Here is a 55803-nt window from a genome sequence, read left to right as displayed (position 1 = left end):
GTCTCTTGCCAAAGATGAGCGTGATCGTCAGGACGTCGAACAAAAGCAACGTTTGGAGCGTGAGCAAGAGGTTCGTGATGAACTCGCAGCTTCCCGTGCAAAGCTCCGCGATCAGCTCATCGAGTCAGGAAAGTTGAACATTGATGGGAGTGCGGCATGACTGATACCAAGTTAATCGATCCAGCGACACTTAGCGGGACGGAATTGCTACTACGCCAAACTTACTGTCCTGATACGCTCGCTACAAGCCCTGTAGCGGCTCCTGTAGAGGTCGTTGCAAAACAAGCGCTACCTGTAGATGAAGAAGCCTCGGAAGAGGCTGTAATCGCGTTTAAAGCTGCTCTGGAGTTGCTTGCAGTTAAAGAACGTGCCGCTAAGTTGGTTGAGGCTGCTAAAAAAGAACGCGAGGATAAGAATAAGCAATGACAAACAGCTTCACCGAACAAACTGGGTTGAAAAAGTCCCAACCGCAATACCACAGCATCACACGCATGACAGGCCACCCAAAAATCAGAATGTTTACCTGTGCTATGGGGCAATGGCTTCGCAAGTATCACGGCTTCGATATCGACTTTAGTTATCAGTGGGTGAGACACGAAGACGGCAGTTTGTACTTCGCTCTCACCGGCTCGCGCTCTGTGCAAGATGTATTCGCCGCCTACGTAGATAACAACCAAGGCGATTACTACGACACCGCTAACGTTGTTCAATACGGACGCAACACTCCGGCATTCCATCGTGCTTTTAATAAGCTGCTGGAATCGAGACAGCTCCGCCACGGTTACGGGGAGTCTAAACAGTGAATTCTGAAATCATCGCCAAGCTAGTCGGTGTCCTACAGTTCCAAGTTGATATTTCTGGTCTTCAACGCTTTGAGCGTGGCCTGTCCCAAGCACGCCAGAAGATGATGGCTCTGTCTCGTGAGGCAGATGTTCTAGGTAAGAAACTGGGTGCCAAGATGGGCATCAAGGTCGATAGCGCCGGACAGGAAAAGCTAGCCAAGACTGTAAGAGCCAATCTCGACCGAGAGCTAAAGCTTGAACAGGCCGTTCAACGCACCAGACGTGCAACGTTCACCGCTGAACTACAGGGGCAGAAGCTCATCAACCTTCGCCAGAAAGAAGGGGCAGCAATCCAGTCCCAGGCCCTGCGCGACAGGATCGCTCAGGCCGTTCTAGATGCTAAGTCAGCCAAGGCCGAAGGCGAACGTTTGAAGGTGTCGGGCGCAGCACTCAAACAGGCTCAATCCATTGAGCAGCACAAGGCCCGCCAAGCTCGCTTGGAAGCACTCCTAGGCCAGCAGCAACAGAAGACCGCCATCCTTCAGCAGAAGCAGTTCCAAGCAATGACGGCCACTCAAAAAGCTGAGTTTGCCCTACAGCAATCAAGGCTGAGCTCACACCGTGCAGCAGTGAAGTTTGCTGCACAGCAAGAGGCTGCAAAGGTTCGTGCTCAGCGTCTCGAAGTAAGCCACGCTCAGAAGGGGGAGCGCTTTCAATGGGCTCAAACCCGCCAAGCTCATTGGGAGGCAAAGCGTAACGAGCCTAGTCCCTCTACAGGCTTTATGGGGCTAGGCACCGGGGCTCTCGCCCTAGGTGGTGTAACGGCTGGCCTTGCTGCAATTGTGGGGGCGGTAAGCGCGCTTGGTGACCGTCTCTCGGCTACACAAGCCCGAGTGTCTGACAGCCAGCAGCTAGAAAATGTCCTTAGCCAAGCAGGTGGGAAAAACCCTGCAAACGCTGAGTTCGCTAAATCGGAATGGCTACGGATCAACGCCAAATATGGCACTGAGGCTAGTCTTGAATCCGCTAAGGCGTACAGAACGTTCTTGATGGCAGAGATGGCCCGAGGTCGTAGCATCAGCCAAGCCACTGGCACATATGAAACACGCCAAGCAGCCTTTCGCGGTGCTGGGATGACTGCCGAGGAACAGCGCCGTGCAAACCTGCAACTCCAGCAGATTGCGAGCAAATCACAGGGCGATAGGGAAGACCTGAACACCTTCTCCGAAAGCGCCCCTTTGCTTGTAGAGCCTATTCGTAGGGCGTGGGCGGAGAGGAATAAACATCCTCTAGATGCCAATCTTGAAAAGGATTTCAGAGCAAGCACCAAGACAGGCAACTTGAAGGCAATCGACTTTACGAAAGGTATTGAGTTGTTCGTGAAGGAAAACGCCGCTGCAATTGAGCGTCAGAGTGGCAGCATCGATGCCAACGCGACTCGCCTAGCCAATCAGAAATTCTTGCAGCAGCAAGGGTTGGATCAGAGTCCGGAATTGATCAACTCGATCAATGAAAGGATCAAGAGTGAGATGGAACTGACAGAGGCATTGAAGCCTTTGAAAGAGGCTGCGGTACAGGCTGACATTGCTCTCAACAAAATGGCTGCATCTTTTGCTCGGTTTATCTTCGGGAAAGATGATACTCCCGAGCAGGCAGCTAAAAAGATCGACGGCCTATCACCTGATCAACCTGCGATTGATGTAAGTGCGCTTAGTACGCCTAAGCCATCTACCGGTGAGAAACCTCAAGATCCAGTTAGCCGCCTGTTCCGTTGGATGACGAACTCTCCTGATTACGATGAAGGCCCTGCGAACAAAGTTAGAGCGCCGCAAATGAACACGCTAGGGATGCAGTTTCCGAAGCTTGATCTATCTAAGCTAAGGCTTGACATGGATATGGGTGAATTGGCTGAGCGAATTGGTGAATATCAACGCTTCCGCCCTGACACATTTGAACCCATCACATCGAGAGACATGATGCGGACATCTGGCTCATCTGTTGAATATCCAGTGCAGCAAATCACTACAACGAATGAACACGTTACCAATAACAACAGCACAATCACGCCAACGATTAACGTGACTGTCAACACAGTTGGTGGTGATGAAGTGCTAGGCAAAGTGATCGGTGACGAAGTTGATGCACGGATGCAAAGGATGCTGAGAGAAACACAAGCCAATCAAAAAGAGCTTTACTGATGGTTTCCGTTATTCGGGCGATTGTGCTGGCTGCAATCGCTCAGGTGATGATTCTGGCGCTACTCATTGGCTACTTGTTTGTGCACACCGATAACATGGCAAAAACCTACGCTCTCTTGGCAGAGCGTAACGCCAACTCATATACAACTGAGCTAGTGCACGATCAATACAACCGGTTGCAGGTCGAGCGAAGTCAGGAGCGTGAGGATATGCGTCAGTTTGTAGACCGTCGTATCGACCTCAAGATTAGTCAGGCAATGAAATAAAAGTAACTGCCCTCGTAAGCACACATCTAAATCCCACTTTACAGGAGACAACTGTATGGCGCTGCCATTCGAATTCAAATCATCAGGGGCGGCGTTAACCGCTGCCATGACCCTGATCGGAACAACACGTAAGAAGTTTGTGATCAAGCAGATCATTAACCCATTTGGTCAACTCCGTTGGATCGTCACACACCCAGACGGAAACCCAGCAATCCCATACGAGGTATTCACAGCATGAAGACATGCACATGTCGCCACTGCTCCACCAACTTTGTTACAGACAAGTTCAAGCCGTTCTGTTCGCCGCTGTGCCGAATCACAGCTACAGCCCTAAATCCAGACAACAAGAAAACACACCAATCTTGCCCAGTGGGAGATACACCGAATGACCAAAGCAGCACCCGCAACAACACCTAAAAAGAAAGATCTACGCAAGACATGTAGCGTTTGCAGGGCGAAGTTCCTGCCTGCTAACCGCAAATCGTTAACATGCAGTGATGATTGCAAGAGAGCAAGACGTAACAAGGCAGTCAGAGCGGTAAGCCGGAAGAAGCGTAAGCCCAAGCAGTTCCCTATCAGTAACATCTTCGTTCAACTTCTGCTGCGCCATGCCAAACAGGCGGGCACCGTGCAAATAGTTCAGTACATCACTGCTGAGGAACTGCTAGAACTTCGCGAAATGCAAAAGATGCAGCTAGCTACAAACTGTTATTCGGTGCGGGACTTTGCGGACTACCATTTTTGCCATGTGTACCCAGTTCACGGAATGCCTCACGTCGGCAAATTCACCCCTCGGAACCTTGTCCTAGGCAACGGTGCGTTGAATCGCCAGCATGCTAACCGTTATTTCGGTGGTGGGGACTTCATCAGCCCCGCACACAAGACGAATCGATTTGACGTGCAGAGCTGGATGTCTGACGCTGAGATCGTAAAGCTCATGATCGAGTGCGTCGGTCAGCAGGAGTGGGATGCCTTTGACAAGGTAGCCAAGCTACAGCCAAGTACGAAGCAGTCCTACATAGATCTGTTGACGCCTCTTCTGGATCGAAACAACCCAGCTCATCGTCAGTACCTGAAAATCTTCGATGAGCCACGTTCAACGGCGAATGAACTACGTGCTGTGCTGGAGTCACTGACCGAGAAGAAAGTGTTCATGCTTGGATACCGTGGATACAAGTCACCCATGGACTTGATGCTCTCGGAATTTGGACGTGTAGTGAAATATCGTCCAGACCTGGCCCCGGTGTTGAAGGCGCTGGAACAGATTGAGCAGACAGCTCGGTACTTCACACATGACAGCTTTGTCCTAGACGATGTCGAAGGGTTCTTCTTCGATATTCTGCACGGTATCGAAGTAGCGGACACGGTGCTGGCAGAGCTAGCGGATATCGTTGTTGAGGCGCTGACAACCTCAACCGCCAAGATGAAAAACTTCGACAAGGTGGATGTCTATGATCCGTTTTCACCGGGAGAGATTGAGGCTCGCCGTCAAAGGATGTCTCAACTCGCTGCGTAACCCAAGCCCTGCCAGTTATGGTGGGGCTTCCTTTTGCGCGGAGAAAAGTCCGAACACCACCCCTATTGCTCTAGATTTACATGTCGTCAAAAGTTGATCCCATTCACCCAGAACCGTTGAGTTAGACGCTCGCAACGGGTCAAATTCGTGGGTAAGAAATACCGCCCCCAAGCTAGCCCTAGAGCACTGAGATTGCGCCATAGCGTAGCTATGAACCTGACTTCCATCTGGCGAAGCCAACGAGCCATCCACGCTGAGGCTATTAATACACACACCCACACTGGACACTCCATGCCCTCAGGGATGTGCTCGTTTTTCACTGATGGCATTTGGCCTTGCCAGCCATGGATTTACACGCTAGGTTTCGTACCGCAATTCACTCCACCATGAAAGGAATCTCTAGAATGTTGCATGTGTTGGTTTCACTAGATTTGAAAGAGGCGGATGCCTCTGTACGCACTGACTTCAATGCTTTTTTGGCTGATGTGAAATGGGCCAAGTTAGGCGATGTCGATACCGTTTGGAGCTTTCATATCAAAGATTGGGAGCAGTCCCATCATGATTCTACCAAGCAGTATGTAGTTGATCAGCTGATGAAGGCAGCGAAGACTTTTAAACTGAAACAAATCTCTATCGTTGCTCAAATTGGCAATGCCAAAGCAGTTGGTCACAAAATCACTCTGAAGAACGGCGTGCACACAGGTGCTGATTTTAACCCGTACGCGTGATATTCAATAACCTCTGGAAACTGCCCGAAAACCTAGGGAAACTGTTGCTCCAGTGCATCCGTCCAGAGCGTGAGTTCTGAGGCTACTCCCCGGAAAGCTAGTGTTTCCGGGGCTTGCCAGATTGCACGGATAAGCTGGACTCGTTGCCAACTCTTCGCGTTGAGGTTTTCGCACCAAAACGGCAGTTTTGAGACGGAATCACTGCTTTCTGCGAAAGCACACTCCCCAGCCCCAGCCTACCCAGAGCTGCGCTACGATTCCTGCACCACCCCTCAAGGATGACCACCTATGACCACCAATGCCGAAACCATCGCTGACGCACTGGAGCTTATCCAGTTGAACCAAACCGCCATTGCCGCTGGTCTTGAAGAAGTGGCTCTGTGGATCGAAGCCAGAGGCAGTCTGGAGGTGCACGAAAACATCATTGCATCGCTTTCGACGCTAGATAGGAACTCCGATGGCATCGCCTCCACCATCCGTCTGCTACGTCAGGAAGGCAGTTAACGAATCTACAACGAACGTACAAGAAATGTTATGATCTAGTCCCATGCATCGAATGAGGACTAGAAAATGGAAGTTGTGGCGTACTACCGGGTTTCCACAGGAGCCCAAGAGAAGAGTGGTCTCGGTCTGGAAGCTCAGGTTGATTACGTCCATTCAGCGGCTCGCCAGCAAGGCTGGAAGATCGTTGCTGAGTACACAGAGACCGTAAGCGGCACGATTGCCCCACAGGATCGTCCTGAGTGCAAGAAAGCCTTGGCTAATGGGCTACCCGTGCTAGTGGCGAAGCTGGACAGGATCGGTCGTGACGTAGGTCACATCGCCGAGCTGATGAAGCGCACCTCACTGAAAGTGGCAACCATGCCGCTCGCTGATAACTTCCAGCTTCACTTGTTTGCAGCGCTGGCTGAGCAGGAGCGTTCGTTCATCGCCAGTCGTACAAGGGATGCGTTGAAGGCTTTGGCAGTGCGTGCAGAGGAAGGTGATACTGAGTCAGTGGCAAAGGTGGCTCGCCGTGCTGAGACGCTAGCCAGAGGCCGTACAGACGCCAACCGGGCTAAGGCTGTAGAAGCCGTTCAACTCCGTGTGAGTACATGGCTTGAGACAGTGCGAGACCCAATCGACCTGTGCATCCGCAAGGGTGCCAAGACGCTACCAGCAGTGGCTAAGTGTTTGAATGAGAAGGGAGTTGCTACAAGTCGAGGCGGTGAGTGGTCTCCGATGCAAGTGAAGCGTGCAATGATGGCGCTAAGCCTGTCATTCGCCCCGTAATGGTCTCTGTAAGCTCCTGTGGGGCTGCTACAGGCGTTATCGCTACAGTATGGCTACATAGGTAGCTGTAAGCTCTCAATGATGCCTGTAAAGGTCTTGGTGAGTTTGATTCTCAAGTGAGGTGTTATATTATTTGAGAATCGTTCAGCTTTGGCTGCTGCTGGTATCTGACCTGTTCAATGCCTCGGGTAAATCTCTGGAAATCACGCCAGCCTTATTTTCTCACCATGAATTCGAAGCGCTGCAAGAGTTGCACCTGTCTCGGCGGGGCGGGCCAGTATTCTCGAAATTAACGCCTGTTGAGCGCTTTGAAAATCCAGTCTTTCAGTTTGAAAGTGAAGTGACTAAGAGTTAGCAGGGCCGCTACGACTATCACTGATGCACCTATCCCGTACAGTTTTGCGAGGTCTCCATTTTCAGGAGCAACTTCCATATACTTTGCTAATGGCTGCATTAACTCTGGAGATAGTGTGGCGGATGCAATGATTCCAAATATGATTGTGATGCGGCGTGTGTAAGATTCGGATTTTATCTTATCGTCGAGCTCTAGCGCTTTACGGACTGTCTCAATTTTCTTGTGCAGTAATTTGTAAATCGAAGTGAGGTGGTCGCCTTTCAATACTTCTTCAATGTATTTAGCTATTTCCCCATATTTGTGTGCCGATAGAAGCGTTTCTTCGAATTCCAAGATGTCGAGTTCCAGACGAGCAACGTGGGTTGCTGTCCTGCATTTGTCGAGTCCCAAAGAGGCGTAAGAGTAGTATGTTTGTATGAAGTGCGATGCCTCGTTCAATACCTGAATGTCGGATACGATGTTGTTGAAGGTGTAAGTCTCGTGCTGTTCAACGAACGACTCGACCTGAGAAGATGCGAGCAGCAGTGAAATGGGTTCAGAATAAAAGTTGTTGAAGTCGTCGAAATTTCTCATGTCCTTATGATTGGGGTCAGGATGGGTTGTTTTCTCTGAGAGAAAGGTTCGGGCCATTACGCTGTTAACTAGTAGTTTGTGAGTGGCCCAGTTTTCCGCTGCACTCCATCTTTGATTGGTGTGTGAGCTGATGTAAATTATCGGTTTTCCACGCCAATGCTGTCCTATCGAGTCGTCTATGTACTGGCCGCCGTACCACCTGATGTGTGTTTGGACGGCACCTAGCGCGATAGTGCGAGCAACCACCGATAACAGATTTCTCGCTATATCTGTGAGCGTGAACTGGCTAGTATGCACTAGCTCATATACTGTAAGAAGTTCGTCACCAAACTCTAACTCGCCGGGAGAGTTTAGTGCCTCACCTATGACCGTCTCAAATGCTTCTCGCTGAATTATTTTCTCGCGGCGAGACATCTGAGCTATCTGTGACTCAGTACAGGCTAAGTGAATCTCTTTCTCGCATAGTACTGAAGTAATATTTCTGCGGGATTTATTTGCTTCGCAAAAAACTACATCTTGAATCGTAGCGTCTTGAAAGCCTGTGATTGTGGGAAGCGAGATACTGATTATCCCGCCAGTGTACACTCTTAGGTAGGGGGTGATTAGCTCGTGAGTTTCATCGCCCTCGCATTGTATAGCCATCGGGCGCATGAATATTCTAGCGCTCTCCGTAGGAAAGCCAAATGCGGTATTAAATAGGCGTTTGTCCGATAGAATCAAGTCGAGAGCTAAGCGAAAACTATATGCATCAGAATGCCCGGGGTTTGCATCTAGAAAGTCGTTGTGGCCAGTGACCCTCATGCCTTGTTCTGTAATTGTTGTTTCAATGTTTAGTTGTTGAGATCTGAGCCTTTTTTCATCTTTAAAGTATATCTTGCCGCTGCTAGTTAGGGCGAAGCTGAACGCGGCGGACTCTGCAAGGATCTCGCACATGCCTTCAATATTCACGTTGCCCGTAATTTTTGAAGAGTATAGGAAGGTCGCAGTGCCTGAATACGTCTCTTCTTCAATAAGTGTGCTTTCAATACTTGATTCTGTGTCAGGTTGTCCCATCAACTATCATCCTTAATACCCGTCGAATTTTACGGTGCCATAAGCCGTCGATGATTGCACGTAATCTACGGGTGGGCTACGACTGACCATTCACAGCGGCTTATGCATAAACCGTCTTAAGATTACAGTTGTAATGCCTTGATCGAATAGCGTTGTATTATATATAGGAGTAGCCCTAGCTCTTGATTCTGCTCCCTACGTTGTAAGCGAAGCTTACGTGTTGAAACCCTCGACCTACGGTCGTAAGTAATCCAGCGATGCCGATGGCATCCGTTCGCACCCAAGCAGAAGAGCAAAGCAAAAGCTGATTTGTGTAGAAGGTGTATGCGGTCGAGGTAGACCGTTAGGTCTGAGGTGTTCCCACTGGTGGGAGTTAGCTACGACCTTCAGTCAAAGGGTATACCTTCGTCAGCGTGCGCTGACGTTTAAGGTCTGGCAGGTACTTTGATTTCCTTCATCAGGCGCCTCGACGTCAACTGCCATTTTGGCAAGTCGCCATGTACCTTCTGGAGTTCTTCAAACGCCTCTGATGCGCTGTCGATGCGTATCTGCTTGTTGTAGTGGGTTATTACGCCGATAACGGATGGTTCGGGGTCATCAGCCGTCTTCATCGCGATCAAATACGTTTCATTACAGCGTCCGTTCTTTCGAACATAGATTTGAGTTCCTAGCCTTTTAGTCAGATTGTTCGCAGCAGCGCGTCCTTCGAAGGATGTGAGGTCAAGCTTTTCGAAGAAGTCTGATTTGCTCACTACCCGGTCAACTGCCATCTGCTGGCGTAGGCTGTCTTTCTCGGCGTCGATGGTAGAAAGCTGGCTTTCAAGCTCGTGCAATAGCTTCGCTGTTGTCCTGCTGGGATATTCGTTGTGTGCGTCTTCGGCTGCTGCAAATTTGGCCCGTAGTTCTTCACTACGACCTTCCGCAACATCCAGCTTCTTGGCGATTGCTCCTGAATTGCCTTGAACAAGGCTCAGCGAATCCAGCTTCGCGAGAATTTCCCGAAACACTGTTTCTGTCCGTGTGGCGCTGACAACTCCCGCGCTGCACATTCCACGGATGCTGTGGCTGCACTTGTAATACTTGTGGCCTCTCTGGCTTTGCAGGTGCATGGCAGCACCACAATCAAAGCAAAAGAAGATACCCGCCATTACATTGAAGTTGGCCGTCTGTTTCGTGATCTTGTGCAGACGCCGTGAGCCTCGTGCAGCCTGTGCCCGGTAGAAGGTTTCTTCATCCACTACAGGCGGGAAAAAGCCCTTGATGGGTTCGCCATCTGGCGTCCTGACTCCGTCGATGAAGATGTGGGGCTGATACTCGCCTAGCGTGGTGCGGGAGTCCAAGATATGGCGAACGGTGCTGAACCCCCAGAGGCCGGAGAAGTTCTTTCGGCCCGCAGAGAATGCCGGTATGCCTTCCTGATTTAGCGTGGCTGCAATGTTGCGTGATCCGTGCCCTTGCGTTGAGAGATCGAAGATCCGTCGTATCACTTGAGCATGGTCAGGGTTGAGAGTGTAACCCTCCGGGGTGACATCTAGCCAAAGCGGCCTGAGCTTTCCTAGGGGCTTGCCGGTAGCACGAGCATCAGCCTGTTTCTTCCGCCACGCAGATGAAACCCGGCTTCCTTTGGTGGCGCTTTCTTCGTGCGCCCTAGACATGCTGATTATCGACACGAGCAAGTCGGTTACGTCGAAGTCTTTTGTGTAAAGCCGCTGATCTAGGCTCGTGAAGACGTTGATGCCCTTCGCGAGCAGGTCGAGGAAGCGGGGCAGGGCATCACGCACCTTTTCCCGGCTCAGCCTGTCTAGCGATTCGATGACAAGGAAGCTACCCGTGGGAATGGTGCCGTCTTCGACGTAGCTGAGAAACCGGGCTAGCTCACTCGTGTCATCAACGTGCTTACCTTTGTAGGCAGAGCGCCCGGCATCGAAGAACAGATATTCCTTTGGGTCTGCGAGTTCTAACCCCTTGCTTGCGGCGAACGCCTTGGCTGCTTTGGTTTGACGCTCGTAGCTGTCACCCGCTGACTGCTTAGCGCTACTAAACCTGACATATGAAAATACCTTCGCCATCGTGCCGCCTACTGATTCAATTTCCTTGTAGGTAGTTGTAGCAGCATTTCTTGAACTTCTGCCCACTGGCGCACGGGCAACTGTCATTGCGCCCCAGCTTCAACTGCACCGTCGGGTCGATGAAGTACCAGCGTCCGCCGTTCTGCACGAACGAGGAACGCTCGCGGTGGCTGTGTTCACCCTGGTGGTCATGCCAGCGCGCGGTGAAGGTGACGAAGGCGTGTTCCGGCTGGCCGCCGAAGACTTCCGAACTCTCCACCTCAAGGCCGAGCCAGGTGCTCTGCGCACTCCAATCACTGATCGATTGGCGATTCAGGCCCGCTTGCTGGGCGGGCAGGGTGGTTGCTACCAGATAATCGATCAGCCCCAGCACATAGGCGCTGTAGCGCGAACGCATCAGTGCTTCGGCGCACGGTGCCGGATGGCCGTCGTGATAATGGCCGCAGCAGGCCTCAAGCAGATTGCCGCTGCCGCACGGGCAAATGGCTGTACTCATTGCATTACCACCAGTATTTCCCGAAGTTTTCCGGATTGGCCCAGAACCTTGAGTTGAGCCAGTCGGGGACTTGTTTGTAGTCAAGCAGATCATAGGTGAACAGGGTCAGCACTTGATCATCGCGTTGAAAACGTTCACTGGCTTGCAGCGCCAGTGAATAGAAGTCGGTTTCCTGCCAGCCGCTGGCCGACAGATCCGCCAGCGCGGCGATGCGGCTGGCGTTGAGATTGCGAATCCCGCCCAACAGGTTCAGGCCATCGCGCTTGGGCAAATGTTCCAGGCAATCGACCACCAGCGCCAGATCGAAACGCTGCGCCGCCAGGTCCGCCGGCAGTGCGCCCGGCGCGGCATGGGCCACGACGGTGTCTGGATGTGCCTCTTTAAAAGCGCTCAGGGCCGGAAATTCACTGGCGCCAATCAGCAGCAGACGCGCCGGGGCGTAGCGATCCAGCAAAGCGGCCAACGCCTGTTGCGGCGTGCGGGAAGAAATGGCGACGTTCATCAAAGCTCCTCAATCAGACCGCCAAGACTAGCCTGCCTGACGGTGGCGGCAAAGCGCCCTGTTCCGCCCGTTTGCGGCAAATGTGCCGAAGTCCTGTGAACAGGCGCGCAAACAGCCGTGGCCTATTGCTGGCGGAGATTAAAACTCCGGTCTTTACTCCCTGAATCGGTTCTAAGCCGATCCCTCAGGAGAAAACCAGATGAGCATAGTTCGGACAGCATTACCTTTGATTCTGCTAACCAGTGTGTTGACGGGTTGTGCAGGTTTACAGAAAACCGACTGGCCGACCTGTGCGGCGGTCGGTGGTGTTGTCGGTGCCGGTCTCGGCGCAACCGAGAGTGCGGCGTGGGCCGGCTACGGTGCGTTGTTGGTCGGTGGCACGGCAGCGGCCTATTGCTGGGTACACGGTGATGGCGACGAAGACGGCGATGGTGTGCCGGACAGTCGCGACAAGTGCCCGGGCACGCCTAAAGGCGTGCAGGTCGACGCTGACGGTTGCCCTCCACCAGCACCTGCACCTGTGGTCGAAGAAGCTGTAGTGGTCAAGGAAGAAACCATTGTTATCCGTGATGTGCACTTCCAGTTCGACAAAGCCACGCTGACCGGCCCTGACAAGCAAGTGCTCGACAAGGTCGCCACCCGCCTGAAACAGGAATCCTCGACCGCACAACTGACCGTGACCGGTCACACCGACAGCGTGGGCAGCGATGCCTACAACAAGAAACTGTCGGATCGTCGTGCGCACTCGGTGGTGGACTACCTGATCCAGCAAGGTGTGCCACGCGCCAGCTTCGTTTCGGTGTCCGGTATGGGTGAAAGCCAGCCAGTGGCCGACAACAAAACCGCTGACGGTCGCGCACAGAACCGTCGTACCGAAATCAAAATCCAGCGTTAAGCCCCTCTCGCATCCGCGGCTTGTGCAGTCGCGGATGCGGGTCTTTACTCCTGTGTAACCGGTATGGGCCGGTGACACAGGAGCTTTTACAATGACTGTTTTCTCAAGGTCCGTCTTGCCGGTGCTACTGCTAGGCAGCTTGCTCACCGGTTGCGCCACCCACAGCGATGGCACTGCACCCCTCAATCAACGTACGTGGCCGATCTGCAGCCTTATCGGCGGGCTGGTCGGTGGCGGTCTCGGCGCCCTCGAAAGTGGCGGCTGGGCCGGTGGCGGCGCAGCGCTGGGGATTCTTACCGGCGGACTGATCTGTTATGCCCAGGACGGCGATGAAGACGACGACGGCGTATTCGACCGCCGTGACCGTTGCCCGGACACCCCGGAAAATACTCCGGTCGATCACCGTGGCTGCCCGCTGCCGCAATACCCGGTCACGGAAAAAGTGCCGGAGCCTGCGCCGCAAACGGAAGTCATTACCCTCAGTGATGCCGGCAATGTCCTGTTCGACTTCGACAAATCCGACCTGACCCCGGCGGCGAAAGCCCAGCTCGATACGCTGATGGACAAACTGCGTAATGCCGACGTGGTGAGCATCAAGGTCGTCGGCCACACCGACAGCAAAGGTTCGGATGCCTACAACCAGGCCTTGTCGGAACGGCGTGCGAGCAGTGTCGCCGCGTATCTGCTGAGCCAGGGCCTGGCGCCGAACAAACTCACCAGCGAAGGTCGCGGCGAAAGCGAGCCGGTTGCCGATAACGCCACCGACGAAGGGCGCGCGCAGAACCGTCGTGTGGAGTTGCACATCAATCGTTAGGAAGCGTCTGTAGGACGCGGGCTAGAGCTGCCGGGCGACGCTCAGCGTCGTTTCGGCAGCCATTTGGCAGGCGAACGCAGTTTTTTCATTTTTCCCTCTGGCTTATCCCCCGCAGAAGCCGTTACTGTGCGCCCAAAGAATAATTCGCAACACGGGGGAGCGTATGAAAGTGTTCTGGGGGCTGGGGCGGTTGTTGACCCTGCTGTTCTGCTGCGTGGTGCTGGCCAATCAGTTGGTGCCGTTCGTACATCCGTTGCATCTGCTGGTCAATCTGGCCGGCGGTCTGTTGTTGCTGATCCATCTGCTCGAAGTGCTGCTTTGCAATCGCAGCCTCAAAGGTCGCCCGCACCCTTGGCGTGACCGTGGCCGTATCCTGCTGTTCGGCGTATTCCACCTGCAAACCATCCCGGCCCCGGCCGTTCCGGAGGCTTCTTCCCATGCGTAAACTCTGCTTGCTCGCTGCATTCATCAGCCCATTGGCCTGTGCCCAGGTGGTCAGCGTCGAAACCAATTCCCTGATGCGTTTGCCCAATAACACCAGCACTTTGCAGCTCGAACGTCTGGACGTGGCCGATTACGGCACCTTGCTGATTCCTGCCAACGTCACCGAACTGACCGTGGGCGAGTTGCGTCTTGGCCATGAAGCGCGCATTGCGATCGTTCCGGCTGAACAGGCGCTGGAATTGAAAGTGGCCCGCGCTGAACTGAGCGAAGGCAGCCAGATTACTGCGCGCGGGGCGCCGGGGACTTATGAAAAAGCCGCCCGTGCAGGGCGCAATCTGAATCTCCAATTCAAGGCGTTGAACGCGCCGCAACTGTTGGTCGATGCCCGTGGCGGCACCGGTGCGCCGGGTTTTGTTGGCCTGGATGGCGGCAACGGTGAAGACCCGGGCTGTACTTATGGCGCAGCCGGGCATGGTTTTGATGGCAGTAACGGCAGTGATGGCCAACCGGGCGCACCGGGTGCGCTGGTGCGTCTTGAAGTGCCGCGCGAGTTTCCGGCCGAGCTGATCAAGGTCAATGTGGCGGGTGGCAACGGTGGCCCGGCGGGTGTTGGTGGCAAAGCAGGCAAGGGCGGCAAGTCCAAGGGCTGCCTGGTGTACCGCGCCGATGGCGGCAAGAATGGCAAGGCCGGGGCTGATGGTCAGCCTGGACCAGTGGGGGCGGCGGGTGCCGTGACCGTGCAACGCCTGTAAAAGCTTTCCCTCACCCCAGCCCTCTCCCGTCGGGAGAGGGGGCCGACCGAGATGTCTGGCGTTATACATCGACCTGAAATTCCGAGTCGATTATGGATTCAGACCCAATCGTTCAGGTCGGCGTATCCCTCAAATATCCACCATTCAGTTCCCTCTCCCTCTGGGAGAGGGCTAGGGTGAGGGGCTTTTGATCTTTGCCCCTATCTTCAGAATATCGGCCGAGCCGCGGCAATCGCCACCAGCACCACGCCGACTATCAAGTTAATCCCCACCAACCGGCGAATGCGCCCGAGCACCGCCGCACCCACCGGCCAGTCCTTCGCCTCCACCGCCTTGCGCAGTTCCGGCAGCATCAACCCTTGAATGCGGATAAACAGCGCCGTCATTACCACGTACAGCCCCATCATCACCTGCACATACTTCGGCGCGGTCTCGAACCCGATCTGCTGCAAATGCAGCATGCCCACGCCACTGATCGGCAGCAGGATCACTGCGACCCAGACCCAACGGAAAAAACCTTGAAACACTTCCACCCACAAGGTCAGGCGGGCAGGGCCGTCGAGGGCCTTCACAGCCGCGGGGCGCAGGACCATCCAGGCGAAAAACATGCCGCCGACCCAGACTAAAGCGGACAGCACATGCAGGGGGTAAACGAGGCTAAAAGGTGTCATTGGGGCACTCCGTTCTGCGCGGGATTAATTAGCGGGGTATGATAGCCGCCATCCGAAACCACTGAAAATTTATCCAGCGTTTTTTGCGCCCGACAATTCATGATCAGCACTGAACTCAAAACCACGATCCAGGGCGCCTATTCGCGTTTTCTAGAGGCCAAGAGCCTCAAACCGCGTTACGGCCAGCGCCTGATGATCGCTGAAATCGCCAAAGTCCTCGGGGATATCGACACCGACGACGAAGGTCGACGCAGTGGCGACCCCGCGATTGTCGCGGTGGAAGCCGGCACCGGTACAGGCAAGACAGTGGCCTACAGCCTGGCCGCGATCCCCACCGCCAAACTGGCCGGCAAACGCCTGGTGATCGCCACCGCGACCGTGGCCCTGCAAGAGCAGATCGTCTACAAGGATTTGCCCGACCTGATGCGCAACAGCGGGTTGAACTTCAGCTTCGCCCTGGCCAAGGGCCGTGGCCGCTACATGTGCCTGTCCAAGCTCGACATGCTTTTGCAGGAAGGCCACGCGCAAACCGCCACCGCTCAGCTGTTCGAAGAAGAAGGCTTCAAGATCGAGGTCGATGAGGCCAGTCAGAAGCTGTTTACCAGCATGATCGAAAAACTTGCCGGCAATAAATGGGACGGCGACCGCGACAGCTGGCCGAATGCGCTGGAAGACGCCGACTGGGCGCGCCTGACCACCGATCACAGCCAATGCACCAACCGTCATTGCCCGAACTTCGGCCAGTGCGCCTTCTACAAGGCCCGCGAAGGCATGGGCAAGGTCGACGTGATCGTCACCAACCACGACATGGTTCTGGCTGACCTGGCCTTGGGCGGCGGTGCGGTGCTTCCCGACCCTCGCGACACCATTTATGTGTTCGACGAAGGCCACCACCTGCCGGACAAGGCCATCGGCCACTTCGCCCATTACACACGCCTGCGCTCCACCGCCGACTGGCTCGAAACCACGGCCAAAAACCTGACCAAGTTGCTGGCCCAGCACCCGCTGCCGGGCGACCTCGGCAAGCTGATCGAGCAAGTGCCGGAGTTGGCGCGCGAGATCAAGGCCCAGCAGCAGTTCATGTTCAGCGCCTGCGAGCAGGTCGCCGACTTCAAGCCCGGCGAAGACGTCGAGGGCCGTGAGCGCCCGCGCCATCGTTTCGTCGCCGGGGTGATTCCCGAGCACATGCGTGAAATGGGCATCGAGCTGAAAAAAGGCTTTTCGCGCCTCAACGACCTGTTCACCCGTCTGACCGACCTGCTCAAGGAAGGCATGGACGGCGAAGTCAACATCGGCATCGCCAGCAATCAGGCCGAAGAGTGGTATCCGCTGTTCGGCAGCCTGTTGTCCCGTGCCTCCGGCAACTGGGAGTTGTGGACCGCGTTCACCGCCGAAGACCCGGAAGACAGTCCGCCGATGGCACGTTGGCTGACGTTGGCCGAAAGCGGTTCGCTGTTCGATATCGAGGTCAATGCCAGCCCGATCCTGGCGGCAGAAACCTTGCGCCGCAGCTTGTGGAACGTGGCTTACGGCTGTCTGGTGACCTCGGCGACCCTCACGGCGCTGGGCACTTTCGACCGCTTCCGCATGCGCGCCGGCCTGCCGAAAAAGGCCGTCACGGCTGTGGTGCCGAGCCCGTTCCATCACGCCGACGCCGGTGTGTTGCGGGTGCCGGACCTGAAAGCCGATCCACGCGATGCCGCCGCACACACGGCAGCGATCATCCGTGAGTTGCCCGATCTGGTCGAAGGCTCGCGCGGCACCCTGGTGTTGTTCTCCTCGCGCAAACAGATGCAGGACGTGTTCGACGGTCTCGACCGCGACTGGCGCAAGCAAGTGTTCATTCAAGGCAACCTGTCAAAACAGGAAACACTGAACAAGCACAAAGCGCGGGTCGATGGCGGTGATTCGAGCGTGCTGTTTGGTCTCGCCAGTTTCGCCGAAGGTGTCGACTTGCCGGGTGCCTACTGCGAACACGTGGTGATCGCCAAGATCCCGTTTTCGGTCCCGGATGATCCGGTCGAAGCGGCGTTGTCGGAATGGATCGAAGCCCGTGGCGGCAATCCATTCATGGAAATCTCCGTGCCCGATGCTTCGCTGAAGCTGGTTCAGGCCTGCGGGCGTCTGCTGCGCACCGAAGAAGACCGCGGCACCATCACCTTGCTTGATCGGCGCCTGGTCACCCAGCGCTACGGCAAGGCGATTCTCAATGCGTTGCCTCCTTTCCGTCGTGAAATATCCTGAGACAACGGTGGGCAGTTTTGCCCGCCGTGTTGTCTATCTCTCTGCCATCGCTTTTCCATTGGCCTTAGTTGGTCGTTAGGGAGAACTCCGTTCTTATGATCCGCCGTTCGTTGCCTGCCGTTTTTGCCTTGATCTTCGCTGCCCCGTTGCTGGCAGCGCCTGCCGGTCAGCAGACTCTGTTCAACTTTGTCCGTCCTGCCGACGTGGTGAAAATCGCCACAGAAAACGCTGATCTGCCACAAGCCAACGCCGAGCAAACGCCTGAGGGCGAAGTGCTGCGCCGGGTGACCTTCAACCCGGTCGCCCGCCCGACTTTGCGCCTGACACCGCAGACCGGCGCCTGGGACTGGTCGCAGTCAGGCATGATGACCTTGCGTTTGCAGAGCGCAATGGACTGGGCGGTAACGGTCTACGTACAGATCCAGAGCAACGACGGCCGCACTCTGGTCAGCCGCGTCGACCTGCCGGCCGGGCCTGCGCAAACCCTGCTGGTACCGCTGGTCGCGTCGACACCGCTGAGCCAAGGCATGAAAGCCGGGCCGCCGATGCCGATGACGGTCGATGGTCAACGGATCCTGCTGGCCAGCAGCAGCGGCGAGATCGACCGCAGCCAAGTGGTCTCGGTGAGCCTGTCGATGGATCAGCCGAAAGTCGCGCAGAGCCTGCTGCTCGAACGCTTCGGTGTGCAGGACGGCGATTCGGTTACCCAGGCTGTTTACGGCAATCTGGTCGACGCCTACGGGCAATCGACGCGCAGCAAGTGGCCGGAAAAGATCAGCAACGACGAACAACTGAAATCCGCCGCCGCCAAGGAACAGCAACAGCTGAAAACCTGGCTGGCCGAGCGCGAGAAGGCCTCGCTGGACAAGTTCGGTGGCTGGAGCAAAGGCCCGGCCTTCAAGGCCAGCGGGTTCTTCCGCACCGAGAAGCGTGATGGCCGCTGGTATCTGGTCACGCCCGAAGGGCACCCGTTTTATTCGCTGGGCGTGAATACCGTTAGCCCGGAGGTCAACCAGACCTACGTGGCTGGCCGTGAGCACATGTTCGAATCCCTGCCTAAAGCGGATGAGCCCTTGGCCAGACATTTTGGCGAAGGCGACAACCGTGGCGGCAACGGTGTTGATCAAGGCCGGGGTTATGGCAACGGACGCTGGTACGACTTCTACGGTGCCAACCTGCAGCGCGTGTACGGTGAACCGTGCAAAGCCGACAGTGAGAGCAAGTCCGGGGTAGCCGAAGCCGCCAAGTCGGCAGCCGCTGAAACGGTCGCCGTGAAAGCCGCAGAGCCTGCCCCTGTGCCGGCCGAGCCGAAGTCCGGCGTCGCTGAAGCGGCCAAGACTGAAACCGTGCAAGCGACGACAGAACCGGTTGCCGAGCCGTGCAAGGCCACTATCGATGAGCAGCAGTGGGCCAGCCACACGCTCGATCGCCTGCAAGCCTGGGGCTTCAACACGATCGGTAACTGGAGCGCCGACTCGCTAAGTGATGCCGAGCGCGTGCCGTATACCTTGCCGTTGTCGATCGTCGGCGACTACACCAGCATCAGCACCGGCAGCGACTGGTGGGGCGGCATGCCGGATCCGTTCGATCCGCGTTTCGCCATGGCCACCGAACGCGCCGTGGCCATTGCCGCCCGTGATCACCGCGACGACCCGTGGCTGATCGGCTACTACGCCGACAACGAACTGGCGTGGGCCGGTCCCGGCGATGATCCGAAATCCCGCTACGCGCTGGCTTACGGCACGTTGAAAATGACCACCGACGTGCCGGCCAAACGTGCTTTCCTCAAGCAGTTGCGCGACAAGTACCGCAATCAGGCCGGTCTGTCGAAGGCGTGGGGCATCGATCTTCCGGCCTGGGAATTGATGGAAGACCCGGGTTTTGTGCCACCGCTGCCAAGTCCGGAGCATCCGGAAATCGAGGCTGACTTCAAATATTTCCAGAAAGTCTTCGCCGACACTTACTTCAAAACCATTTCCGACTCGCTGAAATGGCACGCGCCGAACCAGTTGCTGCTCGGCGGCCGTTTCGCCATCAGCACGCCGGAAGCCGTGGCCTCCTGCGCGCAATACTGCGATGTGCTGAGTTTCAACATGTACACGCTGAAACCGCAGGACAGTTATGACTTTGCCGCGCTGGGCGCTTTGGACAAACCGGTATTGATCACTGAGTTCAACTTTGGCTCCACTGATCGCGGCCCGTTCTGGGGCGGTGTGACGCAACTGACCAAGGAAGAAGATCGCGGCCCGGCGTATGCCAATTTCCTCAAGCAAGCCTTGAGTGAGCCATCGATAGTCGGCGTGCATTGGTTCCAGTATCTCGATCAACCGGTGACCGGGCGTCTGCTCGATGGCGAGAATGGGCATTTTGGTCTGGTCGGGGTGACGGATCTGCCGTATCAGGGCTTTGTCGAAACGGTGCGCAAGAGCAACTTGCAGGCGATTGATCAGCTCGGCAAAGAGGCTGAGAAAGCGGCCGCAGCGGCGGGGCATGAGGCTGAGGGCGGGCGCAAAGGCGAGGCCGGTAAAGGGCCGGGGGCAGGGCATGCCGGTGGACATTCGGGGAATGGTCACTAACCTGTGATGCTCTAAAAAGATCGCAGCCTGCGGCAGCTCCTACATGCGAACGCGTTTCTCTGTAGGAGCTGCCGTAGGCTGCGATCTTTTGACTTGGCTTTTAACCGTCTGGCCCGCAGCTGTTCCCAAATCCCTCTGGGGCTGGAACAATGCGGGCCACTTTGTAGAGCGTTTTCGTGGGGGAGTTGGGGTGCAGATTCAGGGACATTACGAGCTTCAGTTCGAAGCGGTGCGCGAAGCCTTTGCCGCACTGTTCGACGATCCCCAGGAACGCGGCGCAGCCCTGTGCATCAAGGTCGGTGGAGAAACCGTTCTCGACCTCTGGTCCGGCACTGCCGACAAGGATGGCACTGAGGCCTGGCACAGCGACACCATCGCCAACCTGTTCTCCTGCACCAAAACCTTCACCGCCGTCACCGCGCTGCAACTGGTCGCCGAAGGCAAGTTGCAACTGGATGCTCCGGTCGCCCGCTACTGGCCGGAATTCGCCGCCGCCGGCAAAGAATCCATCACCCTGCGCCAATTGCTGTGCCATCAGGCCGGTCTGCCGGCGCTGCGTGAGCTGCTGGCGCCGGAAGCCCTCTACGACTGGCAAACCATGGTCGACGCCCTCGCGGCTGAAACTCCGTGGTGGACGCCGGGCACCGGTCACGGCTATGCCGCGATCACTTACGGCTGGCTGATCGGCGAGTTGCTGCGCCGCGCTGACGGTCGCGGGCCGGGTGAATCCATCGTCGCTCGTGTCGCCAAACCTCTGGGGCTGGATTTTCACGTCGGTCTGGCTGACGAGGAATTCCATCGCGTGGCGCACATTGCGCGCGGCAAGGGCAACGCCGGTGATGCCGCCGCGCAACGTCTGCTGCAAGTGACCATGCGCGAACCAACCGCGATGACCACCCGCGCTTTCACCAATCCGCCGTCGGTGCTCACCAGTACCAACAAACCGGAATGGCGTCGCATGCAGCAACCGGCGGCCAACGGCCACGGCAACGCGCGCAGCCTGGCCGGTTTTTATGCCGGTCTGCTCGACGGCAGCCTGCTCGAAAGCGACATGCTCGAAGAGCTGACCCGCGAACACAGCCTCGGCGAAGACAAGACCTTGCTGACCCGCACCCGTTTCGGGCTGGGCTGCATGCTTGATCAACCGGACGTGGCCAACGCCACTTATGGCCTCGGCTCCAAGGCGTTCGGCCATCCGGGCGCGGGCGGTTCCATCGGTTTTGCTGACCCTGAGCATGATGTGGCCTTCGGTTTTGTGACAAATACCCTTGGGCCGTACGTCTTGATGGATCCGCGCGCGCAGAAGCTCGCGCGGGTGCTTGCCACTTGTCTGTAAAGTTCCACTCGGGGTGCCAGGGCCGGAACCTCGAACGGTTTTTCGTTTCAAAGCGACTGTTTATCCGGGCGAAAGTGCTCTGATTTTTCATTACTTCATTTTGTGGATTTTCAATGTCATCTAAAAAGACTCTCGCCCTGGCCCTGTGTGTAGCGATCACCGGTTGTGCACAGACCCCGAAAAACGATGCGGACGGTGGTAGTTGGTGGCCGTTCGGTTCATCTGACAAGGTTGCGGCCAAAGAACCCGCGCCGGCGCCTTTGAAACCGGCTGCTACCGCACCCGTGGCCAAGACCGAAAGCAGCCCGTGGTACTGGCCGTTCGGTTCCGATGATGAAGCGGCCAAGGCCGACATGAAGGCCGAGGTCGCTCCCGAAGCGAAAAAACCGGTAACCGTGGCCAAAGCTGAGGCCGATGCGGGTGGCAAATGGTGGTGGCCGTTCGGCGGCAAGGATCAACCCACCACCAAAGCCGTGCCGATGCCGGATCCGAAAGTGACCCAAGCCTGGCTCGACGATTACGAGCCGCGTCTGCGTGAAGCGGTCAAGGACAGCAATCTGCAACTCGAGCGTCGTGACAACGTGCTGGTCGTGACCGCGCCGGTCGAAGGCTCGTTCAACCCGGATCGTCCAGCCATGTTGCTGCCGGTCACCCTCGGCCCGTTCACCCGCGTTGCGAAAATCCTCGAAGCCGACCCGAAAACCGCCGTTCTGGTGCTTGGTCACAGTGACACCAGCGGTGCCGCTCCGGCCAACATTAAACTCAGCCAGGAACGTGCCCAGTCGGTTGCCGCGATCTTCCGCCTCAGCGGCTTGCAGCGTGATCGCCTGATGCTGCGCGGTATGGGTTCGGAAGCGCCGCGTGCCGCCAACGACAGCGTTGAAGGTCGTGCCCTGAACCGTCGTGTTGAACTGCTGGTGACCCCGCAGAACACCATGGTTGCCTTGCTGAGCAAGTACAACATGCCTGCACCGAAGCCCGTGACCATGGTCGCTGCGCAAGACGTCAAGCCCGCCGCCAAACCGGTAACCCCGGCCCCAGCTGCGAAAAAAGCCGCTGTTCCGGCAACCAAAAAGGCTCCAGCGAAAAAAGCGGCTGCCAAGGCACCGGCCAAAAAAGCCCCGGCCAAGGCCCCAGCGAAAAAGACTGCTCCAGCCAAAGCCGCCGCGACCGACAAGAAAGTCGCCGCGACCGATACCACCAAGAAGTGATCCGCTAACGAAAAGGAATGCGCCATGACCCAGGCTCTGGCAGATATGCGTCGTGATTACACCCGGGATGGTCTGACCGAGGCGCAAGCCCCGGCCGAGCCGTTTGCGCTGTTCCACCAGTGGTTTGCCGACGCGGTGAAGACCGAACAGGCGCCGGTGGAGGCCAACGCCATGACCCTGGCCACGGTCGACAAGGATGGGCGACCGCATTGCCGCATTCTGCTGCTCAAGGGCCTGGACGAGCAGGGCTTCACCTTCTTCACCAACTACGACAGCGCCAAGGGCCAGCATCTGGCGGCCAACCCGTTTGCCGCCATGACTTTCTTCTGGCCAACCCTGGAGCGCCAGGTGCGCATCGAAGGGCGGGTGGTGAAGGTCACGCCCGAAGAGTCCGATGCCTATTATCAGGTGCGTCCACTGGGCAGCCGTCTTGGTGCATGGGCATCACCGCAGAGCCGGGTGATCAACGGGCGCGGTGAGCTGGAGGATTTGCTCAAGGCTACCGAGCAGCGTTTCTCCGACACGCAACCCGACTGCCCGGAACACTGGGGTGGTTACCGCTTGCTGCCTGAGCGCATCGAATTCTGGCAGGGCCGTCCGAGTCGTCTGCACGATCGCCTCAACTACCGTTTGCAGGGCGCCGACTGGATTCTTGAACGTCTGGCACCTTAAGCAGTCTACCGAGCGGGATAGCCTGCCGCAGCGGCCTCCAGCCACTTCGGCAGATCCCGGCGCTTGATCTTCTGCACCTGAGCGTTCGCCAACTGTTCGAGCATGAAGGCGCGTTTGCCTTCATCCTTGCCGGCCAATGACAACGCCAGATCGCGATCCATCCAGCGTTTGATCCGCACGTACAACCACCAGTGGAAGTACAAACCGGCGACAGTGGTGACGACGATGATGAAGTAATCCATGAAAATCCTTGGTGTCGTTGACGCAGAATCGGTAATTTGGCGCTACTGTAGGGCTAAGTCAGGAACAGCGTGCAGGTGTCTGTACCGCACCTGAATGAAAGCCAATTTATCCGGGCGGCGTCGTGACAGGCGTCAAGCCACGGAGTTTAATGACTATATGTTTCTTTGGAGTTGATGCTATGCGTAAGTCTGTTCTGCTGGTTGCTTCCTTTTCCACGATGGCGATGTTGCTTACCGGCTGCCAATCGAGCCTGACCGGTGACTCCTACTCCCGTGACGAAGCGCGTCGTGTGCAGACGATTCGCATGGGCACCATCGAATCCCTGCGCCCGGTGAAAATCGAAGGCACCAAGACCCCGATCGGCGGCGCTGCAGGCGCAGTGGTCGGCGGCGTCGGCGGCAGCGCCATTGGCGGCGGCAAGGGCAGCATCGTTGCTGCAGTTATCGGTGCGGTGGCGGGCGGTCTGATCGGTTCGGCAACTGAAGAAGGTCTGACCCGTACCCAGGGTGTGGAAATCACCGTGCGTGAAGACGACGGCAGCATGCGTGCCTATGTGCAGCAGGTTCAGGAGAACGAAGTGTTCCGCGTTGGCGAGCGGGTACGCATCTCCACCGTTGGCGGGACCAGCCGCGTTTCGCACTAAGCGGAATTCAGGGTAAAGAAAACCCCGATCAGGTGACTGGTCGGGGTTTTTTTAGGATATTTACTCGCTTTCATAACAACCCATTTGAAAATTGTATTTAGAGTCGTAGAAAGATCGACCGATTAAAGCTTCCAATTGCTTTATCTGCTCTTGGTCGAGGTCATAACCAAAGATTTCGTCTTCGGGATTGACCCAATGCATGATTACTCTGAGCCGCTCAATGTTTCCATCGGGAACGGGGATCTCGAAAACTAACCGAGCTGTGCGTTTATTAAATGCCTCGACGGTGTGCTTCAGCTTGAAGTTGCCATAAGTCATTCGATGCACACCAACTGAACTATATGAGTTGCGTCCAAGAGCTTTTCTCCAGTCCAGTCCTCCAGAACTTTGATCTGCTCTTCGTCTAAATCAGAGCCATCGAACTCATCTTCAGGTTGTTGCCAGTTCATCAGCGCCTTCAATGCTTCCTCGTGATGCGCCGCGATCTCTACGGTCAGGAGCAAATCCTCAGTCTTTCGATCGAATACCTCTATTACATGCTTCATTTTTCTACTCTCCTTGTGGAATCGGCAGGCTTTGTTTGTTCCCCTGTTTTCGGGTCGTATTCTCCAAGATGTTTTCCTTGCTTGGTGTACATCTCAACCTTGCCATGCTGAGAGTCCCATTCGTAAATTTTCCCCGATGCATCTTTCCAACGTCTTCGCTTTTTTCCTCCACCGCGAACGGAGGTTTTCAGTGGTGCAGGTTTCACGTCTGGAAAGGCCGGCAGCGAAACAGGGGCGGGGTGGTATTTGAAATCTCTAGGGACGTTTAAGACTATATATACCGGCTGAACCAACGAACCTGGTGGAAAAACCAGAACAAAATCCCGGTAGTCCGGCGGATAAACCGGATTGACCAGAATTTCATCCGCCGCTTTCGTCGGCGGATAAACCCAGATGTGCGGTGCCTGCAGTCCAGCCTCCAGCGCGGGAATACCAAGGATGTCCGAACCATCCACAGCAGGCGTCCAGATCAGTTCTACACCTTCACCCAAGTCAGCAATGAACTGGCTGTCACGCAACTTGAACTGCACGACATCAACCATTTCCCAATCGCGATTCTTGCCGGTGTAGAAGCCGTAGCCTTTCAGGCTGCCGTCGGCCTGCTGTTCGACCCTCAACCGAACACGCGTTCGTGCCTGTTCAAGTCCACGCAACTGCTCGTCGGTATAAAGCGCGCTGTCACCAAGACTCGAGGGCATGACCAGCGCCACCAGGGCCACCAATGGCGTGATCACTGCGGTGGATATAACGGTGGGCAATCCTTTGAAAGCTGAACCCGCCAATGCAAAACTGCCAAAGCCCGCCGGGATGGCCGTTGCGCCGATTTTCTTTAGAGGAACTTCGCCGCTTTCATCGGCCTCACGCGCACCCAGCAGTATGAGATCGCCGTAGTCCTTCAGACTGTCAGTCGGCACCATCCCCGAAGGACTGGAGTAATCGATAATCGCATCCGGCAGTTTGCAGGACTTGGCGAATACGCAGCCAGCGCGCACGGAATCGGCTTTTTTGACCGCCACCTCACGGCTGCGCTCGAAAGCTTCTTGTCGCGCCAGCATGGCGTCGTAAGCGTTTTGTCTGGCCTCGCGCTCGGCCAGTTCACTGGCAGTCATGTAGCGGTAAGTGACGTGATGCCCGTCGCCTTGCGGTGGGTTTTGAACCCGGGGAATGTCCTTGTTGCCAGCCACTGATCGTCCTTTCGTTCATCCGTCGACAGCCCTTCGCAAAGGGCCGCGCAACGTTAACGAAGCAGGAAAATGATGGCTGTAGGACGCGTCTCTAAAGATCTGGGGATTGTTCGACGGATGCTGGTCTGTAGATAGGCTGTTGTTCGAGACTCAGAGGATTGAGCCTGCAGGAAAAGTTTGTTCAGCGCACTACAGTAATTTGTCGAGCACGAACTCTTTGAACCAAGGTGGCTGAGTATCTGATTTGATCTCAATCAGTTCGCCATCGGTGATCTCCGCAATTTGCGTGAGGCCTTCGCTACCTTCATCCGAGTTGTCGAAAATGTAGGCTCTGTTGGAGGTCAGGATGGCATCAGACAGAAGCTCCAAAGATCTCCAGTACCGCGCCTCTATCTTTTCAGGAGGAACGCTGTGCCCACCTTGTTTAACGCGATATGCAACCCTGGCAATGTTGATTTGAGGATCAGCGGTAGCGACGTAGTAAACATAAACTCTATAACCGGAGGCATGAGCTTCAGCGAGCAGTTTGACCTTGTCAGAGGACGACATCACGGTTTCAAACGTAAAGCTGATGCGCTCTTTGATCAGGGACCTTCGTATGAAGTCGGAAAGGGCTGATGCGACGTAGGAGTCGATTTCAGTATTTGCGAAGCTGAGCCGCTCACCGTCGATTGTCAGGGAATCCAGCTTTGCCAATGAGTGAGGGGCTTTCTTGAGCAGAGCGTGCTCACGGAAAAATTCAAAAATGTCTTCTTTGTGGTCTTCGATACGATTAAGAAGTGAAGTCAAAATATCCGGTATCTTTGATTGAGCGCTCTATGTCATCAGGATTTATGTAGTTCCCCAGCAAATGCGCGGGAACCAGTCGATTGAAGGTGCTTTTTCCTGACCCGTTCGGGCCGGCGAATATCCGTATTCTCGGTGTGCTCAAGAAATAACCTGTTTCGAGGATTTGTTGATGCGCAGGCGAGTGCCGCTTTTCAGGTTTCCGTAGGTGCCTATTGTGCGCAAAGCAATAGAACTCTTCTCTGTCACTTCAAATAGCTGACCATCTTTAGCTACGAGCACAGCAGCACCATTGGCGAGCGCCATTTTGTAGGCGTTGCTGAATGCCTTCAGAGCGATGTCCGGAATCCGAGACTCCTGTATGGAAATCTGATCGTCCGTCATTGGGCGTTTTTCTGCTTTACGTGACATGGATGACTCCAGAATCGGTGCTGAGAAGGTGCGGCTGTCGACCAAAGATATAGCACACTTGCAAGATTCAGAGCCAAGCCCCTCTGGATTGAAGGGCTTCGACTCTTGTAGAAAAATGCGTCTCAAGCGTTTTGCAGAGTATTCCGGCGACTCGCCGCCGCCGTCACCGCATAACCAATCAACGCTGCCAGAATCGACCCCGTCAAAATGCCCATCCGGTCCATCCCGGCGTAGTCGCTTACACCCGGCTCAAAGGCCAGCGAACCGACGAACAGGCTCATGGTGAAGCCGATGCCGCACAGAATGGCCACACCCAACACCTGGCCCCAGTTGGCGCCTTGGGGCAGGGTGGCGATGCCGATCTTCACGGCCAGCCATGTCAGGCCGAAAACACCGACGGTCTTGCCCAGCAGCAGGCCTACCGCAATGCCCATCGGCACGTGGTGGGTGAAGCTTTCCACGGTGACGCCGCTCAGCGACAACCCGGCGTTGGCAAAGGCGAACAGCGGCAGGATGCCGTAAGCCACCCATGGGTGCAGCGCATGTTCGAGGGTCAGCAACGGCGACGGCTCGGCATTTTTCGTGCGCAGCGGGATGCAGAAGGCCAGAGTCACGCCGGCCAGCGTTGCGTGGACACCGCTCTTGAGTACACAGACCCACAGAATCAAACCGATGATCATGTACGGCCCGAGCTTGACCACCCCGAGCCGGTTCATCGCCACCAGCGCCGCGATGCACGCTGCTGCAAGGCCCAGCGACAGGGTCGAGAGTTCGCCGGAGTAGAAGATCGCGATGATCACGATAGCGCCGAGGTCATCGATGATCGCCAGGGTCATCAGGAACAACTTCAGCGACACCGGTACGCGCTTGCCGAGCAGAGCCAGCACGCCGAGGGCGAAGGCGATGTCGGTCGCGGTCGGGATCGCCCAGCCGTCGAGCGCCGCCGGATTGTCACGGTTGAGGAACCAGTAGATCAGCGCCGGCACCAGCATGCCACCGATGGCTGCGGCGCCGGGCAGGACGATCTGCGACGGTTTGGACAACTGGCCGTCGAGCACCTCGCGCTTCACTTCCAGGCCGATGAGCAGGAAAAACATCGCCATCAGACCGTCATTGATCCACAGCAGCAGGGGTTTAGCGATTTTCAACGCACCGATCTGCGCTACCACCGGGGTGTCGAGCAGGCCGGTGTACAGCCACGACAGCGGCGAGTTGTTGATAATCAGAGCCAGGATGGCCGCGGCGATCAATAACAGACCGCTGGCAGCTTCCAACTGAAAGAAACGCGTGAAAGTGCTACGCAGAGGCAAGGTCGCTCTCCATCGATAAAGTCAAAAGGTGGGACACCCTAACCCGTACAGTTAGTTGTTAAAACAAAAGTTATATTCTTTTTTGTTATATGTCGTTACAAGGTGTCTGGCTCAAGCCACGCTGAGCCTAGCAGTTGCCTGACATATTGAGACTCAGCTGTATCTGTGCGCGCTATAGGATTTTTCCTAAGCTGATGAGCAACCCTTTCGAACAGCTTCATCTCCTGCCGATTCAACGAGAACCATCACCATGAGCGACAACCGACAGTGGGCCCGCGAAGCCATCCGCATCATCGAGGCGGATTTTCAGCGCAGCGCCGACACCCACCTGATCCCTTTGCCGCTGCCGGGTTTTGCGGGCATCGAGTTGTACTTCAAGGATGAGTCCAGCCATCCGACCGGCAGCCTCAAGCACCGCCTGGCTCGTTCGCTGTTTCTCTATGCGCTGTGTAACGGCTGGCTCAAGCCCGGCGCGCCGGTGATCGAGGCGTCCAGCGGTTCGACGGCGATTTCCGAAGCGTATTTCGCACGGATGCTGGGCTTGCCGTTCATTGCGGTAATGCCGGCGACCACCTCCAAAGAGAAGATCGCGCAGATCGCTTTCTACGGTGGTCAGAGCCATCTGGTGAAAGATCCGACGCAAATCTACGCCGAATCCGAGCGCCTGGCCCGTGAGCACGGCGGCCACTTCATCGACCAGTTCACCTACGCCGAACGGGCCACTGACTGGCGCGCGAACAACAACATCGCCGAATCGATCTTCCAGCAGATGCGCTACGAGAAACACCCTGAACCGAGCTGGCTGATTTCCAGCCCCGGCACCGGCGGCACCACCGCGACGCTGGGTCGTTATGTGCGCTATCGCCAGCATTGCACCCGCGTGTTGTGCGCCGATGCCGAGCGTTCGGTGTTCTTCGATTACTACCAGACGGGCGACGCCGGTTTGCGTCTGGATTGTGGTTCGCGCATTGAAGGCATTGGCCGGCCACGCGTTGAAGCGTCGTTCCTGCCCAAGGTGATCGATGCGATGGTCAAGGTGCCGGATGCCCTCTCGCTGGCGGCCATGCATTATCTGGCGCAGCGCCTGGGGCGGCATGTCGGTGGGTCGAGCGGGACCAATCTGATCGGCGCCCTGATGGCGGCGCAGCAGATGAAAGCGGCCGGGGAGTCGGGGTCGATTGTGGCGATTCTGTGCGATGGCGGCGAGCGGTATGCCGACACTTACTACGACCAGGATTGGCTGAAGGCGCAGGGGTATGAGTTGAGTGGGTTGATCGAAGCGGTGGCGGCGAGTGCCGAGCGCGGTGAGCCGCTGCCGACTTCAGTGCTGCGCGCGAATATCTGAAGAAATACACATAACAATGTGGGAGCTGGCTTGCCAGCGATAGCAGAGGGTCAGTCAACATCTATGTTGAATCTGATTCCGTCATCGCTGGCAAGCCAGCTCCCACAGGGTTTTGTGGCGGTTCAGATGATTAGTCAGTCAGGCCGAGAATGTCCCGCGCCACGGCTTCAGCAATACGAATCCCGTCAACACCTGCCGACAGAATCCCGCCCGCATAGCCCGCGCCTTCTCCGGCCGGGAACAAGCCCTTGACGTTCATGCTCTGCAACGACTCGTTACGGGTGATGCGCAGCGGCGACGACGTGCGTGTCTCGATCCCGGTCAACACCGCATCATGCAGCGAGTAGCCGCGAATCTGCTTCTCGAACGCCGGCAGTGCTTCACGGATCGCCTCAATGGCAAAGTCCGGCAGGGCCAAGGCCAGATCACCCAGCGCCACCCCCGGTTTGTACGACGGCTCGACTTCGCCCAGTTCGGTCGAAGGAATGTCGTTGATGAAATCGCCGACCAGTTGCGCCGGGGCTTTGTAATCGCTGCCGCCGAGGATGAATGCATGGGACTCCAGGCGCTCCTGCAACTCGATCCCGGCCAGCGGGCCACCCGGGTAATCGACTTCCGGGGTGATGCCGACAACGATGCCGGAGTTGGCGTTGCGCTCGTTGCGCGAGTACTGGCTCATGCCGTTGGTGACCACGCGGTTCGGCTCGGACGTCGCCGCGACCACGGTGCCGCCCGGGCACATGCAGAAGCTGTAGACCGAACGGCCGTTCTTGGCGTGGTGCACCAGTTTGTAGTCGGCAGCCCCGAGTTTCGGGTGCCCGGCGTATTTGCCAAGACGCGCACGGTCGATCAGCGATTGCGGGTGTTCGATACGGAAGCCCACCGAGAACGGCTTGGCTTCCATGAACACGCCACGGCTGTGGAGCATGCGGAAGGTGTCGCGGGCACTGTGGCCGAGGGCCAGAATCACGTGTTTCGAATGCAGGGTTTCGCCGCTGGCCAGTTGCACGCCGACCAGTTGGCCGTCTTCGATCAGCACGTCGCTGACGCGTTCCTGGAAGCGCACTTCGCCGCCCAGTTCGCGGATCTGTTCGCGCATGTTTTCAACCATGCCGGTCAGGCGGAACGTACCGATGTGCGGTTTGCTGACGTAGAGGATTTCTTCCGGCGCGCCGGCCTTGACGAACTCGTGCAGGACTTTGCGGCCGAGGAATTTCGGGTCCTTGATCTGGCTGTACAGCTTGCCGTCGGAGAACGTGCCCGCGCCACCTTCGCCGAACTGCACGTTGGATTCGGGGTTGAGCACGCTTTTACGCCACAGGCCCCAAGTGTCCTTGGTGCGCTGACGCACTTCGGTGCCGCGTTCGAGGATGATCGGCTTGAAGCCCATCTGTGCCAGTAGCAGGCCGGCGAAGATCCCGCACGGGCCGAAACCGACAACGATCGGGCGCTGACTCAGGTCGCTTGGCGCCTGGCCGACGAATTTGTAGCTGACATCCGGCGCCACGTTGACGTTACGGTCGTCGGCGAACTTGCCCAACACCTTGGCCTCGTCGCGCACTTGGAGGTCGATGGTGTAGATGAAGCACAGTTCGGAGGACTTTTTGCGCGCGTCGTAGCTGCGCTTGAACAAGGTGAAATCGAGCAGATCATCGCTGGCTATGCCCAGACGTTGCACGATGGCAATGCGCAGGTCTTCTTCGGGATGGTCGATTGGCAGCTTGAGTTCAGTGATTCGTAACATGGCGAGGATCCGGGTTCGCGGGGCGCACAACTGCGCCAGGGCGTTTGAAGGCCGCGATTATAAGCCGCAAAGGCCGGATCCGGTGAGGCTAAAACGCTCAGTCGTTGCGCGATCCGCCGAAATACCCGCAACCACGCTGCACCTGGCCGTCGATGCGCAGTTCGGCGCTCATGTGCTGCACGCTGCCGGTGCTGCTGTCGACGCAGCGCTGCGGCGCGACCCACAATTCGATGCGCTGGTTGTTGGCTTCGCTGCTCAGATTGAAGCGGCCATCGCCCAATTGATCTTCAATGTACGGCACAGCAAGTGGCGGCTGACCTTCGCGGTCGATGACCATGCCTTTGCCGCTGACTTTGACATTCCACTCCGGGCCATGGCCGGCCGCGTGCAGGATCAATTGTTTGAAGTTGGGATCATCGCAAGCGGTGCCCGAGCGCTCGACGCGGTACAACTGAGTCAGGTCGAGTCGATCGCCGGCGACTTTGCCGCGAACATCGGCAAACAGTTTGCCTTGTTCATCAGCGAGGGTCGCCGCTTCTTGCAGAATGCTGGTGCCGCCGATGTCATTGACCACCAGTTGACGCTGTTCCTGACACGGCTGGAACACCAGTTTGCCGTCAGCAGCAGTCAGTTGCCCCTGCATCCGCGTCTGTCCGACATGCGAGGCACTTTCTCGCTGGCCATCGAACAATTGGCAAGCGGCAAACAATGGCAGCAGGGCAACAAGGACTAACGAACGGGCAACACGCATCTTCGGCTCTCCAGACAAGTGCCGCCACGTTACGCAGCCTGTCAGGCAAATGCAAAAGATCGCAGCCTGCGGCAGCTCCTACAGGGAAACGCAAATACCCCTGTAGGAGCTGCCGCAGGCTGCGATCTTTTGACCTTATCCGACGTGAAATGTCTGACCTGTCTGCAGGCCTTCGACACTTTTCGCGTAGGCCAATGCCACATCCGCCGCAGGAACCGGCTTGTAGCCACGGAAATACGGGGCGTAGCTGCCCATCGCTTCGAGCAGCACGGTCGGGCTGATCGAGTTCACTCGCATACCGCGTGGCAGTTCGATGGCGGCGGCGCGGACGAAACTGTCCAGCGCACCGTTGACCAGCGCTGCCGAGGCGCCGTTGCGGATCGGATCATGGCTGAGCACACCGGTGGTGAAGGTGAACGAGGCGCCATCGTTGGCGAATTCGCGGCCGATCAGCAGCAGATTGACCTGGCCCATCAGCTTGTCTTTGAGACCGAGGGCGAAGCTGTCTTCGGTCATCTCACCCAGTGGAGCGAAGGTCACGTTGCCGGCGGCGCACACCAGCGCATCGAACTTGCCGGTTTTTTCGAACAGTTTGCGAATCGATGCGCTGTCGCTGATATCCACCTGCAACTCACCGCTGGTGCGCCCGATGCGGATGACTTCATGACGTTGCGACAGTTCTTTGTCCACCGCCGAGCCGATGGTGCCGCCAGCGCCTATCAACAGAATCTTCATCGTGCTGTACCTCAAGTGATTGGACGAGGTTTCAGTCTAGAGTGGTTTTTTCTGCGGATAAGCGCACTAATGGGCAACCTTTGGTTTTCAATTGGAAACAATCCATGAGCGAAATGGATGACCTGGCGGCATTCGCGGTGTTGATCGAAGCGGGTAGTTTCACCTTGGCAGCGCAGCAGTTGGGCTGCAGCAAGGGCCAGCTGTCCAAACGCATCAGCCAGCTCGAAGCGCAGTTTTCTGTGGTGTTGTTGCAACGCACCACCCGGCGCTTGAGCCTGACCGCCGCCGGCGCAGCATTGTTGCCGCAGGCCCAGGCGCTGGTCGTCCATGTGGAACGGGCGCGTCAGGCCTTGGCGCGCTTGAAAGACGACATGGCCGGCCCGGTGCGCATGACGGTGCCGGTGTCGCTGGGCGAAACCTTCTTCGAGGGTTTGTTGCTGGAGTTCTCGCATCAATACCCTGAGGTGCAGATCGAGCTGGAGCTGAACAACAGTTACCGCGATCTGTCCCGGGACGGCTTTGATCTGGGGATCCGCAGCGAGGTGGCCAATGACGATCGACTGGTGGCCAAGCCGTTGCTGGCATGGCAGGAAATGACCTGCGCGAGTCCGGCTTATCTTGAGCGCTTCGGTGAGCCGCTGACGCCACAAGCACTGGCCGAACATCGCTGTTTGCTCAACAGCCACTACAGCGGACGCGAAGAATGGCTGTATCACCAGCAGCATGAATTGCTGCGGGTACGCGTGTCAGGACCGTTTGCCAGCAACCATTACAGCCTCCTCAAAAAGGCCGCGCTCAGTGGCGCCGGCATCGCGCGACTGCCTTCCTACTTGCTGCAAGCGGAATTGGCTGACGGCCGATTGTGCTGGCTTCTGCGCGACTTTCAGACCCGGCGCATGCCGATGTACCTGGTGCATCCATATCAGGGCGGATTACCGAGGCGCACTCAGGTGCTGGCGGATTATCTGATTGGCTGGTTCAAGCGCAGTGGCGAGGCGCTGGATCGACTTCAGCGCTGACCCCGCTTCCCCTGCGGGGATATCAGTGGCTGAAACGGCGAGCAATCAGGTGATCAATCGACAGCTTGCCCGGCCCCGTTGCCATCAGGTACAGCAACACCGCCGCCCAGGTGCCATGGGTCGGATAGGCATCGGGATACACAAACAGTTGAATGGTCAGGGTCATGCCCAGCAGCGCCAGCGCCGAAAACCGCGTAGCGAAGCCAATCAGAATCAGCAGTGGAAAAATGTGTTCGGCGAACGCCGCCATGTGCGCGGCAATCTCTGGCGACAACAACGGCACGTTGTATTCACTCTTGAACAACGGAATCGTCGAGTCGGCCAGACGTGGCCAGCCGAGTTGAAAAGTGCCGTCGATCAGGTCAATGGCCAGGCCTTCAACTTTGGTCTGTCCTGATTTCCAGAACACTGCGGCAATCGAGAAACGCGCAATGAACGCGATCAGGCTGTGGGGGATTTTTTCCAGCAGCGCGATGGCGCCGGTGATGAGGGTTTTCATGGCAGTTCCTTGTTATTCAAGTGGGTAATAGCGTTACGCGCGATCAGCAAGCCAAGGGTTTGCGCGAGGTCGAACTCAGGGCTGTTTTCGGCCGCTGCCAGCAGTGGCTGGCCATCGATCAGATTGCGGATAAACCTGCTGGCGCCGGGGTCGAGAGCAAACACTTCGACGTCCAGGCCATTGCGCAACACCAGCGCGTGTTGCCTTTGGTTGACGTCGATCCCTTCCAGCGTCGAGTCGTGCTGATGTGCGCCCCAGATCGCGACTACGGCATAGGCAGAGTCGAGCAGGTGCATAGAGGGATGAAGGTCGAGGCGCAGTTCACTCAGCGTTTGCGCATCAGCCAGTGCTGCGGTGATTTCTTCTGGCTGTACGGGCTGGGCGTCGGCCGCGTGGTAGGCGAGGGTGCGCAGGTGCTCAAGGCGCGCCACGTCTGCCAGATAAGGCACGCTGCCGGCCGGTTCAAACGCTGCAACGAAGTCCGCAAATGTCTCGCCATAGCGGCTCATCAACGGACTCTGCGGCGGTTGCTGTTGCACGAAAACGGCCGCCATGGCACGGAAAAATTCATCGCCCACCAATTGCGCAACCACCGGGTAACTGTCGCCCAAGGCATTGATCAGTGAACTCTGCACGTTGTTGCGATACACCGTGAAGCGGCTGGCCGGATCGGCGCCGTTGGCGCTGCACAGGCCTTCGGGGCAGGGTAGCCGGGTGTCGATGAGCGCTGCAGCAAAAGCGCGTTGAGTGCTCATGTGCGTGCTCCAGCATCCAGCAAAAGCGCATCAGCTTGCTGAGCTTCCGCCAGTAGCACCTCAAACGCCGGCACTTGATTGTCGCGCTCGATCAGCGTCGCCACCGGACCGATGCGCTGCAGTACTTGCCGGTACAAATCCCAGACGGCTTGATCGATCGGCGCGCCGTGATCATCGATCAGCAAACGGTCGCCGAGGCTGTCGCAATCTTCAGCAAACCCGGCCAGATGAATCTCGCCAACCCTGTGCAAGGGCAGGGCATCGAGATACGCCAGCGGATCACGCTCATGGTTCACGCAAGAAACGTAGACGTTGTTGACGTCGAGCAACAGGCCACAGCCGCTGCGGCGGATCACCTCTGCGATGAAGTCTGCCTCATCGATCGTCGAGCGCTCGAACGCCAGATAGGTCGCCGGATTCTCCAGCAGCATGGGGCGTTGGAGGGTGTTCTGCACCTGATCGATATGCTCGCAGACGCGGTTCAGCGTCGGCGTGTCATAGGCCAGTGGCAGCAGGTCATTGAGAAACACCGGGCCATGGCTCGACCAGGCCAGATGTTCGGAAAAGGATTGCGGTTGATAGCGTCGAATCAGTTCGGCAAGGCGCTTGAGATGCTGTTTATCCAGCGGCCCTTCAGCACCGATTGACAAGCCGACACCGTGCAGTGACAGCGGATACTGCTCGCGGATCAAACCGAGAAAATGATGAAACGGACCGCCGTCGACCATGTAGTTTTCGGCGTGGACTTCGAAGAAGCCGATGTCCGCTGGTGAGCCGAGCACTTCACGAAAGTGCCCGGTCTTGAGTCCCAGCCCGGCACGGGGTGGAAGCCCGCTGAGGGCTGCCTGAGTGCGGGGTTGGGCATGGTCATTGAGGGTGAGCATGATCGTCACTCAGGCAGTTCGCGGATCAGGACTTGGCTTTGAACGCTTCCATTTGACCGAAACCGGTCGGCGAGGTCTTGCTCTCAGTGGTGGCGCAGGTGCCTTTCGGAACCAGTTTCCAGGCGTTGGCCTGGTAGTCCATTTTCGACGTGCCGGCACAGGTGGTGCCTGCACCAGCGGCGCAATCGTTTTTGCCTTTCATGGCCACGCCGAAGCATTTCTCCATGTCGGCGTCAGCGGCGTGGACGGTCGATACAGCAGCCATGCTCAGGGCGGAACCGAGGGCCAGAACCAGGGCGGTAGCGGACAGGGTGCAGGTGGTAGCAGTCATGATGTTTCTCCAGTTTTGTTCAGGGTTTTTACAAGCGGTTTGCGCTTGCTTACCCCACTAGAGAACGCTCACTGCGATGCGTTACAGCAACGCTCAAATCTTTTTCAAAAGAACACACGCACATCGCGGGTGGAAGCAGAGGTAACCCAAGGGAATTGAATAATGGTTATCGTGAATGGTTATTAAAAACTGTCATTTCTGACAGTTGGCAGGGTTTTTCGACTGAGTATATTGGGGCTGTAGCGGTACACATCAGGGAGAAAATTCATGAATTTGTCTGAGTTGAAAAAGTTTGTCCAGGCCAGGATCGACGAACAGGCCAACATCATTCTGGATGAAAAGGTTATTCATGACGGGGCGGCATTCGGTGAGCTGCAGATCTATTTTTGCCTGCGTCGCATTCTGGATAAAAAGGCCACTCTTGAAGATTTTGGTGTCTTGCACGCGGTAAATGATTTGCTGCAGGCGACGGGCGTTATTTCTGCGAATCAGACGCTGGGATCAAAAGTCGTCCCCTGATACGGGCATTCCCTGCGGCAGGAACACTCAATTGAACAGAGAGGTGTTGGAAATGGAACAAAATATAGAGAGGCGTGTGAAAAAGCTCATAGCCGAGAATTTGTACAGAAAAGATGAAGATGGAAATCAAGTCGAGGTCAGAAATGAAAGCAGCTTCGTCGACGATCTGGGAGCGGACTCATTGCAAACGTCGCTGATGTTAATGGCAGTAGAGGACGAGTTTGAATTAAAGATCTCAGACGAGGAAGCCGAGAAATTTACAACGGTGCAGAAAGTGATCGATTATCTGGTGATAGCTGATGAACTCAGATATGCCGATGAGTGAAACATGGCAGAAACTTCTGCCTGATTCTGGACATTTCCTCGCGGCAGGAACAGTCAATTGAATAGAGAGGTGTTGGAAATGGAAAGTGTAGAGCAGCGTGTGAAAAGGATCTTGGATGAATTATAAACGGTCGATGTAGACCAAATTAAAAATGAAGACAGCTTCGTCGGCGATCTGGAAATGAATTCAGTGGATACGGAAGAGCTGCTGCTGGCGCTGGAACAGGAGTTTCAAGTAAGGATCCCAGACGAAGAAGCCGAGAAATTAACAACGGTGCAGGACGTGATCAATTATCTACGCGAAGAAAGCGTCAATGATCAGTAAAACACGGCAGCCTGTTATGCCTGTTATGCCTGTTATGCCCGTTATGAACCGCCAAAGTCCGGTTCCCAAGGGAGGAATGCCAGGCACAAAAAAACGGCCCGAAGGCCGTTTTTTTGTTGGCTGAAACACATCAACCGCCGAGGTACGCCTCGCGTACTTTCGGGTCGGTCAGCAGCGCTTCACCGGTGCCTTGCATGACCACGCGGCCGTTCTCCAGAACGTAGGCGCGGTCGGCGATTTTCAGCGCCTGGTTGGCGTTCTGCTCGACCAGGAACACCGTCACACCGTCCTTGCGCAGCATTTCGATGATGTCGAAAATCTGCTGGATGATGATCGGTGCCAGGCCCAGCGACGGCTCGTCGAGCAGCAGCAGTTTGGGCTTGCTCATCAGCGCACGGCCGATGGCGAGCATCTGCTGTTCGCCGCCGGACATGGTGCCGCCGCGCTGGTTGAAGCGTTCTTTCAGGCGCGGGAACAGGCCGAGAACCTTGTCCATTTGCTCCTGATAGTCGCCCTTGTCGGTGAAGAAGCCGCCCATAGACAGGTTTTCTTCAACGGTCAGACGGGCGAACACCCGACGACCTTCCGGCACCACGGCGATGCTCTTGCGCATGATCTGCGACGAGTCCTGGCCGACCAGTTCCTCACCCATGTAGCGGATGCTGCCGCTGTGCGCCTGCGGCGAACCGCAGAGCGTCATCAGCAGCGTCGACTTGCCGGCACCGTTGGCGCCGATCAGGGTCACGATCTCGCCCTGACGGACTTCGACGTTGACGCTGTGCAGGGCCTGGATCTTGCCGTAGAAGGTGGAAACGTTTTCGAACTGCAGCATTTACGCTTCCCCCAGGTAGGCTTTGATCACTTCAGGATTGTCGCGGATCTGTTCTGGCGTGCCGTCAGCCAGAGGTGTGCCCTGGTTGATCACGACGATGTGGTCGGAAATGCTCATGACCAGTTTCATGTCGTGTTCGATCAGCAGCACGGTGACGTTGTGCTCTTCGCGCAGCACGCTGATCAGCGCCTTGAGGTCTTCGGTTTCCTTCGGGTTCAGACCGGCCGCCGGTTCGTCGAGCATGAGGATCCGCGGACGGGTCATCATGCAGCGGGCGATTTCCAGCCGCCGTTGCTGACCGTAGGCCAGGGTGCCGGCGGTACGGTTGGCGAACTCCTTGAGATTGACCTTTTCCAGCCAGTACTCGGCAAACTCCATGGCCTCGCGCTCGCTTTTGCGGAACGCCGGGGTCTTGAACAGACCGGCCAGGAAGTTTGTATTCAGGTGACGATGCTGGGCGATCAACAGGTTCTCGACCGCCGTCATGTCCTTGAACAGGCGCACGTTCTGGAAGGTGCGCACCACGCCTTTGAGAGCGATCTTGTGGCCCGGCAGGCCCTGAATCGGCTCGCCGTCGAGCAGAATGCTGCCGCCGGTAGGCTGATAGAAACCGGTCAGGCAGTTGAACACGGTGGTCTTGCCGGCGCCGTTCGGGCCGATCAGTGCAACCACTTGTTTCTCTTTGACGGTCAGGGCCACGCCGTTGACCGCCAGCAAGCCGCCGAAGCGCATGCTCAGGTTTTCGACTTTAAGGATCTCGCGGCTCATTTTCGCAACTCCATGTGTGGGCGTTGCATCGGCAGCAGACCTTGTGGACGCCAGATCATCATCAACACCATCAGGGCACCGAACATCAACATGCGGTACTCACTGAACTCACGCATCATTTCCGGCAACAGGATCATCACCACGGCAGCCAGAATCACACCCAACTGCGAGCCCATGCCACCCAGCACCACAATGGCGAGGATGATCGCCGACTCGATGAAGGTGAACGACTCCGGGGTCACCAGACCCTGACGGGCGGCGAAGAAGCTACCGGCGAAACCGGCGAAGCTCGCGCCGAGGGTGAAGGCCGACAGCTTGATCACGGTCGGATTCAGGCCCAGTGCGCGGCAGGCGATTTCATCTTCACGCAGCGCTTCCCACGCTCGACCGATCGGCATGCGCAGCAGACGGTTGATGATGAACAGCGCCGCCAGCGCCAGCAACAACGCCACCAGGTAAAGGAAAATCACCTTGTTGATCGAGTTGTATTCGAGGCCGAAGTATTCGTGGAACGTCTGCAGACCTTCTGCGGCTTTGCGTTCGAAGGTCAGGCCGAAGAACGTCGGTTTCTCGATGTTGCTGATGCCGTTCGGACCGCCAGTGATGTCCGTCAGGTTACGCAGGAACAGACGGATGATCTCGCCGAAACCGAGGGTCACGATCGCCAGATAGTCACCGCGCAAACGCAACACCGGGAAGCCCAGCAGGAAGCCGAACGTCGCCGCCATCAGGCCGGCAATCGGCAGACAGATCCAGAAGCTCAGGCCGTAGTAGTGCGACAGCAGCGCGTAGCTGTAGGCGCCGACGGCGTAGAAGCCGACGTAGCCGAGGTCGAGCAGACCGGCCAGACCGACGACGATGTTCAGGCCGAGGCCGAGCATCACGTAGATCAGGATCAGCGTCGCGATGTCCACCGCGCCACGCGAACCGAAGAACGGCCACACCAGCGCACCGATGATCAGCGCAATGATGAAGTAGCGTTGGGTGGTCGGCAGGGTCAGGAAGTTACTCGCCTTGGCCGGGATCAGCGGCATGCCCGGCGAGGAATTCCAGGCCTTGCTGATCTGCTGGTTGAACAGCACCCGCAGAAACATCAGCACCGAGCAGATGGCGATGGTCGCCAGAATCATCGGGCTGGTGTTATGCACTTCAAGGTTGATGCCGACGATGGTCAGTTTCAGACCGAGTACCGGGTAGGCCACGGCCCACACCAGCAAGGCACTGAACAGTGCCTGTTTAAGATTCCTAGTCATACTTTCTCAACCTCCGGACGGCCCAGAATGCCGGTCGGACGGAACAACAGCACCAGAACCAACAAGCCGAAAGCCACGACGTCCTTGTACTGGTCGCCGAAGATATCGGCACCAAAGGCTTCCGCCACCCCAAGCACCAACCCGCCGAGCATGGCGCCGGGGATGCTGCCGATGCCGCCAAGTACCGCAGCGGTGAAGGCTTTGAGGCCGACGAGGAAACCGGCGTTCGGGTTGATCACGCCGTATTGCATGCTCAGCAGCACAGCCGCGATGGCCGCCAGCGCAGCACCAATGACGAAAGTCAGGGCGATGATGTTGTTGGTGTTGATGCCGAGCAGGTTGGCCATCTTGATGTCTTCGGCGCAGGCGCGGCAGGCGCGACCCAGGCGAGAACGGGAGATGAACAGCGTCAGGCCGAGCATGGCGATCAGGGTCACCACGAACACCACGATTTGCATGTAGGAAATCAGCACTTCATGTGCGCCACCTGGCCCGAAGGAAATGTTCCCGGGGATCAGGTTGGGGATGGATTTGTCCTTGGAATCTTGCGCCAGCAGAACCGTGTTCTGCAGGAAGATCGACATACCGATGGCCGAGATCAGCGGGATCAGACGGTTGCTGCCGCGCAAGGGGCGGTAGGCGATCCGTTCGATGCTGTAGCCGTACGAACTGGTGACCACGATGCTCGCGATGAAAGCAGCGGTCATCAACAGCGGGACGTTGTCGATTCCCATCATGGCCAGCCCGGCGATGGCGATGAACGCCACGTAGGAGCCGATCATGTACACCTCGCCGTGGGCGAAGTTGATCATTCCAATGATGCCGTAAACCATCGTATAGCCGATGGCAATCAGGGCATACGTGCTGCCAATGGTCAGGCCATTAACCAGCTGCTGGAAGAAGTGATAGAGGTCAGGCATTACAGCGCTCCTAAAAACCTGATACGCATTTCACTGGTGGAGTCATTTTCCCGCCCGGCCCCGTGGATCTCTATCCACTTCGAATCCGGGTTTTGCCAGCGAACCGCTGATGACGGTTTTGAGATTTTCAGGTGGGGAGACTGGCGGATCACGCCAGCGCGGCCCATACATTCGTAAAACAAAGCCCACGGCACGCCGTGGGCTTTATTGGCAGTCAGTCAGGGCGCGCCTTACTGAGGCGAAGCTTCAGTTTTTGGTTTGCCGAAGTGCCACTCGTAAACCACGAATTTGAAGTCCTTCAGGTCGCCCTTGGCGTCGAAGCTCAGGTCGCCAGTCGGGGTTTTGAAGGTGCCGGCGTGAATGGCTTCGGCCACTTTGGCAGGGTCTTCGGATTTGGCTGCGGTGATACCGCCGGCAATCACTTCAACCGCCGAGTAGGAAGGGAACACGAACGGGCCGCTCGGGTCTTCTTTCTTCGCCTTGAATGCATCAGCCAGGGCAACGTTCGCTGGATCCTGGTCGAAGGATTTCGGCAGGGTCACCAGCAGACCTTCGGAAGCGTCTTTGGCGATCTGCGAAATGGAGTCGTTACCCACGCCTTCCGGACCCATGAACTTGGCTTTCAGGCCTTTTTCAGCGGACTGACGCAGGATCAGACCCAGCTCCGGGTGGTAGCCGCCGTAGTAAACGAAGTCGACGTTGGCTTGCTTGAGTTTGGCGATGATCGAGGAGAAGTCCTTGTCGCCGGCATTGACGCCTTCGAACACGGCAACTTTGGTGCCTTTCTTCTCGAGGGTGGCTTTAACGGCGGTAGCGATGCCTTCACCGTATTGCTGTTTGTCGTGCAGGACTGCAACGATTTTCGGTTTCACGTGATCGGCAATGTAGTTACCGGCGGCAGGGCCCTGGGCGCTGTCCAGACCGATGGTACGGAAGACCATTTTGTAACCACGGGCGGTGATGTCCGGGCTGGTGGCAGCCGGGGTAATCATGATCACGCCTTCGTCTTCGTAGATGTCCGAAGCCGGTTGAGTGGAGCTGGAGCACAGGTGACCGACCACGAACTTGACGCCGTCGTTGACGACCTTGTTCGCGACCGCTACCGCTTGTTTTGGATCGCAGGCATCGTCGTATTCAACGGCTTCGAGTTTCTTGCCGTCGACGCCGCCCTTGGCGTTGATTTGCTCGATGGCCATTTTCGCGCCACTGAACTGCATGTCGCCGTACTGGGCTACTGGACCGGTCTTGGGACCGGCGATACCGATTTTGATGGTGTCAGCTGCGAACGAATGGCTGGCAACCCCGGCCAGAACCATAGCGGCAAACAGTTTGGAAATCTGCTTAGTAGCCTTAGTCATAGTGCTCCACTCTTACTGTTGTAATTTTTTTGAGTTCTGGCGCCGTAGCAGCAGAACCGGGTCAGATATCTTTGCGATACCCTCCGGAAATGCCCCCGGCAACTGTACCGGTACAGTGTAGAGCGCCGGTTGTCAGCCTGGGAAGCGGGCGCCGAGGGGCAAAACTTGGAGGTGTCGCATTTTTGAATGAAAAAGACAGAATTGCGGCGGGGCGTTCGTGGGCATATAGCCCAATCAGCAGCATTCCCTGGCGTTCCTGCTCTTTTCGTTCGGTGCAGCCATTTGCAACCGGGTTTTGCTGACGGACCACCGACGTTATCATTTGCGTCGATTTCTTTTCCGGACAGCACCCCATGAATCAAGAACCTAGCACCCTCTATGCCAAGCTGCTTGGTGAAACCGCATCTATTACCTGGAAAGAGTTGGAGCCGTTCTTCGCCAAGGGTGCCCTATTGTGGGTCGACCCTGCGCTGGATTTGATCGCTGCCGCCGAGGCCGTGGCGTCAGATGATGGCGAGAAAGTGGCTGCCTGGCTGGCCGAAGACAAGGTCGCGAAGCTGTCTGAAACGCGGGCGCTGGATCTTTTCGAGCGCGATCCATCGTTGTGGGCGGTGGTGGTTTCGCCGTGGATTCTGATCCAGGAAAGGGCAGTCGCCGCAGACGTTGCACCTTGATGGTGCGGCCCGCCAACGGCGAAAAGTGTGTAGCGGAGTAGCGTGATGGCACGTTGCCGTAGAGAAACGCCACAAGCGCGGGTGACCTCACGGTGACGTAAACGTAACGGGAACAGTTTAGTAAGCAGCCTAACGGCTGCTTAATTGTTTCTGGATGTTGGAAAGGCTGAAATCTTCAGTGAATTTGAAGGCCTCTTCGCGAGCAGGCTGGCTCCCACAGGGGAATGCATTCCAATGTGGGAGCGAGCCTGCTCGCGAATGGGGCGACTCGGTTCTGGATCAGACCGAGTAAGACTTGCCGGTATGGTTATTCAGGGAAATAACCTTGGTCTTGCCAATCCGGTGACGGTAAATTTCGCGCAGGTACTTGATCGACTTCTTCACGCAATCACGCGACAGGCGAATGTCGTTGATCGAGACAAACTTCTCTTTGTCGTTGATCAGCTCGCGGTACTTCTTCTCGTACATCGGCTTGATCGCATACCAGTTGGTGTCGAGGATCTTCGCCGGGTTCTCGAACTCGTTGAGCAGATCATCAATGCGGTCTTCGTCGAACTCTTCGTTGATGATGAAATCGAGGATCGAGTTGTCCAGGGTATCGTCGAAACGGTACGGGTTCTTCGCGAAGCAGCGCTTGATGAACGCCACGATCAACGTCAGGAAATCGTCCGACAGGCACGGGCTCTTGGCGATCAGAGTGGTCAGCGACAGGTTCGCCGAAGCGCCGATCACCAGTGCGTAACGCTTGAGCGTAGTGTTGGGGAACAGGCTGTTGAGGTGAGTCTTCAACCGGTTCAGGTCCATGTACGACAGCTTGTAGTCTTTCGGCAGCGAAACGATCGAGACCACCGACGAGCAGTTCTTGAAGAAGTGCAGGTCATGCAGCGCTGCGGCGTCGTAGCCGGAATTCTTGTACTGCTCAAGCGAGGCGCGATAACGCTTGGATTCGATCGGCAACAGGCTGATGCCTTCGATCGCTTGCGTCACTTTGTTGAAGTGCGGCAGGTCGATCGAGCGGAAGAACAGGTCGTCGATGTTCAGGCGCTGGGGTTCTTTGTCGAACACCTTGAATTTGTCGCTGCTCGGCGGCGGTGTTTCCGGCACTACCGATTCGGCGTAGGCGATCGCCACCGGGCCGGCCAGACTCATGAACAGGTCGTTGGCGTCGAGGCGAATGGTTTCGCCGATGTCGATGCCGGCGCGGCGGAAGTAGTTCTGGTCGTAGTCAGTGGTGACGGCCTGCGCTGTCAGAATGTTGAAGATCTGCTGCGAGATGTACTGGTTGGCGTGCTTCTCCATGGCATTGACATCAATGTTCTGGATGTTGCCGTCATCGCTCTCTTCGGCGTAACGCATGATGTCGTTGGAGATCAGCATCATCGCGTTCCACGGGCGAATACGCCCCATGACGCTGGCTTCGCTGCTGTCTTCGTTGGCGAAGTTGTAAGAGAAATCCCATTCTTCCGAGAGGTATTTGCACAGCAGGCGCCCGGCGTTGATGTGCAGCGCCTCGGACATTTCGCTGCGGTGATCGGAAATGTTCGGCAGCACGCAGATGCCGCTGGTGAAGATCGGTTCGAACACGAACGAATGACCGCTCTTGCCGTCATGCTCGTCCATCGGCTTGGTGTCGAACGTCTTGTTCATGTACGAGTGCTGCTGGGCCAGACCGAATTCCGAGGCCATTCCGGAACCGGTACCGCCGCCGGCACTGAAGATCGAGAAATACAGGCGCGACTGGTTGGCTTTGATGCCGCAGCTGTCGATCAGGTACGAATGGATCATTTTCCAGTCAGGGCTGGAGAAACGCTGGGTGTCCTTGTTGAGGATGATCTTCGCCAGGTACTGGCCGAGGATCGGCGCGTTACCGGCGCCACCGGCGTGGACTTCGGACAAGTCCATGATCTTCATTTTGCTGTAGTCGCGCAGGAAGCCGCTTTTCTCGCCCTTGCGCGAAAAACGGATGCGCCCGGCGATGTCCTTGTCGAGGTCGCCGAGCATCACCAGCGGTTCGACCAGGAACACCGGTTTGGTCGATTTGTTCGGGCCGATCCGCAGGTTGTTCTTGATCCACTGGGCCGGGCTGTAGCCCTTGTCGGCCAGACGCCGATCCGCCGCACGGTCTTCGTTGTTGAATTCGTTGAGGTAGAACTTGCGCGCGTTGTACACCAGCTCCGCGACATCCAGGGCAATGTTCGAGCCGCAGCGACCGAGGCCGATCAGGCACACCGAGGGGAATTCCTGGTCGTTGTGCTGTTCGTTGTCGCCTTCCAGGTGCGGCGGGCGCGGGAACACCAGATCACGCAGGCCGTCGAGGTTGTCGAGAATGCGGTCGGTATTGGTTTCGGTGAAGTACAGGTATTGCTGAGTCGACAGCGGGCGCGACGGGAGCAAGGGCTTCGACGGTGACGGGCTGTTGGCGGCGGGGCTCAAAGTCAGATCGGATACCGCAGTGGCGGGATTGTTTTTAGAAGTCATTGTGCGCCATATACCTGGACTGGGTTGGCTCGCAGGCCAATGCCGGCGAACCTCACGGAATAAGATCTCGCGTCTTTGTGCGCGAATTGAGCCCGAGCATCAGGATTTTGGCCTGACTGTCGCTGGGGGGAATCCTTTCCTGATCGTTGATGAATCGGCCATTATTCGGCGATCTTTAATCGAAAAGAGGCAAAATGATGTCAACGCTACCTTCGTTGGGGTTCGCCGGAATCGGTCTGATGGGCCTGCCCATGTGCCGGCGTTTATTGGCGGCGGGTTATCCGCTGAGCGTGTGGAATCGCAACCCGGTGAAGTGCGCACCACTGGTCGAAGCTGGCGCGCGACAGGTAGCGAGCCCCGCTGAACTGTGCGAACACGCCGAGGTGGTAATGCTCTGTCTGGCGGACACGGCGGTGGTTCGCGAGGTAGTGTTTGGCCCGGCGGGTGTCGCTGAAGGCGCGAAAAAAGGCCAGTTGCTGGTGGATTTTTCCAGCCTTGAACCGACGGCCACACGCGAAATGGCGGCGCAATTGCTGGAGAAAACCGGCATGAGCTGGCTGGACTCACCCGTGTCCGGCGGTGTGGTGGGTGCCGAGGCGGGCAGCCTGGCGATCATGGTTGGCGGCGAAGCGGCCGATCTTCAGCGCGTACGCCCGGTGTTGCTCAGCCTCGGTCAGCGCGTTACGCACATGGGCGGCATCGGTGCCGGGCAGGTGACCAAGGCCTGCAACCAGATGATTGTCGCCTGCAACGCGCTGGTGATTGCCGAAGTGGTGGCGCTGGCAGAGCAGGCCGGGGTCGATGCGAGCCTGATTGCCGAAGCATTGGCCGGCGGTTTTGCCGATTCGAAACCGTTGCAGATCCTCGCTCCACAAATGGCCGAAAGCCGATTCGAACCGATCAAATGGCACGTGCGCACCTTGCTCAAGGATCTCGACACCGCCGTCAAATTCTCCCGCGAACAGGGCTCGGCGACGCCAATCAGCGGATTGGCCGCACAACTGATGCGCCTGCATGGGGCGCAAGGCTTTTTGGCGCAGGATCCAGCGACACTGGTGCAAATGTACCGCGCGCCAGCATCAGCGGATTGACCGCGATTGAAGGCTTGCGCTGATTGATTTCTTCCAGCACCGGACGCAACTCGTCCAGCGGCACCGGGCGACTGAGCAGGTAACCCTGAATGAAATCGCAGCCCGAGCGTTCAAGGAATTCGTACTGCTCCAGGCTTTCCACGCCTTCGGTCACCACCTGCAAATGCAAGGTGTGCGCCATCACGATGATCGCCTGGACGATCTCCATGTCGGCGGTCGCCGTGGGAATGTCGAGGATGAACGAGCGGTCGATTTTCAGGGTGTTGAGCGGCAGGCGCTTGAGGTAGGCCAGCGAAGAGTAACCGGTGCCGAAGTCGTCAATCGACAGTGAGACGCCAAGCGCGCGGATCTGGCGCAGCAGTACCAGGGTGTTGGCGATGTTGCCCATCAGCGCATTCTCGGTGACTTCCAGCTCCAGCCGTTCCGGCGCTACCCCGGCGCTGCGTAATGCGCTTTCGATTTCGTTGGCCAGTTCCTCCCGGGTGAGGTTGAGCGGTGAGCAGTTCCAGGCAATTTTCAGTTCTTCGCAGCCATGCCGCGACAATTCACCCAGATCCTTGCAGGCCCGGCGCAGCACCCAGTTGTCCAGTTCGGCAATCAGGCCGTTGTTTTCGGCGATGGAGATAAAGCGATCCGGGGTCAGCAAGCCGTGCAGCGGATGTTGCCAGCGAATCAGCGCTTCAAGCTTGGTAACGCGACCGGTCTTCAGTTCGAAGATCGGTTGGTAATACAGCATCAGGCCGTTTTCTTCGCGCAAGGCGTGGCGCAATTCTTCTTCCAGTTGCAGCTCGAAGCTGGCGCGGGTCTTGAGGTTGGAACTGAAAAAATGCAGGCCGTTGCGCCCCGCACCTTTGGATTGATACAGCGCCAGATCCGCGTGCTTGAGCAGTTCCTCGCAGGTGCTGCCATCCTCCGGAAACAGGCTGATGCCGATGCTGGTGGTCATCACCATACGGCGCCCGGCAAGTTCGATGGGCTCCTTCATCTTGAGCATGATGCGCTGGGCCATGTTGCGGGCTTCTTCGCGGTCATGCAGGTTGATGAGGATGCAGAACTCGTCGCCACCGAAACGTGCGACCACGTCTTCATGGCTGCGTACCGAGCCTTTTATGTGATTGGCGATGACCTTGAGCAACTCGTCACCGGCGTCATGGCCGAGGCTGTCGTTGATCCGTTTGAAGTGGTCGATGTCGAGAAACATCACTGCGAGCATGCCGCCTTCAGTGGTCTTCTGACAGAGCTTTTCGGCAAAGATCTGATTGAATCCGCGACGGTTGATCAAGTTGGTCAGGGCGTCGTAGTTGGCCGCTTGTTGCAGCGACATGCGCGCCTGATCGAGCTGGCTGAGCAAGGCGTTGACGCGGCGCAGGTCCTCTTCCTTGTTCTGCAGTTTCTTGTCGGCCAGCGCCGCACTGATCGCACTGCCAAGGATCAGCAGGATGATCAGCGCCACGGTCAGGCCCAGTTGCAGGTGCCCGTTATCGCCGCCGCTCGCTGTCAGGCCTCCCTCGGGAAGAACCAGATCCAGCGCCGCCATGCCGGTGAAATGCATGCTGATAATGCCAGCGCCGAGAATCAGCGCAGCGCTGTACTTGAGCAACTGATGCACCACGCCGTTGCCTTCGCTCAGATAACGGGCTACCCACAGCGCGGCGAAACTGGCGCCGATGGCGATCGCCACCGACAGCGCGAACAGCCCCGGCTGATAGTAGGCGGTGGCGCTCGACTTCATGGCCGCCATGCCAACGTAATGCATGCCGGCGATGCCCAGGCCGATGACAAACGCGGTTTTCAAGCAATGCAACGCACTCGGCTGCACTTCGCTCAGGGTTTGCATGGCCAGCCAAGAGGCGAGCAGGGCGATCAGCAACGAGAAAAGGGTGATGCCGAGGTCATACTGAATGTCGATCGGTGTCTGGAAAGCCAGCATGCCGATGAAATGCATGGCCCAGATGCCGCCGGCCAGGCAGGTCGCGCCGATCCAGCGCCAGATCCGCCGCGACCCGGGATCTTCGGCATGTACGACGCGTTCAGCCATATCCAGGGTGGCAAAACTGGCTGCGCAGGCGACCAGATACGCCACCATCACCAGGAGAGGGTTGTGACTGCAATCGAGGATGACCTGCCCGCTCGCCGGCAGCTCGGCAACAAACTGCAAACCAAGCCACTCCATAGCATGCCCCGTCTCTGAAGTCGTCCCGAGTGCGCGTTGAACGCAGTTGAATGTCAGGAGTATAGAGGCCGATTTCGGGGTGCAAGCGGTAGTGGCACATGGGCACTAATGATTTTGGCATTAGCGTCATAGCGATTGGCGCTAAAAACTTACGCGATCTGTTCGAGAGGAATCTGCGCCCAGTCGGGTTGCAGGGGCGGCAAGCCAAAACGCGCGCGGGCCTTATCGCAATCGACATTCTGCTCGCCATTTTCCCATGACGACTCGAATTCGCGGCAAGGGCTGGAGCGCAGTTCATAAATCGAGCACTTCACCTCGCTGCCGACTTCTCCGACCAACGCCGTGCAACGCGGCGATTTACAGTCGGTGCCGTTCATCGCTACCCGACTGGGACTGATCTGCGTGACCAGCTCATCGGGCACCGTGCCACCGGAGGAAGCGCACTCGCCCCAAAAGAAAGACACGCGAAAATGGGAACAGCAGGCACCGCAATTCAGACACGGACTGACTTCGGACATGGGCGAGGGTATCAAAGGGATTGATCGGGAGATCCGGACGGATCCGGCGGCCATTCTAGGCTTTGCCGCAGACTTGGGAAGGGGGGCGCGAAACTATTTTTTTGTGGCAGGATTTTGCCGCAAAAGCCCCGTTTTTCGGGGGATTGCAGGCTTATCAAGGGCTTACGTTTCGTTACAGTGCCATGGCCCGATATCAGGCAGACGAATGATCACAGACAGGCCAGTCCGGGCTGACTAGATTGCAGGTTCCGGGCTCGGATGCAGTGGCAGTGAAGCCCTATAACAATAAAGAGACGGACCCATGCAGAACTCGACCCAAGCGGCGAATGCCTGGCGCATTCTGTTCCTGCTGTTCCTGGCCAACCTGTTCAACTTCTTCGACCGCACCATTCCGGCGATCATCATCGAACCGATCCGCATGGAATGGCACCTCAGTGACTTTCAACTGGGCATTGTCGGTACCGCCTTCACCATTGTTTACGCGATTGCCGGCCTGCCGCTGGGGCGCATGGCCGACACCGGTTCGCGCAGCAAATTGATGGGCTGGGGCCTGGCGACGTGGAGTGCGCTGACGGCGGTCAACGGCCTGGTTGGCAGTTTCTGGAGCTTCCTGATCGTGCGCATGGGCATCGGTATCGGTGAGGCCAGTTACGCCCCGGCGGCCAACTCGTTGATCGGTGATTTGTTTCCGGCCCATCGTCGGGCGCGGGCCATGGGCATTTTCATGCTCGGTTTGCCACTGGGATTGTTGCTGGCGTTCTTCACCATTGGCTGGATGGTCAAGGCGTTCGACAGCTGGCGTGCGCCGTTCTTTATTGCCGCAGTGCCGGGGCTGATCCTGGCGGTTTTCATGTTCTTCATTAAAGAGCCGAAGCGCGGCGCTGCGGAGACCGTGCAGGTCTCCCAGGAGAAAGTCGACAAGCCGATCCGCCGGATTCTGGCGGTGCCGACTTTTCTCTGGCTGGTCATGGCCGGGTTGTGCTTCAACTTCGCGACGTATGCCTGCAACTCGTTTCTGGTGCCGATGCTGCAGCGCTATTTCCTGATGCCGTTGCAGGACGCGGCGGTGGCTACCGGGATGATCGTCGGTGTGACTGGGCTGGTAGGTCTGACGTTGGGCGGCTGGATTGCCGACAAGATTCACCAGCGCGTGGCCAACGGGCGGCTGCTGTTTGCCGCGTTCAGTCTGATCATCTCGACCCTGTGCACGGCGTGGGCGTTGCATGCCGGGCGGATCGAGATTGGTGTATTTGTCGCTGTGTTCAGTGTTGGTTGGCTGTTTGCCTACAATTTTTACACCTGCGTTTACACGGCGATTCAGGACGTGGTCGAACCGCGTCTGCGGGCGACCGCGATGGCGTTGTTCTTTGCCGGGTTGTATCTGCTGGGCGGTGGTCTGGGGCCGGTGGTGGTCGGTGGCTTGTCGGATCATTTTGCCCATACCGCGATGTTGGCGGCGGGAGCGGAGCAGATGACCGAGGCGTTCAAGGCCGTCGGCCTGCATGATGCGATGTACCTGATTCCGGTGGCGTTGTTTTTGACCATGGTGTTTCTGTTTCTGGCTGCGCGGTGTTTTGTGCGGGATGCGAAGCGGATGAAGGAGGGGTTGGTGGCTGTGGTTGAGCCAGAGGTTGCAGTAGCGACCGCATAGCCGTCATCGCTGGCAAGCCAGCTCCCACAGTGACCGAGTCGTACACATAATCTGTAAACGACCCGAAACCTGTGGGAGCTGGCTTGCCAGCGATGAGGCCATCAGCATCAGCTGAAAAATCACAGGCAAACAAAAAAGGCCCGCATCGCTGCGGGCCTTGTTGTTTTCAGCGCTGGAGCAGGGCGATTAACCCGCCACCAACACCCGGATCGCTTCCAGACGCAACGCCGCTTTATCCAGCATCGCCAGACCCTGCTCACGTTGTGTGCGCAACGCTTCCAGTTCGCTGTCACGCACGGTCGGGTTGACCGCCTGCAACGCGGTCAGGCGTGCCAGTTCTTCGTCGGTGTCGGCCGCCAGACGGCGGCGGGCCTCGGCCACGCGCTCGGCGTGACGCGGGGCGATCTTGTCTTCACCGGCGTTGATCCGTGGCGTCAGTTGATCGCGCTGGGCCTGGATGAACTTGTTGGCGCTGGCACGCGGCACGCTTTCCAGCTGATCGTTCAGCGTTTCAAAGGAAACCCGTGGCGACAGGTCGTTGCCGTTGGCGTCGAGCAGGCAGCGCAGGGCGGCCGGCGGCAGGTAACGGCCCAGTTGCAGCGAGCGCGGTGCAACCACTTCGCTGACGTAGAGCAGTTCCAGCAGCACAGTGCCCGGCTTCAATGCCTTGTTCTTGATCAGCGCGACGGCGGTGTTGCCCATCGAACCGGACAGCACCAGGTCCATGCCGCCCTGCACCATCGGGTGTTCCCAGGTGATGAACTGCATGTCTTCACGCGACAGCGCCTGGTTGCGGTCGTAGGTGATGGTCACGCCTTCGTCGTCGCCCAGCGGGAAGCTGGCGTCGAGCATTTTCTCGCTCGGCTTGAGGATCAGGGCGTTTTCCGAATGGTCTTCGCTGTCGATGCCGAACGCGTCGAACAGGGTTTCCATGTAGATCGGCAGGGCGAACTGATCGTCTTGCTCAAGGATCGCCTCGACCAGCGCTTCACCTTCGCCGGCACCGCCGGAGTTCAACTCCAGCAAACGGTCGCGACCGGTGTGCAGTTCGGCTTCCAGGCGCTCGCGCTCGGCGCGTGCCTCGTCGATCAGCGCTTGCCACTCGCTGTCGTCGGCCTCTTCGAGCAACGGCAGCAGGCGCGGGCCGAACTGGTGCTGCAAGGCGTTGCCGGTCGGGCAGGTGTTGAGGAACGCGTTCAGCGCTTCGTGGTACCACTGGAACAGACGCTCTTGCGGGCTGGTTTCCAGGTACGGCACGTGCAGTTCGATGATGTGCTTCTGGCCGATCCGGTCGAGACGACCGATACGCTGCTCGAGCAGGTCCGGGTGCGACGGCAGATCGAACAGCACCAGGTGGTGCGCGAACTGGAAGTTGCGACCTTCACTGCCGATTTCCGAGCAGATCAGCACTTGCGCGCCAAACTCTTCGTCGGCGAAGTAGGCGGCGGCGCGGTCACGCTCAAGGATGTTCATGCCTTCATGGAACACCGTGGCCGGGATGCCGGAACGCACGCGCAGGGCGTCTTCCAGGTCCATCGCAGTTTCGGCGTGGGCGCAGATCACCAGCACTTTGGTGCGCTTGAGCATTTTCAGCTGATCAATCAGCCACTCGACGCGTGGGTCGAATTTCCACCAGCGCTCTTCTTCGCTGGCGTCCGGCAGGGCCTGGAAGCTGACTTCCGGGTACAGTTCGGCGTGTTCGCCCAGCGGCAGTTCGAGGTATTCGTCCGGGCATGGCAGCGGGTACGGGTGCAGTTTGCGCTCCGGGAACCCTTGCACGGCTGCGCGGGTGTTACGGAACAGCACGCGGCCGGTGCCGTGGCGATCGAGCAGTTCACGCACCAGGCGCGCACTGGCTTCGGTGTCGCCATCGTTGACTGCGGTCAGCAGGGCTTCGCCTTCGTTGCCGAGGAAACCGTGAATGGTCTTGTGCGCTTCGGCCGAGAGACGGCCCTTGTCGAGCAGTTCCTGCACGGCTTCGGCCACCGGGCGATAGTTGTCGCTCTCGGCGCGGAACGCAGCCAGGTCATGGAAACGGTTCGGATCGAGCAGGCGCAGACGGGCGAAGTGGCTGTCCTGACCGAGTTGTTCCGGGGTGGCGGTGAGCAGCAGCACGCCCGGGATGACTTCGGCGAGTTGCTCGACCAGCGAGTATTCCGGGCTGGCCTTGTCTTCGTGCCAGACCAGGTGGTGGGCTTCGTCGACCACCAGCAAATCCCAACCGGCGGCGAACAGTGCGTCCTGGGCCTTCTCGTCGTCGACCAGCCACTCCAGCGCAACCAGCGCCAGTTGGGTGTCCTCGAACGGGTTGGTGGCATCGCTTTCGATGAAACGTTCTTCGTCGAACAGCGCAACTTGCAGGTTGAAGCGGCGGCGCATTTCGACCAGCCACTGGTGCTGGAGGTTTTCCGGCACCAGGATCAACACGCGGTTGGCGCGGCCCGAGAGCAGTTGGCGATGGATCACCAGACCGGCTTCGATGGTTTTACCCAGACCCACTTCGTCCGCCAGCAGAACGCGCGGGGCGATACGGTCGGCGACTTCACGGGCGATGTGCAATTGGTGCGCGATTGGCTGAGCGCGAACGCCACCCAGGCCCCAGAGCGACGATTGCAACTGGCGGCTGGTGTGTTCGAGGGTGTTGTAACGCAGCGAGAACCACGCCAGTGGGTCGATCTGCCCGGCGAACAGACGATCGCTGGCCAGACGGAACTGGATGAAGTTCGACAGCTGGGTTTCCGGCAGGGTGACGGCTTCGTTCTGCCCGTTGAGACCGTGATAGACCATCAGCCCGTCGACATCATCGACTTGCTGCACGGTCATCTTCCAGCCTTCGAAGTGGGTGATGCTGTCACCCGGCGAGAACCGCACGCGGGTCAGGGGCGCATTCCGTAGCGCGTACTGGCGGGTTTCGCCAGTGGCCGGGTAAAGCACGGTCAACAAGCGGCCGTCCTGTGCCAGAACGGTGCCTAAACCAAGCTCTGCTTCGCTGTCACTGATCCAGCGTTGCCCCGGTTGATACTGCTGCGCCATGCTGCCTGACTCCCACCTTGAAAAAGCGGGCTATCTTAACGGAATGCAGGCTTCAGGGCCAAAGGATTAGGAGCAGCGGCGAGCTTTTAGCCGCGAGCTGCAAGCTGAAACGAAAAGCGTCATGCGTCTGTTTTCTTCCTGTGCAGGGCACCTGTGAGTGCTAACCAGGTCACAGATTTACGACGGATGGCTCAAGGCGCCTTTGCCGCAGCCGATAGCCTGCTGACAGGAGACCCTTTATATGTTGCCACCGATGCTCCCCCTGAGCGCTGTGCCGATCACTTCCCAGCAGGATCCGATCCGCCAGCGGCCGGACATTCCTCCGGTGGTGCCGGTGCAGGAAAGCTCCAACGAAAGCACGATCGATCTGCAAAAGCGTGATCCGGAAGAGGATCGCCTGCTGGCGCGCGAAGAACAGCGTCGCCAACAGGAGCGTGACCGGCGCCGTCGCGAAGCCGACGAAGACCCGGAAGAACACCTGGCCGTGCCTGGCACCGAACTGAATGCCGACAATACCGTGCCGGTGGTGCCGCTGATGGAAGATCAGCCGCGTCAGGGCTTATGGGTTGATATCGAGATCTGAGTCGTTGTACCGCGCTGGGCTTGCCGGCTGGTCAGCGCGCGGCTGAGGCTGCATTATTGGCGCAGTCCTGCCGATGATGTGGCAGTTGTGATTCTTTGAAGTGATGCACTGACGCCATGAGCCAAGACGACAAACTGATTGACCTCAGCACTGAACGCGCCAAGCGCGTGCATGATCTCAACGAGAAGCGCCTGAATGAAGTGCGCCAGGCGTTCGAACAGGCGATGCCGTTGGGAAAAACCAAGAAAAAGTCGAAAAACAAGCCGAAAAAGCGTTGATCTCTGCCTGCATCCGTTGATGCAGGTCATTTAATTTCCCTCCTTTGACTCCCTTCGTTGCTGGTATTGATCCCGGTCAATTTTTGCGCCTGTGTGTTTGGTAACTTAGGTTCCATCGCAGCAGAGCAGAGGCCCAGGAGGCCAGTCATGTTTTTCGATAACGTGGTGTTTGCCGGGGTCCTGACTGTAGGGCTGATGGTTCTGTTTTTTGCAGGGTTTGGATTTTTTATCTGGAAGGATGCGAATAAGCGCAAGAAGTGATTCTTCTGGATTGATGAGCACGCAAGGCATTTTGGGCAACTTCGGTTGCCCTTTTTTTTGTGCCTTGGCGGCCTTTGGGCCGACCATGCTGTGGGTGTTTTTTGTGAATATCCGTTGCTGCGGTAACGGCGGCTTAGGGTTCCGCCCTTACGGC

At 57.5% G+C, this 55803-nt stretch carries 58 protein-coding genes and 1 pseudogene (1 of these 59 only partly in view); 31 read left to right on the top strand and 28 right to left on the bottom strand.

Going from position 1 to position 55803, the window contains the following annotated elements:
- The 10 genes from QZR14_RS04515 to QZR14_RS04470 form a co-directional block, all read left to right on the top strand.
- A protein-coding gene (locus tag QZR14_RS04515; protein WP_311995989.1) for a hypothetical protein crosses the window boundary here: on the top strand, positions 1-160 show its 3' portion. Its footprint begins 401 nt before the window's first position; the window shows 160 of its 561 coding nt (coding positions 402-561); the start codon falls outside the window, past its left edge; its stop codon occupies positions 158-160.
- Entirely contained in the window at positions 157-426 is a 270-nt protein-coding gene (locus tag QZR14_RS04510) for a hypothetical protein (RefSeq protein ID WP_311995988.1), read from the top strand. The genes QZR14_RS04515 and QZR14_RS04510 overlap by 4 nt, the downstream gene beginning before the upstream one ends.
- Positions 423-803: a hypothetical protein gene (locus QZR14_RS04505; protein ID WP_311995987.1), complete on the top strand. Its 381-nt coding sequence runs from the start codon at positions 423-425 to the stop codon at positions 801-803. The genes QZR14_RS04510 and QZR14_RS04505 overlap by 4 nt, the downstream gene beginning before the upstream one ends.
- Positions 800-2980, top strand: a complete 2181-nt coding sequence (locus QZR14_RS04500; protein WP_311995986.1) for a hypothetical protein — start codon at positions 800-802, stop codon at positions 2978-2980. The genes QZR14_RS04505 and QZR14_RS04500 overlap by 4 nt, the downstream gene beginning before the upstream one ends.
- Positions 2980-3246 (top strand): hypothetical protein, encoded by a 267-nt coding sequence (locus tag QZR14_RS04495; protein WP_311995985.1) that lies wholly within the window; start codon positions 2980-2982, stop codon positions 3244-3246. The genes QZR14_RS04500 and QZR14_RS04495 overlap by 1 nt, the downstream gene beginning before the upstream one ends.
- Positions 3247-3301: 55 nt before the next feature.
- Positions 3302-3484 (top strand): hypothetical protein, encoded by a 183-nt coding sequence (locus tag QZR14_RS04490; RefSeq protein ID WP_130926754.1) that lies wholly within the window; start codon positions 3302-3304, stop codon positions 3482-3484.
- Between the two features lie 147 nt (positions 3485-3631).
- Positions 3632-4762 carry a hypothetical protein gene (locus tag QZR14_RS04485; RefSeq protein ID WP_311995984.1) on the top strand — a complete coding sequence of 377 codons (1131 nt, stop codon included), beginning with the start codon at positions 3632-3634 and terminating at the stop codon, positions 4760-4762.
- A 404-nt stretch (positions 4763-5166) separates the two neighbouring features.
- Positions 5167-5490: a hypothetical protein gene (locus QZR14_RS04480; RefSeq protein ID WP_137217573.1), complete on the top strand. Its 324-nt coding sequence runs from the start codon at positions 5167-5169 to the stop codon at positions 5488-5490.
- A gap of 288 nt (positions 5491-5778) precedes the next feature.
- Positions 5779-5994 carry a hypothetical protein gene (locus QZR14_RS04475; RefSeq protein ID WP_137217574.1) on the top strand — a complete coding sequence of 72 codons (216 nt, stop codon included), beginning with the start codon at positions 5779-5781 and terminating at the stop codon, positions 5992-5994.
- Between the two features lie 66 nt (positions 5995-6060).
- The gene (locus tag QZR14_RS04470; protein WP_311995983.1) at positions 6061-6762 is read left to right on the top strand and encodes a recombinase family protein; all 702 of its coding nucleotides are present in this window, start codon (positions 6061-6063) and stop codon (positions 6760-6762) included.
- Positions 6763-7051: 289 nt separating this feature from the next.
- Here QZR14_RS04470 and QZR14_RS04465 read toward each other — a convergent pair whose 3' ends face one another.
- The 4 genes from QZR14_RS04465 to QZR14_RS04450 form a co-directional block, all read right to left on the bottom strand.
- Positions 7052-8743: a hypothetical protein gene (locus QZR14_RS04465; RefSeq protein WP_311995982.1), complete on the bottom strand. Its 1692-nt coding sequence runs from the start codon at positions 8741-8743 to the stop codon at positions 7052-7054.
- A gap of 425 nt (positions 8744-9168) precedes the next feature.
- Positions 9169-10812, bottom strand: coding sequence for a recombinase family protein (locus QZR14_RS04460; protein ID WP_311995981.1), 1644 nt, complete (start codon positions 10810-10812; stop codon positions 9169-9171).
- 16 nt (positions 10813-10828) lie between these two features.
- Complete coding sequence (locus QZR14_RS04455) at positions 10829-11308, bottom strand: YchJ family protein (RefSeq protein WP_311995980.1); 480 nt, start codon at positions 11306-11308, stop codon at positions 10829-10831.
- Positions 11309-11312: 4 nt separating this feature from the next.
- Entirely contained in the window at positions 11313-11810 is a 498-nt protein-coding gene (locus QZR14_RS04450; protein WP_250603293.1) for a DUF6231 family protein, read from the bottom strand.
- A gap of 199 nt (positions 11811-12009) precedes the next feature.
- Here QZR14_RS04450 and QZR14_RS04445 point away from each other — a divergent pair, with 199 nt between their 5' ends.
- From QZR14_RS04445 to QZR14_RS04430, 4 genes are all read left to right on the top strand, one after another.
- Positions 12010-12705: an OmpA family protein gene (locus tag QZR14_RS04445; protein ID WP_250603295.1), complete on the top strand. Its 696-nt coding sequence runs from the start codon at positions 12010-12012 to the stop codon at positions 12703-12705.
- Positions 12706-12796: 91 nt separating this feature from the next.
- A complete protein-coding gene (locus tag QZR14_RS04440; RefSeq protein ID WP_250603297.1) occupies positions 12797-13519 on the top strand; it encodes an OmpA family protein in 723 nt (240 codons plus the stop codon).
- A 163-nt stretch (positions 13520-13682) separates the two neighbouring features.
- Positions 13683-13964, top strand: a complete 282-nt coding sequence (locus tag QZR14_RS04435) for a DUF1145 domain-containing protein (RefSeq protein ID WP_250603299.1) — start codon at positions 13683-13685, stop codon at positions 13962-13964.
- Positions 13957-14715, top strand: a complete 759-nt coding sequence (locus QZR14_RS04430) for a collagen-like protein (protein ID WP_250603301.1) — start codon at positions 13957-13959, stop codon at positions 14713-14715. The genes QZR14_RS04435 and QZR14_RS04430 overlap by 8 nt, the downstream gene beginning before the upstream one ends.
- Before the next feature lie 206 nt (positions 14716-14921).
- On the opposite strand, the gene QZR14_RS04425 is transcribed toward QZR14_RS04430, so the two are convergent.
- Positions 14922-15386: a CopD family protein gene (locus tag QZR14_RS04425; protein WP_311995979.1), complete on the bottom strand. Its 465-nt coding sequence runs from the start codon at positions 15384-15386 to the stop codon at positions 14922-14924.
- 99 nt (positions 15387-15485) lie between these two features.
- Here QZR14_RS04425 and dinG point away from each other — a divergent pair, with 99 nt between their 5' ends.
- The 5 genes from dinG (at position 15486) to pdxH (ending at position 23425) form a co-directional block, all read left to right on the top strand.
- Positions 15486-17630 carry an ATP-dependent DNA helicase DinG gene (gene dinG, locus QZR14_RS04420; RefSeq protein WP_038358136.1) on the top strand — a complete coding sequence of 715 codons (2145 nt, stop codon included), beginning with the start codon at positions 15486-15488 and terminating at the stop codon, positions 17628-17630.
- 95 nt (positions 17631-17725) lie between these two features.
- Positions 17726-20206, top strand: coding sequence for a beta-galactosidase (locus QZR14_RS04415; protein WP_311995978.1), 2481 nt, complete (start codon positions 17726-17728; stop codon positions 20204-20206).
- Between the two features lie 190 nt (positions 20207-20396).
- Positions 20397-21542, top strand: coding sequence for a serine hydrolase domain-containing protein (locus QZR14_RS04410; protein WP_311995977.1), 1146 nt, complete (start codon positions 20397-20399; stop codon positions 21540-21542).
- A gap of 113 nt (positions 21543-21655) precedes the next feature.
- Positions 21656-22753, top strand: coding sequence for an OmpA family protein (locus tag QZR14_RS04405; protein ID WP_250603309.1), 1098 nt, complete (start codon positions 21656-21658; stop codon positions 22751-22753).
- A 24-nt stretch (positions 22754-22777) separates the two neighbouring features.
- Positions 22778-23425 carry a pyridoxamine 5'-phosphate oxidase gene (gene pdxH / locus QZR14_RS04400; RefSeq protein ID WP_250603311.1) on the top strand — a complete coding sequence of 216 codons (648 nt, stop codon included), beginning with the start codon at positions 22778-22780 and terminating at the stop codon, positions 23423-23425.
- 5 nt (positions 23426-23430) lie between these two features.
- Here the strand turns inward: pdxH and QZR14_RS04395 are convergent, their stop codons facing one another.
- Positions 23431-23667, bottom strand: coding sequence for a hypothetical protein (locus QZR14_RS04395; RefSeq protein WP_311995976.1), 237 nt, complete (start codon positions 23665-23667; stop codon positions 23431-23433).
- Positions 23668-23846: 179 nt separating this feature from the next.
- Here QZR14_RS04395 and QZR14_RS04390 point away from each other — a divergent pair, with 179 nt between their 5' ends.
- Positions 23847-24311 carry a glycine zipper 2TM domain-containing protein gene (locus QZR14_RS04390; protein ID WP_007969461.1) on the top strand — a complete coding sequence of 155 codons (465 nt, stop codon included), beginning with the start codon at positions 23847-23849 and terminating at the stop codon, positions 24309-24311.
- A 60-nt stretch (positions 24312-24371) separates the two neighbouring features.
- Here the strand turns inward: QZR14_RS04390 and QZR14_RS04385 are convergent, their stop codons facing one another.
- From QZR14_RS04385 to nhaA, 6 genes are all read right to left on the bottom strand, one after another.
- The gene (locus tag QZR14_RS04385) at positions 24372-24629 is read right to left on the bottom strand and encodes a DUF7683 domain-containing protein (RefSeq protein ID WP_250603315.1); all 258 of its coding nucleotides are present in this window, start codon (positions 24627-24629) and stop codon (positions 24372-24374) included.
- A complete protein-coding gene (locus tag QZR14_RS04380; protein ID WP_250603317.1) occupies positions 24626-24856 on the bottom strand; it encodes a DUF7683 domain-containing protein in 231 nt (76 codons plus the stop codon). The genes QZR14_RS04385 and QZR14_RS04380 overlap by 4 nt, the downstream gene beginning before the upstream one ends.
- On the bottom strand, positions 24853-26040 hold the full coding sequence (locus QZR14_RS04375; RefSeq protein ID WP_311995975.1) for a colicin E3/pyocin S6 family cytotoxin: 1188 nt from the start codon (positions 26038-26040) through the stop codon (positions 24853-24855). Before QZR14_RS04375 ends, QZR14_RS04380 begins: the two co-directional genes overlap by 4 nt.
- A gap of 189 nt (positions 26041-26229) precedes the next feature.
- A complete protein-coding gene (locus QZR14_RS04370; RefSeq protein ID WP_311995974.1) occupies positions 26230-26829 on the bottom strand; it encodes a zeta toxin family protein in 600 nt (199 codons plus the stop codon).
- Between the two features lie 138 nt (positions 26830-26967).
- Positions 26968-27237 carry a hypothetical protein gene (locus QZR14_RS04365; protein ID WP_250603321.1) on the bottom strand — a complete coding sequence of 90 codons (270 nt, stop codon included), beginning with the start codon at positions 27235-27237 and terminating at the stop codon, positions 26968-26970.
- A 122-nt stretch (positions 27238-27359) separates the two neighbouring features.
- Complete coding sequence (gene nhaA, locus QZR14_RS04360; protein WP_093438734.1) at positions 27360-28547, bottom strand: Na+/H+ antiporter NhaA; 1188 nt, start codon at positions 28545-28547, stop codon at positions 27360-27362.
- 250 nt (positions 28548-28797) lie between these two features.
- Here nhaA and QZR14_RS04355 point away from each other — a divergent pair, with 250 nt between their 5' ends.
- Positions 28798-29892 (top strand): PLP-dependent cysteine synthase family protein, encoded by a 1095-nt coding sequence (locus QZR14_RS04355; protein ID WP_311995973.1) that lies wholly within the window; start codon positions 28798-28800, stop codon positions 29890-29892.
- 130 nt (positions 29893-30022) lie between these two features.
- On the opposite strand, the gene QZR14_RS04350 is transcribed toward QZR14_RS04355, so the two are convergent.
- The 3 genes from QZR14_RS04350 to QZR14_RS04340 all read right to left on the bottom strand — a co-directional run bounded on the left by QZR14_RS04350 (position 30023) and on the right by QZR14_RS04340 (position 33122).
- Complete coding sequence (locus tag QZR14_RS04350) at positions 30023-31636, bottom strand: NAD(P)/FAD-dependent oxidoreductase (protein WP_311995972.1); 1614 nt, start codon at positions 31634-31636, stop codon at positions 30023-30025.
- Between the two features lie 97 nt (positions 31637-31733).
- Positions 31734-32387, bottom strand: a complete 654-nt coding sequence (locus QZR14_RS04345; protein ID WP_311995971.1) for a COG3650 family protein — start codon at positions 32385-32387, stop codon at positions 31734-31736.
- Positions 32388-32522: 135 nt separating this feature from the next.
- Positions 32523-33122 carry a short chain dehydrogenase gene (locus QZR14_RS04340; RefSeq protein WP_311995970.1) on the bottom strand — a complete coding sequence of 200 codons (600 nt, stop codon included), beginning with the start codon at positions 33120-33122 and terminating at the stop codon, positions 32523-32525.
- Positions 33123-33226: 104 nt separating this feature from the next.
- On the opposite strand from QZR14_RS04340, the gene QZR14_RS04335 reads away from it, so the two are divergent.
- Positions 33227-34141, top strand: a complete 915-nt coding sequence (locus QZR14_RS04335; RefSeq protein ID WP_311995969.1) for a LysR family transcriptional regulator — start codon at positions 33227-33229, stop codon at positions 34139-34141.
- Positions 34142-34163: 22 nt separating this feature from the next.
- Here QZR14_RS04335 and QZR14_RS04330 read toward each other — a convergent pair whose 3' ends face one another.
- The 4 genes from QZR14_RS04330 to QZR14_RS04315 are packed head-to-tail and all read right to left on the bottom strand — an operon-like array spanning position 34164 to position 36610.
- Positions 34164-34640, bottom strand: coding sequence for a DoxX family protein (locus QZR14_RS04330; protein WP_250603333.1), 477 nt, complete (start codon positions 34638-34640; stop codon positions 34164-34166).
- Positions 34637-35395 (bottom strand): HvfC/BufC N-terminal domain-containing protein, encoded by a 759-nt coding sequence (locus tag QZR14_RS04325; RefSeq protein ID WP_250603335.1) that lies wholly within the window; start codon positions 35393-35395, stop codon positions 34637-34639. Before QZR14_RS04325 ends, QZR14_RS04330 begins: the two co-directional genes overlap by 4 nt.
- Positions 35392-36279, bottom strand: coding sequence for an MNIO family bufferin maturase (gene bufB, locus QZR14_RS04320; RefSeq protein ID WP_311995968.1), 888 nt, complete (start codon positions 36277-36279; stop codon positions 35392-35394). Before bufB ends, QZR14_RS04325 begins: the two co-directional genes overlap by 4 nt.
- 25 nt (positions 36280-36304) lie before the next feature.
- The gene (locus QZR14_RS04315) at positions 36305-36610 is read right to left on the bottom strand and encodes a BufA1 family periplasmic bufferin-type metallophore (protein WP_311995967.1); all 306 of its coding nucleotides are present in this window, start codon (positions 36608-36610) and stop codon (positions 36305-36307) included.
- Positions 36611-36877: 267 nt separating this feature from the next.
- On the opposite strand from QZR14_RS04315, the gene QZR14_RS04310 reads away from it, so the two are divergent.
- The 3 genes and pseudogenes from QZR14_RS04310 to acpP (QZR14_RS04300) all read left to right on the top strand — a co-directional run bounded on the left by QZR14_RS04310 (position 36878) and on the right by acpP (QZR14_RS04300) (position 37778).
- Positions 36878-37129, top strand: coding sequence for a hypothetical protein (locus QZR14_RS04310; RefSeq protein ID WP_250603341.1), 252 nt, complete (start codon positions 36878-36880; stop codon positions 37127-37129).
- Between the two features lie 52 nt (positions 37130-37181).
- Entirely contained in the window at positions 37182-37454 is a 273-nt protein-coding gene (gene acpP, locus QZR14_RS04305) for an acyl carrier protein (RefSeq protein WP_311996109.1), read from the top strand.
- Positions 37455-37532: 78 nt separating this feature from the next.
- A pseudogene (gene acpP / locus QZR14_RS04300) lies at positions 37533-37778 on the top strand (acyl carrier protein).
- Between the two features lie 130 nt (positions 37779-37908).
- Here acpP (QZR14_RS04300) and QZR14_RS04295 read toward each other — a convergent pair.
- The 5 genes from QZR14_RS04295 to QZR14_RS04275 form a co-directional block, all read right to left on the bottom strand.
- Complete coding sequence (locus QZR14_RS04295) at positions 37909-38610, bottom strand: ABC transporter ATP-binding protein (protein ID WP_008082262.1); 702 nt, start codon at positions 38608-38610, stop codon at positions 37909-37911.
- Entirely contained in the window at positions 38611-39378 is a 768-nt protein-coding gene (gene livG, locus QZR14_RS04290) for a high-affinity branched-chain amino acid ABC transporter ATP-binding protein LivG (protein ID WP_077571419.1), read from the bottom strand. It lies immediately after the preceding gene.
- The gene (locus QZR14_RS04285) at positions 39375-40631 is read right to left on the bottom strand and encodes a high-affinity branched-chain amino acid ABC transporter permease LivM (RefSeq protein WP_250603347.1); all 1257 of its coding nucleotides are present in this window, start codon (positions 40629-40631) and stop codon (positions 39375-39377) included. The genes livG and QZR14_RS04285 overlap by 4 nt, the downstream gene beginning before the upstream one ends.
- Positions 40628-41551, bottom strand: coding sequence for a high-affinity branched-chain amino acid ABC transporter permease LivH (gene livH / locus QZR14_RS04280; RefSeq protein WP_008082254.1), 924 nt, complete (start codon positions 41549-41551; stop codon positions 40628-40630). The genes QZR14_RS04285 and livH overlap by 4 nt, the downstream gene beginning before the upstream one ends.
- A gap of 230 nt (positions 41552-41781) precedes the next feature.
- The gene (locus QZR14_RS04275; RefSeq protein WP_123452283.1) at positions 41782-42909 is read right to left on the bottom strand and encodes a branched-chain amino acid ABC transporter substrate-binding protein; all 1128 of its coding nucleotides are present in this window, start codon (positions 42907-42909) and stop codon (positions 41782-41784) included.
- A gap of 353 nt (positions 42910-43262) precedes the next feature.
- On the opposite strand from QZR14_RS04275, the gene QZR14_RS04270 reads away from it, so the two are divergent.
- Positions 43263-43583 carry a DUF2288 domain-containing protein gene (locus QZR14_RS04270; protein WP_250603350.1) on the top strand — a complete coding sequence of 107 codons (321 nt, stop codon included), beginning with the start codon at positions 43263-43265 and terminating at the stop codon, positions 43581-43583.
- A gap of 279 nt (positions 43584-43862) precedes the next feature.
- Here QZR14_RS04270 and QZR14_RS04265 read toward each other — a convergent pair whose 3' ends face one another.
- Positions 43863-46061, bottom strand: coding sequence for a hypothetical protein (locus QZR14_RS04265; RefSeq protein ID WP_311995966.1), 2199 nt, complete (start codon positions 46059-46061; stop codon positions 43863-43865).
- A 194-nt stretch (positions 46062-46255) separates the two neighbouring features.
- Between QZR14_RS04265 and QZR14_RS04260 the strand changes: the two genes are divergently transcribed.
- A complete protein-coding gene (locus tag QZR14_RS04260) occupies positions 46256-47152 on the top strand; it encodes an NAD(P)-dependent oxidoreductase (protein WP_311995965.1) in 897 nt (298 codons plus the stop codon).
- Here QZR14_RS04260 and QZR14_RS04255 read toward each other — a convergent pair.
- Together QZR14_RS04255 and QZR14_RS04250 are read right to left on the bottom strand one after the other, a co-directional pair.
- Positions 47043-49325 (bottom strand): putative bifunctional diguanylate cyclase/phosphodiesterase, encoded by a 2283-nt coding sequence (locus QZR14_RS04255; protein WP_311995964.1) that lies wholly within the window; start codon positions 49323-49325, stop codon positions 47043-47045. The two genes, QZR14_RS04260 and QZR14_RS04255, sit on opposite strands and share 110 nt — an antisense overlap.
- Before the next feature lie 149 nt (positions 49326-49474).
- Positions 49475-49843 (bottom strand): YkgJ family cysteine cluster protein, encoded by a 369-nt coding sequence (locus QZR14_RS04250; RefSeq protein ID WP_250603358.1) that lies wholly within the window; start codon positions 49841-49843, stop codon positions 49475-49477.
- A 301-nt stretch (positions 49844-50144) separates the two neighbouring features.
- Between QZR14_RS04250 and QZR14_RS04245 the strand changes: the two genes are divergently transcribed.
- The gene (locus QZR14_RS04245; protein ID WP_250603360.1) at positions 50145-51494 is read left to right on the top strand and encodes a spinster family MFS transporter; all 1350 of its coding nucleotides are present in this window, start codon (positions 50145-50147) and stop codon (positions 51492-51494) included.
- 186 nt (positions 51495-51680) lie between these two features.
- Here the strand turns inward: QZR14_RS04245 and rapA are convergent, their stop codons facing one another.
- On the bottom strand, positions 51681-54527 hold the full coding sequence (gene rapA, locus QZR14_RS04240) for an RNA polymerase-associated protein RapA (protein WP_311995963.1): 2847 nt from the start codon (positions 54525-54527) through the stop codon (positions 51681-51683).
- A 241-nt stretch (positions 54528-54768) separates the two neighbouring features.
- Between rapA and QZR14_RS04235 the strand changes: the two genes are divergently transcribed.
- From QZR14_RS04235 to ccoM, 3 genes are all read left to right on the top strand, one after another.
- Positions 54769-55110 carry a hypothetical protein gene (locus QZR14_RS04235; protein ID WP_003222394.1) on the top strand — a complete coding sequence of 114 codons (342 nt, stop codon included), beginning with the start codon at positions 54769-54771 and terminating at the stop codon, positions 55108-55110.
- 116 nt (positions 55111-55226) lie between these two features.
- On the top strand, positions 55227-55388 hold the full coding sequence (locus tag QZR14_RS04230) for a hypothetical protein (RefSeq protein WP_185036800.1): 162 nt from the start codon (positions 55227-55229) through the stop codon (positions 55386-55388).
- Between the two features lie 147 nt (positions 55389-55535).
- Positions 55536-55649 carry a cytochrome c oxidase subunit CcoM gene (gene ccoM, locus QZR14_RS04225; RefSeq protein WP_003222396.1) on the top strand — a complete coding sequence of 38 codons (114 nt, stop codon included), beginning with the start codon at positions 55536-55538 and terminating at the stop codon, positions 55647-55649.
- Positions 55650-55803: the final 154 nt, after the last annotated feature.

This window comes from Pseudomonas sp. rhizo66, assembly GCF_031931925.1.
GTDB lineage: Bacteria > Pseudomonadota > Gammaproteobacteria > Pseudomonadales > Pseudomonadaceae > Aquipseudomonas.
This window is presented reverse-complemented; position numbering and strand designations above follow the sequence as displayed.

Coding starts and splice junctions, on each gene's coding strand:
- pdxH (WP_250603311.1), top strand. CDS start 22,778: ATGACCCAGGCTCTGGCAGATATGCGTCGTGATTACACCCGGGATGGT.
- QZR14_RS04335 (WP_311995969.1), top strand. CDS start 33,227: ATGAGCGAAATGGATGACCTGGCGGCATTCGCGGTGTTGATCGAAGCG.
- QZR14_RS04285 (WP_250603347.1), bottom strand. CDS start 40,631: ATGACTAGGAATCTTAAACAGGCACTGTTCAGTGCCTTGCTGGTGTGG.
- dinG (WP_038358136.1), top strand. CDS start 15,486: ATGATCAGCACTGAACTCAAAACCACGATCCAGGGCGCCTATTCGCGT.
- QZR14_RS04365 (WP_250603321.1), bottom strand. CDS start 27,237: ATGTCACGTAAAGCAGAAAAACGCCCAATGACGGACGATCAGATTTCC.
- QZR14_RS04295 (WP_008082262.1), bottom strand. CDS start 38,610: ATGCTGCAGTTCGAAAACGTTTCCACCTTCTACGGCAAGATCCAGGCC.
- bufB (WP_311995968.1), bottom strand. CDS start 36,279: ATGCTCACCCTCAATGACCATGCCCAACCCCGCACTCAGGCAGCCCTC.
- QZR14_RS04275 (WP_123452283.1), bottom strand. CDS start 42,909: ATGACTAAGGCTACTAAGCAGATTTCCAAACTGTTTGCCGCTATGGTT.
- QZR14_RS04505 (WP_311995987.1), top strand. CDS start 423: ATGACAAACAGCTTCACCGAACAAACTGGGTTGAAAAAGTCCCAACCG.
- QZR14_RS04510 (WP_311995988.1), top strand. CDS start 157: ATGACTGATACCAAGTTAATCGATCCAGCGACACTTAGCGGGACGGAA.
- QZR14_RS04315 (WP_311995967.1), bottom strand. CDS start 36,610: ATGACTGCTACCACCTGCACCCTGTCCGCTACCGCCCTGGTTCTGGCC.
- QZR14_RS04235 (WP_003222394.1), top strand. CDS start 54,769: ATGTTGCCACCGATGCTCCCCCTGAGCGCTGTGCCGATCACTTCCCAG.
- QZR14_RS04465 (WP_311995982.1), bottom strand. CDS start 8,743: ATGGGACAACCTGACACAGAATCAAGTATTGAAAGCACACTTATTGAA.
- QZR14_RS04270 (WP_250603350.1), top strand. CDS start 43,263: ATGAATCAAGAACCTAGCACCCTCTATGCCAAGCTGCTTGGTGAAACC.
- QZR14_RS04480 (WP_137217573.1), top strand. CDS start 5,167: ATGTTGCATGTGTTGGTTTCACTAGATTTGAAAGAGGCGGATGCCTCT.
- QZR14_RS04385 (WP_250603315.1), bottom strand. CDS start 24,629: ATGACTTATGGCAACTTCAAGCTGAAGCACACCGTCGAGGCATTTAAT.
- QZR14_RS04475 (WP_137217574.1), top strand. CDS start 5,779: ATGACCACCAATGCCGAAACCATCGCTGACGCACTGGAGCTTATCCAG.
- QZR14_RS04230 (WP_185036800.1), top strand. CDS start 55,227: ATGAGCCAAGACGACAAACTGATTGACCTCAGCACTGAACGCGCCAAG.
- QZR14_RS04485 (WP_311995984.1), top strand. CDS start 3,632: ATGACCAAAGCAGCACCCGCAACAACACCTAAAAAGAAAGATCTACGC.
- acpP (WP_311996109.1), top strand. CDS start 37,182: ATGGAACAAAATATAGAGAGGCGTGTGAAAAAGCTCATAGCCGAGAAT.
- QZR14_RS04425 (WP_311995979.1), bottom strand. CDS start 15,386: ATGACACCTTTTAGCCTCGTTTACCCCCTGCATGTGCTGTCCGCTTTA.
- QZR14_RS04390 (WP_007969461.1), top strand. CDS start 23,847: ATGCGTAAGTCTGTTCTGCTGGTTGCTTCCTTTTCCACGATGGCGATG.
- livG (WP_077571419.1), bottom strand. CDS start 39,378: ATGAGCCGCGAGATCCTTAAAGTCGAAAACCTGAGCATGCGCTTCGGC.
- livH (WP_008082254.1), bottom strand. CDS start 41,551: ATGCCTGACCTCTATCACTTCTTCCAGCAGCTGGTTAATGGCCTGACC.
- QZR14_RS04265 (WP_311995966.1), bottom strand. CDS start 46,061: ATGACTTCTAAAAACAATCCCGCCACTGCGGTATCCGATCTGACTTTG.
- QZR14_RS04395 (WP_311995976.1), bottom strand. CDS start 23,667: ATGGATTACTTCATCATCGTCGTCACCACTGTCGCCGGTTTGTACTTC.
- QZR14_RS04345 (WP_311995971.1), bottom strand. CDS start 32,387: ATGCGTGTTGCCCGTTCGTTAGTCCTTGTTGCCCTGCTGCCATTGTTT.
- QZR14_RS04455 (WP_311995980.1), bottom strand. CDS start 11,308: ATGAGTACAGCCATTTGCCCGTGCGGCAGCGGCAATCTGCTTGAGGCC.
- QZR14_RS04355 (WP_311995973.1), top strand. CDS start 28,798: ATGAGCGACAACCGACAGTGGGCCCGCGAAGCCATCCGCATCATCGAG.
- QZR14_RS04310 (WP_250603341.1), top strand. CDS start 36,878: ATGAATTTGTCTGAGTTGAAAAAGTTTGTCCAGGCCAGGATCGACGAA.
- QZR14_RS04250 (WP_250603358.1), bottom strand. CDS start 49,843: ATGTCCGAAGTCAGTCCGTGTCTGAATTGCGGTGCCTGCTGTTCCCAT.
- QZR14_RS04440 (WP_250603297.1), top strand. CDS start 12,797: ATGACTGTTTTCTCAAGGTCCGTCTTGCCGGTGCTACTGCTAGGCAGC.
- QZR14_RS04495 (WP_311995985.1), top strand. CDS start 2,980: ATGGTTTCCGTTATTCGGGCGATTGTGCTGGCTGCAATCGCTCAGGTG.
- QZR14_RS04405 (WP_250603309.1), top strand. CDS start 21,656: ATGTCATCTAAAAAGACTCTCGCCCTGGCCCTGTGTGTAGCGATCACC.
- QZR14_RS04260 (WP_311995965.1), top strand. CDS start 46,256: ATGATGTCAACGCTACCTTCGTTGGGGTTCGCCGGAATCGGTCTGATG.
- QZR14_RS04340 (WP_311995970.1), bottom strand. CDS start 33,122: ATGAAGATTCTGTTGATAGGCGCTGGCGGCACCATCGGCTCGGCGGTG.
- QZR14_RS04325 (WP_250603335.1), bottom strand. CDS start 35,395: ATGAGCACTCAACGCGCTTTTGCTGCAGCGCTCATCGACACCCGGCTA.
- QZR14_RS04470 (WP_311995983.1), top strand. CDS start 6,061: ATGGAAGTTGTGGCGTACTACCGGGTTTCCACAGGAGCCCAAGAGAAG.
- QZR14_RS04245 (WP_250603360.1), top strand. CDS start 50,145: ATGCAGAACTCGACCCAAGCGGCGAATGCCTGGCGCATTCTGTTCCTG.
- QZR14_RS04450 (WP_250603293.1), bottom strand. CDS start 11,810: ATGAACGTCGCCATTTCTTCCCGCACGCCGCAACAGGCGTTGGCCGCT.
- QZR14_RS04435 (WP_250603299.1), top strand. CDS start 13,683: ATGAAAGTGTTCTGGGGGCTGGGGCGGTTGTTGACCCTGCTGTTCTGC.
- QZR14_RS04460 (WP_311995981.1), bottom strand. CDS start 10,812: ATGGCGAAGGTATTTTCATATGTCAGGTTTAGTAGCGCTAAGCAGTCA.
- QZR14_RS04255 (WP_311995964.1), bottom strand. CDS start 49,325: ATGGAGTGGCTTGGTTTGCAGTTTGTTGCCGAGCTGCCGGCGAGCGGG.
- ccoM (WP_003222396.1), top strand. CDS start 55,536: ATGTTTTTCGATAACGTGGTGTTTGCCGGGGTCCTGACTGTAGGGCTG.
- QZR14_RS04350 (WP_311995972.1), bottom strand. CDS start 31,636: ATGTTACGAATCACTGAACTCAAGCTGCCAATCGACCATCCCGAAGAA.
- QZR14_RS04445 (WP_250603295.1), top strand. CDS start 12,010: ATGAGCATAGTTCGGACAGCATTACCTTTGATTCTGCTAACCAGTGTG.
- QZR14_RS04330 (WP_250603333.1), bottom strand. CDS start 34,640: ATGAAAACCCTCATCACCGGCGCCATCGCGCTGCTGGAAAAAATCCCC.
- QZR14_RS04380 (WP_250603317.1), bottom strand. CDS start 24,856: ATGAAGCATGTAATAGAGGTATTCGATCGAAAGACTGAGGATTTGCTC.
- QZR14_RS04490 (WP_130926754.1), top strand. CDS start 3,302: ATGGCGCTGCCATTCGAATTCAAATCATCAGGGGCGGCGTTAACCGCT.
- QZR14_RS04430 (WP_250603301.1), top strand. CDS start 13,957: ATGCGTAAACTCTGCTTGCTCGCTGCATTCATCAGCCCATTGGCCTGT.
- rapA (WP_311995963.1), bottom strand. CDS start 54,527: ATGGCGCAGCAGTATCAACCGGGGCAACGCTGGATCAGTGACAGCGAA.
- QZR14_RS04415 (WP_311995978.1), top strand. CDS start 17,726: ATGATCCGCCGTTCGTTGCCTGCCGTTTTTGCCTTGATCTTCGCTGCC.